The following is a 57,671-nucleotide window of genomic DNA, read 5'->3' as shown; positions in this document are numbered from 1 at the left end:
CTCAAATTAAACAAAATATCAAAAACCGCTAAATTCTGTCGCAAGTTTACACAAGCGCGCCTAGAGCGTAAGCACTAGCTAGCGATAGCGCTTCTTGCTAGCTCTTTTGCCCTCTGCAGTGCCTCATCGATTTTGCTTATATCTTTCCCGCCGGCTGCGGCGAAGTCATCTTTGCCCCCGCCTTTACCGCCTAAAATCTGCGCGATTTCAGCCACCCACGCGCCCGCTTTTATCGGCGCGTTTTTCACGCCCGCGGTGATTGAGATTTTCCCGCCAGATTCACAGATGAGAAGCACCGCGATGCTTTGCTCCTCGTTTTTTGCCCTATCGATTGCCTCTTTTATCTCCACCGCGCTTTTGTCGCTTATGCGCGCGATTATGAGCTTGCACTCGCCCACGCGCTCAAACTCTAGCGATTTCAAGTCGCTTGCTTGGGATTTTGCCGCGCTTAGCTTTTTCACCTGCACCTTTAGCTTTTCGATGGCTTGGAGCAGGTCTTGGGCTTTTAGGTTTTCTTTGGCTTGGTTTAGCGTCTCTAGCGCATTTGCGCCCCATTCATAGCCCGCGCGCCCGCACACCGCCTCAATCCTACGCACACCGCTACTCACCCCACCTTCTTTGGTGATATAAAAGCTTCCGATTTCTGCGGTGTTTTTGACATGGATCCCACCGCAAAGCTCGATAGATTCTCCAAAGCTCACCACGCGCACGACATCGCCATATTTTTCGCCAAAGAGTGCCATCGCACCGCGCGCCTTTGCCTCATCAAGGGGCAGATTCTCGCATACCTGCGCGCTTGCGTGCAAAATCTGCTCATTTACATGCCTTTCAATTGCGCGTAATTCCTCATGGCTTAGCGCCTTTGGATGGGAAAAGTCAAAGCGCAAGCGGTGCGCCTCTACCAAACTCCCAGCCTGCGCGATATGCGTGCCTAGAATCTCGCGCAATGCCAAATGCAGTAAATGCGTCGCGCTGTGGTGTTTGGCAATCTCTGCACGCGCGCTATCCACACACGCTAGCACCTCATCGCCCACGCGCAAAGGCTCAAGCACACTCACTTTTGAAAGATTCAGCCCGAAATATTTTTTGGTATCAAGCACAAGGGCGAGGGATTGCGCGCTAGATGCAGAATCTGCGCTTTGTGCGTCATTGCGAGCGGAGGGCGCAAGCTCGGAGCGTGGCAATCCATTTTGGCAAGAATCCGCGCCTGTAGATTCTGCGGATTTTGTGGATTCTTTGGATTGCTTCGCTTGCGCTCGCAATGACGAATCCGCACTAGAATCCCTGCCCACATTAGAATCCCCACTCAAAATTCTAGTATCTTGAGTGGAATTTGTGGGTTGTGTAGAGTTTGGCGAATGAGGCGCACTAGAGCGTGCGTCGCAGTGAGACGAACTCAAACTCCCGCAAATTCCACCAAGAGACGAATTTTGCATAGAATTTTTATGAAATAGTGTGCCTTTGTCGCCAACTGGTCCGCCAGATTCCGGATAAAACGGCGTGCTATCAAGCAGCACATACCCTTCCTGTCCTTTCTCTAGCTTTTCAACGCGCAAAAATGCAGAATCTAACAGCGCTAAAATCTTAGCCTCCGCGCGCTCATTTTCATAGCCCACAAAAGCATTTTCGCCAAACTCCGCAAGCAACGCCTTGAAATCGCCCTCTTTTACGCTATCCCCGCTTCCTTTCCAGCTTGCCTTACTGCGATTTTTTTGCTCCTCCATGCACTTTTCAAACGCGCCCAGATCCACTTCCAAGCCCTTATCGCGTAGCATATCCTGTGTCAAATCAAGCGGGAATCCGTAAGTATCGTAAAGTTTAAACGCCACTTCGCCGGAGAAAAGCTTTTGGGATTGTGCGCCTGTGGATTCTGCGGATTTTGCGGATTCTTTGGATTGCTTCGCGCTTTGCGCTCGCAATGACGGATTTGCTCCACCAAGAGACGAATTTTGCATAGAATTTAGCTCATTCTCAAACAACTTCATTCCCGACTCTATCGTCTCAAAAAACCTCTCCTCCTCCGCCTTACACTGCTCCATAATAGCCTTCTTACGCTCTTTCAAATACCCATAATGCGCGCCCATGCTTTCACACACCGCGCCCACCACGCGATACAAAAACGCCCTTTTCACGCCCAGCAAATAGCCATGTCGCACCGCTCGGCGCAAGATTCTACGCAAGACATATCCGCGCCCCTCTTTGTCAAAATGCACGCCTTGCGCTAGCAAAAACGCCACCGCACGCGCATGGTCAGCTATCACGCGGAAGCTTGCTTGCGTGCTTTTGAAAGTCTTTAAATCCACATTTGCACCCGCACCAGAACCCCCAGCCTCCACCTCCAGCAACTCTATATCCTCATAATACCTCCACGCATTGCCACTTTCCGCACAAAGAGTTTCTATCTCTTTCATCAGCGGCGCAAAAAGCGAAGTATCAAAATTATTGATTTTCCCTTCTTTGAGCGCAATCACGCGCTCTAGCCCCATGCCTGTATCAATACTTGGGCGCGGTAGCGGTGTCCGCACGCCATCTTTTTGCTCAAACTGCATAAAGACAAGATTCCAAATTTCTAAGAATCTATCGCCCTCCCCGCCAAAATAATCCTCGCTTGAGTGAAAATATTTTTCCCCCTGATCGACATAGATTTCACTGCAAGGTCCGCAAGGTCCGCTATCGCCCATCTGCCAAAAATTATCCTTATCGCCCATACGCTTAATGCGCGAAGGGTCGATATGCTCGCACCACAGCGCGTAGGCTTCATCATCGCTTTCGTGGATTGTCACATACAAAAGGCTTTTATCAAACCCCAAAATCTGCGTCACAAACTCCCACGCATACGCTATCGCCTCGCGTTTGAAGTAATCTCCAAAGCTAAAATTCCCTAGCATCTCAAAAAGCGTGTGGTGGCGCGCGGTATAGCCGACATTTTCCAAGTCATTGTGCTTCCCGCCTGCGCGAATGCAAAGCTGTGATGAAGTCGCACGCGGAATCTTGGGTGTCGGCACCTTACCGGTGAAAATATCCTTAAACTGCACCATTCCCGCATTTGTAAAAAGCAAGCTCGCATCATCAGGCACCAGCGGCATCGACTCATACACCTTGTGCCCCCGCTTTGCGAAATACTCCAAATACAGCGCGCGAATATCCATGTCATAACCTTTAGCTTGGGATGAAATTTGCAATTGTATCAGCAAAGCAAAAAAGAATCCATAATTTTGCGGATTTGTTTGTGTGGATTTTGCTTTTTAGATTCTGGCGTTTGGATTCTGGCGCGGGCTTTGTGCTGGCGCGGGGCGAGTGCTTGGCAAGTGTTTATCGAGCGTTTGGCGCAAAGCCCTTAAGCAAAAGGTTTGCGTATATCTGCTAAAATGCGCGGGCAAAAAGGCAGAATCTAGCGCATTTGACGCAGACCACGATTTATTTTCAAGATTTATTTTCAAAAATTTCTTCTTAAGGAGCGCAAGCCAACATGCAACAATCACAAACACCAGAATCCAAAAACAAAACCAAAGCCATAGATTCTGCAAAATCCACAAAAGCAAAAAGCAACGCAGAATCCGCAGAATCTACAAACCCCAAAACCCGCATAAAAAAGGTGGAATCCACCAGCCGCGCCAGCCAAGCGCGCGCCAAAAGCACCACGCGCGCGCCAAAAGCAGATTCTAGCGCCAAAGAACCAAAACGCATCACCACCTCCGCCAAAGTATTTTTTGGCGTGGCATTTGCCATCGCGCTTTTTCTTATCATTGATCTCTACTACGCGTTTTTAAACGACATGCTTATCGCAGCACTCCTATGCATCGCGACATATTGGATAAAAGACGCCTTGCAAAAGCGCACCAGAAGCAACCTCATCGCCTCGATTTTAAGCGTCATCATTTTGCTAGCGATTTTTATCATTCCTTTGTATTTCGTCATACATCGCGGCACGCTCTCGCTGCTTAGCATTGATTGGAAGCAGGCGGAGGCGTGGTTTTTGCAGATAAAGCAGCTGATTTTAGGCATCGCAAGTCATGTGCCATTTTTGCAAATGGAGGATATTTTCCAAAACATCTCCATCTCATCGCTCGCCACGCATGCCACGCGCATCAGCACAAACATCGGCAAAGGCAGTGTCAGCTTTGTGATAGATATTTGCTTTATCGTGCTTTTTTTGTCGGTGTGGTTTTATTATGGCGGCAGCTGGTATGCGCATATCAAATCGCTTCTGCCAGCGCGCAGCGAGCAGGTGGATCTCATCGCGCTTGATGTGAGTGGGGTGTTGCGTATCGTGTTTTTATCCACGATTTTAAATGTCTGCTTGCAAGGCTTTGCTTTTGGCGTGGCGGCTAGCTTTTTTGGGCTTGATGGCGTGCTGCTTGGGGTTTTGTATGGGCTTTGCTCGCTTATCCCGATTGTGGGCGGCGCGCTTATTTGGATTCCAGTCGGGCTATTGCTTTATGTGCAGGGCGATATTTTTGGCGCGGTGTTTTTGGTGGTGTATAGCGTGGTGTTTATCGGATTTGTGATAGATAATGTGGTGAAGCCCTTTTTGATACGCATCGTAAATCGCAAACTTCTTGATAAGCCGCTCAATATCAATGAGTTTGTGATATTTTTTGCGATTTTTGCGGGGCTTGGGGCGTTTGGATTCTGGGGGATTATCATAGGGCCGGCTATCACAGCGTTTTTCATCGTGATGATGAGAATCTATGAGCGCGACTTCGCCCCGCTAGCGCAAGAAAATGATGCAGACATAAATCAAGCAAAAGCAAATAAGGCAGACTAAGCAAACTTAAGGAGAATCCGCATGCCAATATCGCCCAAGCGCAACTACATAAAAAGCGTGCGTAACCACAAGCTACAGCAGCAAACCGCGCGAAAAATGCAAGCCACGCAAAACTCGCAAAACGCACAAAATATGCAAAATATGCAAGGCACACAAAACTCGCAAAACTTGCAAGCCACGCAAAACTCACAAGAAGCGCTAGCCAAAAAAGAGCAAAGAGCGCTAAAAGTCTCTATGATAAGCGCGCTTATTTTGGCGGTGTTTGGCATATCCTTTGGCGTGTGGGCGCAGAGTCTGGCGGTGATGTTTGATGGATTTGTCGCGCTTGTGAGCGTGGGGCTTGGGTTTTTGAGCGTGGTGACTTCGCGCTATATCTACAAAGAAGATGATGATGTGTTCCAGTATGGCTATGTGCGATTTGAGCCGATGGTGAATCTTTTTAAGTCGCTGATTTTGGTGTTTGTGTGCGTCTATGCGTTTATAAATGCCGCGAGTAGCCTCGTCTCTGGCGGGTATGAGGTGAAGCTTGATAGTGCGGTGATTTATAGCATTTGCGCGTTTGTGTTTTGCGCGGTGCTTTTTGCCTACACGCGCATCTATGCTACTAGCCTAGAATCCGATCTCATACGCGTGGATAATACCGAGTGGAAAATCGACTGCGTGCTGTATCTTGGCGCGCTGGCGGCGTTTGGCGTGATATATTTGCTTTTGCGCTATGATAGCGATTTTGCGCCATTTGCGCGGTATGTCGATCCGCTGCTGCTCGCTGTGCTTTCACTCATGCTAGCCATAAGCCCGATAAGAATCTGCATCGCTAATTTCAAAGACTTAATCATGGTCGCCCCGCCAGAAATCGATGAAAAAATCACGCAAATCATGGAGAATCTAAGCCTAGAATATGGATTTAGCGACTATGACACGCACACGGCGAAATCGGGGCGATTTTATATGATAGAGGTGAATATTTTGCTACCTAGCAATGCGTCGTATGGGGCGGGGGCTGGAGCTGGCGGCGCAGAATCTGGTGCAAAATCTAGCGGGGATTTGGGCGTGGATTCTGGCGGCGCAAAATCTGGAGCAGAATCTAGCAAAGCAGAATCTAGCGCGCCAAATGCATGCCAGCCAAGCGCGCCCAAAATCCACTCCATCCAAGATGTCGATAATATACGAGAACGCATAGAAAAAACCCTAGAAATCCCAAGCTACAAAATCTGGCTCTCTGTGAGCTTTACCGCCAACCCCAAGTGGCTGTAAGACGCTCGTTTTATGATGCTCATGCTTTTATTTGTTTTATTTGGTATTGCACATAAATTATGCAAATTTTGCGCTTCTCCCAAACTTACCTAATGGCTGAATTTTGCAATAATGCGACTTGAATAATCAAAATCTAAATATAAAATTGGTGCAAAATCTGGAGTTTTTATATATAAAATGCTCCAAAATATAAAAAATAGGACAACATGGAATAAGACCACAAAATCTAGAAAATATATAAGATGTTTAACATTTTTATTCTGCCTCAACTTTTATTCTGCCCTCACTTCCGCTAGGTATTGCTTCACATCTTGCAGAGTGCGCTCTTTTAGCCATTCTGGCGAAATCACCTTGATAAATGGCAGATATTTATACACCAGCGGCAGTATCTCCATCTCATCAGTGATGCTGACAAAAAGGCTTATATTGCCATATTCATCGTGTATCGCGTGCCCGTGTTTTGGGGCTTTGCGCCTGAAATATTTGGCGATTTCTTGCGGGATAAAAAGCTCCACCATAAAAGGCTCTTGCAGGTTAAACCACGGACTTTGCGCGCTCTCTATCCTATCTAACAATGCAGAATCTACGCTAAAATGCGCCTCTTTTAGCACGATATTTTTCACATCTTTGAAATAAAATTTTTTAAAAATCGGCTTTTCTGTAGCGCTTTTTGTATTTTTATTTTTTATGGGCTTTTTTGCGCTAGATTTTTTGCTCGCATTTTCACTATTTTCTTTGCTTTCTTTCTCGCGCAAACGACTCACATCAAAGCCAAACACATACCAAAATCCCTCCAAAAACGCCAGCCTAAGCGGCTGCAAGACAAACTCGCGCTTTTTGAAGCAAAACCCAATCTCGCGCTTTTCTCTTATCGCGCGCTCCAGCATCTCAAACTGCGCCAAATCCGCAGAATCCAGATTCTCGCCATCGATATTTATGAAAATTGGATGTGCCAGATTTTGCGTGAGGCGCTCTAGCAGCATACGCGCTTTTAGCGCAAACTCCGCACCCGCACCCTTTGCCAGCTCGCCCAAAATCCCAAGCACCAGCCGCTCATCGCTACTCAAATCATCTAGCGCTTTTGTCTTATCCAGCCGCCAAGTGCGCCCGCTGCGATACGCGCCCATTTGCGCGAGTTTGGCTAGGTCGCGAGAAATGGTTTTGGGGCAGACGCCAAAATGTTTGGATAGCTCAGAAATGCCTGCGCCGCCGCTAGATTCTAGGTATTTGGCGATGTCATTTAGGCGCTGTTTTTGTGCGGACATTTTTTGCCTTTTGCTTGGATTTTGGTTTGTTGCGCGGGATTTGTGGTGATATTTTGCACGCTAGATTCTAGCAATCTTGCGCTTAAAATTATAAAAAAGCCCGCGAGATTTTTGGATAAAAATTTTATATATTTTGGTTGGGTTTTTGAGCTGGAAATGCTGGGAAATCGGGAAATATGGCAAGATTTGACTTAGCACACATAATGCGATATGATGCGAAACCCAAAACAATAAAAGATTGAAGGAAGAAATATGACACAAAATCTAGAAGATTTTGCAAAAAAACTAATTGAGGCAAACAATAAATTTGATGAGTTCAAAGAATCTGGTGGAAATTATTTTAATATTTTTGAAGGTTTAGGGGTAATGTATAAAGAAAATTATCACTCGGCTTTTATTGCATATTTATTAAATCAAAAAAACAAGCATTATCAAAAAGTATTTTTGGAAAAACTACAAAATGAGGGCGATGTCCCAAAGAAAATATTTGGCAGTCTTAAGGCAGAATATTTTGCCGATGAAAATAGCGTGCGCACAGAAGCTAGTACAAGACAAAATCGTCGTATAGATATTTTATTGACATTTAACCATAATAACAAAAGAGGGGCGATTATAATAGAAAATAAAATCAATGCAAAAGACCAGCGCGGACAATTAAAAAGTTATATACAAGACGCTCAGAAAAATATAATATTGGGACCAGATAACAAAGAAAGAAAATTATCAGATGAAGAAGTGCAGCAAGCTGCGACTAAAATACTCACGATTTATCTACATAAAGATACCGATGCAGAACCTCAATATGGGCTAGGCAAAGGAAATGGTAGATGGTTTATCAAAAAGAATAAGATATATAACAAGCAACAAGATGGAAAAATGCAATCTTTTTATCTAAAGCTTGACTATTGCTGGATAAAAGAATGGTTATATGATTGCAAAAATGAGTTGAATGCGGATAAGGTTAAATTAGAAAATGGACTAAACAAAATAGGTTTTTGCATAGAACAATATATTGATATATTGAACTCATACATAATAAATACAGATAATACCAATACTAAAGAAAAAGATATTGCTAATTTTATTGTCCCGCATTACACAAAAGAAGCCCTTTCGTGTAGAAATCTAGATAAAACAACACCGAAAAATTATTCTAATGAAATACGGCAAGCATATGAGATTTTAAATGATAATAAAAATTGGATAAATATCAGAGAATCAGTGCTTGAAGCATTTGAAGGTGGTTTTAAAAATTCTAAAATTGAAAGTAGTGAAGAATGGATATATCAAGAGAGCGATGATTTATACTATAGCTTCTGGTATCTAAAAAGCCAAGAAAATTTAAGCCGATACATAACGCTTTCTATAGGGTTTGAAAGCAATTATAAAAAACTTTGCATTATACTAAGCACATGGGATGAGGATAGCGAATCATGCACCAAAGAAGCAGAATCTATTTTCAAAAATTCTGCGGGTAGTGGTGTTCGCAAATATCAAGACATTTCATATTGTGAATACATCCAATTACCAGAGGGGAATAAAGACTTCATCGAGTGGATAATGTCGCAAGGCATAGAACAAGCCACGCAAGAAGTCACTGCTAAAATACAAGATTTTCTCGCAAAAGAGCCGATAATAAACGCGATAAAAGAGCTAAAAAAGATTCTGAAATAATATCAAAGGCTGGATTCTAAACCCCCTAGAATCCCCCAGAACCTCAAAAACCGCATAGAATCTAGCCTTGCCAGACAAATCCAAGTTAGCCAAATCTCACTAGCTTCATACCCCAAGCATACCAGAATCCAAACTGCGCGCAAATATCCCTATATGCTTCTTAATACTCCTGCCATACTTCTTATGTTCCTGCTACATTATACTCCCACCCCACTTCTTAAAATACCCCAAAAACCACAAACTAGACATATTTATGTCCTTTTTATTTGGTATAACTTCATATTAAATTTATAAAGGAGAGCAAATGCGAAATGTCAAGCAGAATCTAGTGAGATTTATCAGCACCAATGAGCCGTTTATAGACACTAGGATAGAATCTATCGTTAATCAGATTTTCGAAAATTCTGTCGCTATCATCAGCTCGTTTGTGCAGGGCAGCAGGTATAATGATGAGCGCGCGATTTTGCTAGGGCATGCCTTGACAAAGCGCGATATACGCTATTTTGCGATTACTGATACGATGAAGCGCAAATTTTATATCTGCTATAGCCATTTTAACCTCCTAAAATCCGAGATTGTCCCCCTTGCCAAATATTTTTGCCAGCAGTATTTTACGCTTGAGAAAAATATAAAAGGCGCTATATGGAGGGAAGAGGAAATTCATATATATAAAATATATGGCGACATAGATTTAAAACAAAGCTGCGAGATGATGTATATAAATGATATGGGCGAGTGCGTCTCTAGCGGATTTATCAAAAAAGCATCGATTGCGTTTGTCAGACTAACGCCCACGAGATTTATAAACCGCGTCCAAAAGATTTGCGCGCATCTGCTGGGTGTGAGCGCGGATGAGTTTGTGCTAGAGTCTATCGATGAAAGCGAGGTGCTTGGGCGCTACTATCCGCAAAGCAGCTTAGAGGCGCTGTTTTGCTCTAGGGATTCTAGTCTTGACCTTGAAAAACTGCGCGATGACGAGACGCTTTATCGCTATATCACGCTGCAAGATGAGCAATATGGAATGGGAGAGAAGCGCATATTGCGCGATTTGTTTGGGTATTTGCAAAGCTAGGATGGGCGCATTTGCGCGCACTAGAATCTAGCGCCAGAATCTAAACTAGATTCCAAGCCAAAAGCCCAGAATCCAAACCACGAAAACCACACAAAATCCACAAAACAGCACAAAAGGAAGCCCATGAAGCCCACCAATTCCGCTAATTCCGCCAAAAACGCCAAATGCACCAAAGCACAAACCGCGCCAAACACCAACGCCATGACAAAAGCGCTTCTGTCCGAGCAGCGCCTAGAGATGACAAAGCATTTGAAAGATGAGTTTGAGCCCTTTGTGCGCTTGTATATTTTGCGCCTCATCGTGCGATACAGCGATATTGATGATTTTTTGGAGCACAAAAGCCGCGTGCTGTCGTTTTTTGAGATAGATTTGGATGCCAGCGCGCCAAACCAAATGCCAAACCGCTCGACAAAACACACAGCAAATTACACGCCAAATCACACGCCAAACTCCGCGCCAAACCAAGCACCAAATTCCACGCCAAACCACGACATTTGCGCTTCAGAATCGCTTATGGAGCATTTTGCCGCGCTTCTTATACGCCAAGAGCGCAAGCCCCTGCCACAAACGAGGCTAGATCACAACCTCGCCTTGCTCCAAGACTCGCTACGCCTTAGCCACGCACAGAAAGAGATCGTGCGCCTAAGCATCATCATCGATAGAAATATTTTGCTCGCAGATATTTTGGAGCGCCTAAGCACGCACAACAAAAAAGAAGAATCCATCTTGCAGATTTGCATCATGCTAAATCTTCCGCTCAAAGACGCCCAAGATTCCGTAAGCAAAAACTCCATATTAAGCAAATCAAACTTTGTCAATTTCCGCCGCAATTATAATCTAGTGGATGCGCTAGAGCCGCTGGATGAGCATTTTTCCGAGCGTATGCTAGTGCCGCAAAAAAGCATCGAGCCGCTTGTTAGCAATGCCATCATACAAGCACAAGATTCTAGCCTTAGCCTAAATGATTATACGCATCTGCAAAAGCAAGTGGCAATCATCAAAGCACATCTGCAAAGCGCGCTTTTAGAATCCGCGCAAGGCGTCAATATCTTGCTCTATGGACCTCCGGGCACTGGCAAAAGTGAGCTTTCAAGGCTTTTGCCACAAGTTTTGGGCGCGCGCTGCTTTGAGGTGAATTTCATCGATGAAGATGAGGATGGCGAGATGCTTAGCTCAAGCAGGCGCATCAGAGCTTACAACAGCGCGCAAAATCTCCTTAACACGCAAAAAACAATACTTGTCTTTGATGAGGTGGAGGATATTTTGACGACTAGCAAAGAAGGGCATCAAGAGGGTAAAGCGTGGTTTAACAACGCGCTAGAGACGAATAATATCCCAACGATTTGGATCACAAACAACATCCGCATCATCGATGATGCGCTCATCCGCCGCTTTGACTGCGTGCTAAAGATGGGCTATCCTAGCAAAAAGCGCCAAAAAGAGATTCTAAACAGCGCGCTTGCCAAGCTGGAGCTGGAGCTAGAGCTAGATTCTCGCGCGCGAGAAAAGTTCATCAAAAAATACGCCAAGCAAAAATACCTAAGCCCAGCCATCATCACGCGCGCGATAAAAGTCGCAATCTCATGCAAGCAAGCAGAATCCAGCGCAGAATCTAAAATGACGCGCAAAGCAACACTTAAAGCAGAATCCAAAGCCGCGCGAGATTCTATGCAAGATTCTGCCTCGAGCCTAGAAATCCTCTCACGCCTCATAAATAGCACGCTAAAAGCACAAGGCAACTACATAAAGCCCGCATCCAAAAAAGACAAAAAGAAGCGCGATGACTACACGCTGCCAAAGCACTATAGCCTTGCATTTGTCAATTGCGATGAGAATCTAGAAAGCCTAGCGCAAGGCATCGCGCGTGTCAAAAATGCCAGAATCTGCCTCTATGGCGCGCCCGGCACTGGCAAAAGCGCGTATGGGCGCTACATCGCCAAGCTTTTGGGCGCGCCTTGCGTCCTAAAGCGCGCGAGCGACCTCAAATCCATGTGGGTGGGGATGACAGAAAAAAACATCGCGAGTGCTTTCAAAGAGGCGCGCAAGAAAAAGGCGGTGCTGATTTTTGATGAGGTGGATAGCTTTTTGCATGATAGGGCGGGGGCCAGCAGAAGCTGGGAGATAAGCGCGGTAAATGAGATGCTGACGCAGATGGAGAGCTTTGATGGCGTATTTATCGCGACGACAAATCTCATGGAGAATCTTGATAGCGCGAGCCTTAGGCGCTTTGACTACAAATGCGAGTTTAGGTATCTAAGCGCAAAGCAAAGCGCGAAACTTTTCACCAAAGAATGCGTGCGGCTGGGGATAGAATCTAGTGGCAAGGCGGTGGATTCTAGGATTTTAGACAAGGTGTGCGCACTGCGAAATATCACGCCCGGCGACTTTGCCGCTATCGCGCGAGCGCATCGATTTAAAGCATTTAAAAACGCCGCCGAGCTTTTCACTGCGCTAAAAAATGAAGCGCTTTTGAAAAAAGACACTACAAATGCCAATCGCATAGGATTCTAAGCCTAGCAGAATCCAGGGGGTTAGGATTCTAGTATATTGCACAAATATACTAGAATCTAAAATTTGTAAAACAAATAAATCCATTTATTTGTTTTACACTTTTTAGATTCCGCCTCTTGACAGATAGCTACTATCATCCTTTATAATTGCGCTTCCAATTCAAATAAAGGAGCGACAATGAAAAAAGTCCTACTCATAAATGGCAGCAAAAAGTTTGGCAATTCAGAAGGCAGGCTAAGCGCGACACTGCAAGAATGCGCGGCGCAAACACTTGGCGAGCTTGGCATAAGCGTGGCGCAAACGCACATCGACAAGGGCTATGATATAAATGAGGAGGTGCAAAAGATTCTGGATGCTGATGCGCTCATCTATCAGATGCCCGGCTGGTGGATGGGCGAGCCATGGATTGTCAAAGAATACATCGACAAGGTGTATCTAGCGGGCGCTGGCAAGTTTTTCACCAGTGATGGCAGGCATCGCGACAATCCGACCAAAAACTACGGCAGCGGCGGGCTTTTGCACGGCAAGACATATATGTTTAGCCTCACTTGGAATGCGCCGATAGAGGCTTTCACGGATAAAGACGGCTTTTTCGGCGGTGTGGGCGTGGATGGCGTGTATCTGCATCTGCATAAAGCGCATGAGTTTATGGCGATGAAGGCGCTGCCGACTTTTATCTGCAATGATGTGGTGAAAAATCCACAAGTGGAGAAATATCTTAGCGATTATAAGGCGCATTTGAGAAAGATTTTTGGGTAGATTTGGCTAAATTTGGCTAGGGGGTTTTGGGTTTTAGCGGAGGTTTTTGAGCTTAAGGATTTTTTGGCGAGGGTTTTTAGGCTAAATATTTTTGACTGCATGGATGAGGGTTTTTAGCGAGGATTTTTGAGATTAAGGATTTTTGGCGAGACGCAGTCGCAGTCGTAGCTAGCGCCCCTAAAGCTCGCTTCGTGAGTGGTATTAGCTTTAACGGGCTTAGTTTAGCTAAACTGCACAGCGCAGTATTGCTAAGCAAAATCAAGCCAAAAACTTGATTATCCCAATAAATTCTATCTTGTTTTGGCCCTAGAATTTCAATCAATCTTTAGATTCTGGATTTTAGATTCTGGGGGCTAGAATCTAAAATTTTATATCAGCTGTCTTACAAGGTTTTGCAAGGTAAATTTACCTATTCCTCATTTGGCACTAATCCAGCGCCGCTAGTGCCAGATTCTGCGCTATCGCTTTCCTCTAGCCCTTCATCTTTTTCTTCTTTAGGGCATGTCACAGCAAATGCGACTTTTTCGCCCGCGACATTTACGATTTTGACACCGCTTGTGTTACGCCCAGCCTCGCGTATCGCATCAGTATCCACGCGTATCATTTTGCCTTTGCTTGTTAGCACCATGAGGTCCATATTTTCATCATTGACATTCACGACACTTACGAGATTGCCTGTTTTTGTCGTCAGTTTCATAGCGATGACGCCTGTGCCAGCGCGCGATTGCAGGCGGTATTCGCCAGCATTTGTTTGCTTGCCTACACCTAGCTCGCTAACAGTCAGCAGTTTGTCGCTTTCGCTGCCTATAGTCACCGCACCGATGACGAAATCGCCTTTATTGCGGAATCGGATTCCAGTCACGCCGCGCGCCGCGCGCCCGATTTCGCGGATATTGTCGATGCCAAATCGTATGCACATGCCCTTATTTGTGGCGATGAAAAGCTCTTTTACATCTTGCGTGATGATTTTTGCAGTCACTAGCTCATCGTCTTCATCGAGGTTTATCGCGCGCACGCCCACGCTTCTGATGTTGGAGTATTCGCTTAGGTTGGTGCGCTTCACGACGCCATTTTTGGTGAAAAATACCAGCGATTTATCCTCGTTGAAATCTTTTGTCGTGATGGTCGCCATGATTTTTTCATTGGCTTGGAGGTTGATGAGATTTACCACCGCTTTACCGATAGCTGTGCGCCCTGCCTCTGGGATTTTATACACTTTTAGCCAATAAAGCTGCCCGCGGTTAGTGATAAACAAAATCGTATCATGCGTGTTTGCCACAAAGAAAGATTCTATAAAATCATCATCATGCGTGTTGCCGCTTATCTTGCCCTTGCCGCCGCGATTTTGGCGCTCATAGACTTTGAGCTGCACGCGCTTGACATAGCCTCTGTGGCTCATAGTGACGACGACTGGCTCATTTGGTATGAGATCCTCAACATCTATCGCATCATAGTCTTCTTCTATCTGCGTAAGGCGCGGCGAGGAGAATCTCTCTTTGACTTCTTGCAGCTCATCTTTGATGATGCCTTTTAGCTTCTCTTCGCTTTTTAAAATACTATTTAGATAGTCGATTTCTTCGAGCAATTTGGCGTATTCTTGATCGATTTTGTCGCGCTCTAGCCCGGTTAGTCGCTGCAATCGCATATCTAGGATCGCCTTTGCTTGCAACTCGCTCAAGCCAAACTTATCCATAAGATCAAGCCTCGCGCTATCAGTATCTGCGCTCGCGCGGATTAGCTTTATCACCTCATCGATATTATCTAGCGCGATTTTTAGCCCTTCTAGGATATGCGCTCTAGCCTTTGCTTTTTCTAGATCAAAAATCGTGCGGCGGATGATTATCGTTTTTCTATGTGAGATAAAAATATTTAGCAATTCTAGCAGGGTAAAAATCTTTGGCTCTTTGTTGTTTATCGCAAGCAAAATGATACCAAAGGTGCTTTCCATCGTGGTGGATTTGTAGAGATGATTTAGCACGATTTCACTCATCGCCTCGCGCTTTAGCTCGATGACTATGCGCATGCCCTCGCGATCGGACTCATCGCGCACTTCAGAGATACCCTCGATGACTTTGTCTCTGGCTAGTTCGCTTATCTGCTCGACTAGCTTTGCTTTATTGACTTGATAGGGCAGCTCATCTATGATGATGATGTCTTTTGTCTTGGTGCGCTCGATATGTGTTTTGGCGCGCACGCGGATTCTGCCTCGCCCGGTGGCGTAAGCATCGATGATGCCTTGCTTGCCATAGATGATGCCACCTGTGGGAAAGTCTGGCCCCTTGACATGCTCCATAAGCTCGCTAAGCTCGGCATTTGGGTTGTCTATCACGCAAAAAAGCGCATCCACTATCTCATCCAGTCGATGCGGCGGGATACTCGTCGCCATACCCACAGCAATCCCGCTAGAGCCATTTACTAGCAGGTTTGGAATCCGCGTAGGCAATACATCTGGCTCTTTTAGGCTATCATCATAGTTTGGCACGAAATCCACAGTGTCTTTGTCAATATCGCGCAAAATCTCTTCACTAGCCGCCGCCATACGCGCTTCAGTATAACGCATCGCCGCCGCGCTATCGCCATCTATCGAGCCGAAGTTCCCCTGCCCATCGACAAGCGGCAAGCGCATGGAGAAATCCTGCGCCATACGCACCAGCGCATCATACACCGCTGTATCGCCATGCGGGTGGTATTTACCGATGACATCACCCACGATGCGCGCGGATTTTTTGTGCTGCGAGCGCGAGGTGACATTGAGATCATTCATCGCATAGAGGATTCTCCTATGCACGGGCTTTAGCCCATCTTTGGCATCAGGCAGGGCGCGCCCCACGATGACGCTCATCGAATAATCCAGATAGCTATCCTTGATAGAATCATCGATTTTTATATCTACAACGCTAGAATCGTCCAAAAGATGCTCCATTTTCTCTCCCAAATGTTGAAAATATCGTGTTGTCGGTGCGTATTTATCAGTATCGGATAATGCAAAAATAAGCGGCAATTGTAGCCAAAATTTGCTTAAAACAAAGCTGGCATAAATTTGCGATAGAACATTGAGATATAGACAAAAAAACCGCGTTTGCTATCACGCTAAGGATTCTATGAAGTTATAATATATGGGATTCAAAAATATTTTACATCCCCAAAACAAGAATAAACCGAAGTGAAACCGAATAGACTGCTCAAAAAGCATTTGCGTCCATTGTTGTGCTTAGCCAACAAATTAGCTAAACAATGATATTAATCATTAAATAATGCAAAAATCAGAATCTGCATCGCGCAATTTTGCAATGCAGATTTTATTTAATTCACTCAAAATTTAGGTTGTTTATTGGCTAAAATCTGCGCATCTACCCCTGTGGCGATTGCGAGTAAGGATGCAGTATAGCAGGGTCGGCTAGCAGGCACACAGATGAAGGGTCTTTGCCCTCATAGTCGATTTTGCTTAGCAAATCACGCGCGATGTTTAGCCTCGCTGCCTTTTTGTCATTGGAATTTACGATAATCCAAGGCGCATAAGGCGTGTGCGTGCGCGAAAACATTTTCTCAAACACCGCAGAATACTCATCCCACAAATCAAGCGATTTGGAATCTATTGGGCTTAGCTTCCACATGCGAAGCGGGTCTGTTTTGCGGCGCTTGATGCGGCGCTTTTGCTCTTCTCTGCCGACATCTAGAAAATATTTGAAAATCATCGTCCCGCTAGAAATCAACATCTGCTCGAGGTTTGAGACTTGATAGATAAACTGCTTATACTCCTCTTGCGTGCAGAATCCCATCACGCGCTCCACGCCCGCGCGGTTATACCAGCTGCGATCAAAAAAGACGATTTCCCCACCGCTTGGCAAAGTGCTGATATAGCGCGTGAAATACCACTGCGTGCGCTCTATCTCTGTAGGCTTTGGCAGTGCTACAATGCGGAATCCCCTTTGGTTTAGATGCTCGGTGAGTGCTTTTATCGTGCCACCTTTGCCCGCTGCATCGCGCCCTTCTAGGATGATGACGATTTTTTTGCTCTCTTTTTTTACCCAGTTTTGGAGCTTAAGAAGCTCGACTTGCAGCTTTTCAAGCTCTTTTAGGTAAAACTCATCTTTCAAGCGACCATTTTTTTTGTAAATGTCTTTTGCGTGCGCTTTGTCCGCTTCTGGGCGCGCGGTGATTGCCTTTTTGGACTCTTTTGCCTTCATTTCTTTTGCCTCTTTTGATTTAGCCTCTTTGGCAGACTCTTTTTCTTTCCCCATTATCGACTCCTTGGATAAAATAACTTTCTATTATAGAAACTTTAGTTAAAATATACTTTAAGCTTTGCAAAAATAGGCATAAATCTTAGTTTGCATCACGAAAAGGACACATTTATGAGGCAAAATGTCAGCAAACACATAAAAGTTTTTTTTCTCAATATGGATTTGGATTCTGCGCGCGTGCTGTGCGATGAGACGCTGCGAAAGCTTGCGCTTACTTGGGAGGTGGAAAATGCGAGTGCTATCATCAAAGGCGAGCGGGCGGATGAGTTTGCCAAATGGGCGCAAGGGATTTTTCAGCACCACATCGTCATAGGCGAGGATATAGAATCTATCGCTATAAGGCGGCTAAAAGAGGAGGGGCTATGCCTAGCGACGGCTGAAAGCTGCACGGGCGGGCTTTTGGCGTATCATTTCACGCGCAATGCTGGGGCTTCGGAGGTGTTTTTGGGCGGGGTGGTAAGCTATGCCAATGAGATAAAGGAGCGGATTTTGGGTGTGGATTCTGCTAGCTTGGAGGACTTTGGCGCGGTGAGCGAAGTGGTGGTAGCGCAAATGCTTAGCGGGACGATAGAGCGCTTTGGCGCGGGTGTGGCGCTGGCGACAAGCGGCGTGGCTGGTCCTGGTGGCGGAAGCGCGCAAAAGCCGGTAGGCACGGTGTTTATCGGTATGCAAATCGCCAATAAAGAGCCGATAATCGAGCGGTATAATTTTGTGCCAAAAGTGGGTGGCGCGGGTGGTGGCGTAAATAGTGCTGGCGCGGGTAGCGCAAATAGTGCTATAAATGCTGGCGCGGAATCTAAATCGAGCGATACGCAAGCCACCATGCGTTTAGATTCTGGAGCGTGTGTGCCGCGCCTCACACCTTGCCATGCGCTAAGCTTTAGCGCGCGCGAGGATATACAATATCAAGCATGCCAAAAGGCTATCGATTTGCTACTGAAAAACATCTAAACGCGCGGGGCACATTGGCGCATTTGGCAAAACAGCCGCCACAAAAGGCGCGCTGCGTGCTACTCAAACAACGCGCCAAGCGCGTAAAAACCGCGCGCAAAACATAAATAATGCAAAACATACGCTTTACCCTTGACAAAAAGCGATAAAAAAAATACAATTTCACTTTTTTACTTCAGATTTTCAAGCGTGAGTTTTGCCTTTGTCGTTTTATAACTTGTAGCGCGCTTGTTTGGCAACATTATTTTGACCCGCTAGCTCAGCTGGTAGAGCAATTCCCTTTTAAGGAATGGGCCGTTGGTTCGAATCCAACGCGGGTCACCACTTTTAGGTCTAGTGATGGCCCCTTCATCTAACGGTTAGGATACCACCCTTTCACGGTGGCTACAGGGGTTCGAATCCCCTAGGGGTCACCACTTTCCTTATCTTGCTAAAGTTGGTCGCTTAGCTCAGTTGGTAGAGCGCCACCCTTACAAGGTGGATGCCGTAGGTTCGAGTCCTACAGCGACCACCACTTTAGATTTTCCTTTACTTTCATTTTGGAGCGGTAGTTCAGCCGGTTAGAATACATGCCTGTCACGCATGGGGTCGCGGGTTCGAGCCCCGTCCGCTCCGCCACTTTTTAGATTCTGCTTTTATCTTTTTGTATTTTTTGAAATATTGCGAAATTCCAAAGCGCTAGAATCCATGCATTTAAAACGATTTTCTAAGCCTTGCATAAATTGGCAAAGCAATTAATAAAATTTTAAGCTATAGATGCTATAATGTCGGCCGGTTTATGAAGTGGTTAAAATAAGAGGAGTATAGGGTCCCTCGCAGGGTTACAATCCCTTGAGAGTCCCGGTTTCGGGCTCACCCTATGACTTTCGCTATTTCCTATCTGCTTTTAGATTCTCTACATCTATGATTTCAAGCCACACTGCAAGCCAAATCCCAAACAACCAGAATCCACAAATCCACACAAATTTTTACAAAAGTTTTCTTGCATTAGCCACCCAGAATCCAAATGCCGCGCAAACACAGCATACAACGCACAAAGCCGCAATATACAAGCCTACAACGCGCAAGGCCGCAACACATACAAGGCGTGATTAAGCATAAAGATACTAGAATCTAGCATTTTACATTTTTGGCTTTTTTGGCTTTTGACTCTAAAAGTGCAGGCAAACAATCGCGCATAAAAGCGACAAACAAAGCCAAAGCCCGCAAACAACGCAAGACGCATAAGATAAATTAAGAGGCAAAACATGACAGATATTTTAGATTCCACAAGCATTTTAGATTCTGTGGGCGCGCTCGCTGGCTTGATAACTTTTGCGGATTTTAGCTATTGGCAGATGATTGGCTTTGTTTGCATTGGGCTTGTCTCTGGCGTGGCGGCGGGGTTTTTTGGCATCGGTGGGGGCGTCATCATCGTGCCTTTTATGCTGCTGCTTGGGTTTCCCATACAGCATGCCATCGGGATTTCTATCGTGCAAATGGTGTTTGCCAGCGCATTTGGCTCGCTGCTAAACTACAAAAAAGGCTTGCTTGATCTGCGAGATGGCATATTTATCGGGATTGGCGGGCTTATCGGCGCTAGCTTTAGCGGGATTTTGCTTAGCGTGCTTAGCGATGTGCTGATAAGCCTTGCGTTTTTGCTGCTTACTATCATTTCATTTTATCGCTTTGCTTTTAAGGTCAAACCCCAAATAAGCGCCACCCCGCCCATACAAGATGAGCGCAAAAAGCGCGCGGTGCTAGTGATAGCAGGTGCGCTCACAGGCGTTTTTGCCATATCGCTTGGGATTGGCGGGGGGCTTTTGATAGCGCCGATTCTTGGGTATTATCTGGGCTATGATTCCAAAAAAGTGGTGCCGCTCTCGCTGTTTTTTGTCATCTTTTCCTCGGTGTCTGGCACGCTCTCGCTTTATCACACGCAAGTGATTAGCCCGCATCTCGTGGGCGCTGGGTTTATGATAGGGCTTGCTTCTATCATCGGCGTGGCGTTTGGAATCTATCTCATCATGAAAGCCAGCGCGAAGGTGCATAGAAACGCGCTTTTGTGGATTTATGCCTTTGCTATCGTTGTGACGAGTATAAAAATCATTCAAAGGCTTTGGTAGATTCTGGTGGTGGATTTTAGCTGGCGGATTCTAGGCTTTTTGGTTTGATTGAAGCGGTTTGCGAGATTTGTGGCGGTTATTTTAGATTCTAGTTTTGTAGGATTAGCTGGTATTTTGTTTTGGATTCTGGGTTGGGTGAAGAAAAAGTGGTGCGGAAGAGAGGACTTGAACCTCCATGCCTTGCGGCGCTAGATCCTAAGTCTAGTGCGTCTGCCAGTTTCGCCACTTCCGCAAAATACAAAAAAGCAAGATTTTGGATAACCAAAACAAAAATTATACTAGAAAAACATTAAACCAAGCTAAAAACCACCACAACATTGCAAAAGTAACTGACAAGGCAAAATTGCAATAGCGATTTGGACGATTCGCAAAGATATACAAAAAGTAGCAATATCAGAGTCCAAAAATATCACACAAAAGTAATATGCCAAAACTCTAGTAATTTTAGATTCTGGCCCTATGACAAACATAAAGCAAGCACACCAAAACCGCACGCTTTAGATTCTAGAATCTAGATTTTGGCATCTAGATTCTAGTATTTTCTAAACACGCGCGAAAGCGCATCCTCCGCGCAAACACACCACAAAAAACAATCAAAAGTTAATAATTTGCAAATAAAAGCAAAAATTTAAGGCTACCAAAGGAAAAAATGAGTTAGAATAGGCGCTAATATTCTACAAAAAGGAGAGAAAATGCAGAACAATGCCGTCTTAGAATACGACTATTCTATAGCAAAATTGTTTTTGTACTCAACATTGGCATTTGGCTTTATAGGCATGCTAATTGGTGTAGTGCTTGCGTTTCAGTTGGCGTTTCCAGATCTAAACTATATAGCAGGTGAGTATGGGATTTTTGGGAGATTGCGTCCTTTGCACACCAATGGGATTATATATGGTTTCACGCTAAGTGGAATCTGGGCAGCGTGGTATTATCTCGGGCAGCGTGTGCTTAAGATCACTTACCATCAGCACGCGTTTTTGAAGTTTATTGGTTTGGCGCATTTTTGGATTTATATTGTGCTTATGCTTTTGGCGGTTGTTACGCTGTTTGCAGGGCTTACACAATCCAAAGAATACGCCGAGCTAATCTGGCCGCTTGACTTGCTAGTCGTAGTCGTATGGGTGCTTTGGGGAGTAAGCCTATTTGGCTCTATGGGTGTGCGCCGCGAAAATGTGATATATATCTCTCTATGGTATTTTATCGCGACATTTACAGCGATTGCAGTGCTATTTATATTCAACAACCTTGCGATTCCTACTTATCTAGTGGCTGGCACAGGTAGTTTGTGGCATTCTATATCGCTTTATGCAGGTAGCAATGATGCGCTTATACAATGGTGGTGGGGGCATAATGCGGTGGCATTTGTTTTCACATCTGGCGTTATTGGTGTGATTTACTACTTCTTGCCTAAAGAATCCGGACAAAGCATCTTCTCTTATAAGCTTACGCTATTTTCTTTCTGGAGCTTGATGTTTATCTATATTTGGGCGGGCGGACACCATGTCATCTACTCTACTGTGCCTGACTGGGTGCAGACACTTGGCTCTGTATTTTCTGTGATTCTTATCCTTCCATCTTGGGGGACAGCGGTGAATATGCTTCTTACCATGCGCGGACAATGGCATCAGTTGAAAGAGTCGCCATTGATTAAATTCCTAATGCTAGGAGCGACATTCTATATGCTTTCTACTTTGGAAGGACCAATCCAATCTATCAAATCTGTAAATGCGCTAGCGCACTTCACTGACTGGATCGTAGGGCATGTGCATGATGGCGTTTTGGGCTGGGTAGGATTCACGCTAATCGCAGCTTGCTATCATATGCTACCTAGAATGCATAAAAGAGAGATCTACTCACGCAATATCATGGATATCCAATTCTGGATCATGACTATTGGCATCGTGCTTTATTTCTCTAGTATGTGGATCGCTGGTATCACACAAGGTATGATGTGGAGAGATACTGACCAATACGGCAACCTTGCATATCAATTTATCGATACAGTAAGCGTGCTATTCCCATACTATCTCATCAGAGCGATCGGTGGGACTATGTATCTAATAGGCTTCATCATGTTTATCTACAATGTTGTGATGACTATCACTGCATCAAAACAGCTAGAGAGTGAGCCAAAATCTGCCTCACCTATGGCTGCATAAGGAGTGAGAAATGTTTAGTTGGCTAGAAAAAAATCCATTCTTTTTCACGGTGGCGTTTTTGGTGGTATTCTCGATAGCTGGGCTAGTCGAGATTCTGCCAGACTTCTCTAAGTCCTCTCGACCAATCGAGGGGCTTAAGCCTTATTCTTTGCTAGAGACTGCAGGGCGACAAGTATATATACATGAGGGCTGCTACAACTGCCACTCACAGCTTATACGACCATTCCAAGCAGAAGTAGATCGCTATGGTATCTCTAGCTTCAGCGGTGAATATGCGTATGACAGACCATTTTTGTGGGGCTCTAAAAGAACAGGTCCAGACCTTCATAGAATCGGTGATAGCCGCTCTACAGACTGGCATGAAAACCACATGCTAGATCCAAAAAGCGTAGTGCCTGCTTCTATCATGCCTGCTTATAAGCATCTTTATAGCAAAAATGTAGATTTTGATACCGCGTATGCAGAAGCCTATACACAAATGAAAGTATTTGGCGTCCCATACAACACAGAAAATGGCGTATCTATCGGCAAAGACATCAATGAAGCAAAAGAAATCTACCTCAATGAGGCTAGAGCGGTGGTTGATGATATGAAGTCCAAAGATATCAAAGATGCGTTTGAAAAAGGCGAAGTGAAAGAGATAGTAGCGCTAATCGCGTATCTAAACAGCCTAGGACAAAGCAGAAGGACTAAGTAAGGTTTGACATGACAGCAGAACATATCGAATACCTAAGGATTGGCGTATATTTTGTAGTTACGCTGCTCTTGATAGTTTTCTTGTATTCCTATGCCTTTTCTATGTGGAAAAAGCAAAGAACCGGCGCTAAGGATTACGAGAAATATGGTAGTTTGGCGGTTAATGATGACCTCAATGATGAGCTTGTAGAGCCTAGAAACAAACAAAAGGAGTAAAATATGGGTTGGTTGAGTGATAGCGTCAATGTGATTACTTTATTGGGCGCGGCAGCAATTTTGGTGATAACCATCTATGTGGTGGGATTCTACTTCAAAAAAATGAAAGATGCCAAAGCCGATGGTGAGCTTACAGAGCATGACTGGGATGGCATCAAAGAATTTAAAAACGACATTCCAATCGGTTGGATTGGCATTTTTGTCGTGGTGATTATTTGGGGATTGTGGTATATCTTTTTTGGGTATCCATTGCAAAGCTTCTCGCAAATAGGACAATACAACGATGAGGTAAAAGCCTATAATGAGAAGTTTGAGCAACAATGGGGTTCGCTAAGCCAAGAAGATAAAATCGCGATGGGTGAAGGGATCTTCCTAGTGCAATGCTCACAATGCCATGGCATCAATGCAGAAGGCATCAATGGCAAAGCGCAGAATCTAAGAGCATGGGGCAAAGAAGAAGGTATCATCAATACCATAAATATGGGTAGCAAGGGGCTTAACTATATGGCAGGCGAAATGTCTCCGGGACTTGTAGGCACTGATGAAGAAAAACGCCAAGTCGCAGCCTATGTGATGAAGACATTTTCTCCAAGCAAGGCGACTAAATATTCTCAAGCAGATGTAGAGGCAGGCAAAGTGGTGTATGAAAATATCTGTGCTACATGCCATGGATCTGATGGCAAAGGTAATGCCAATGGTTTGGAGGGCTTTGCTTCTGACTTGACTACTTATGGGGATTATAAGTTTGTAGATCATGTGCTAAAAAATGGCAAAAAGGGCTTCATCGGGCATATGCCTTCGTTTAATTATGCAAACTTCAATGAAACCCAAGTGCAAGCATTGTCTGCTTATATCCATTCTCTAAAAATTCAAGACTAAGGAGAGAACATGAATGGTTTGTTTGGAATCAATGGGCTATTAGGATATTTGGTGGCGGTATTGCTTGTGGTTGGATTGGCGATAGGTTTTGGCATTTGCGCGGCTAGCGTGCAAAGTGCCAACGCGCAAAACTATTACAAAATCGACAACTACCAAGATATCCAATCAAAAAGTGCGGATAATAAACAATTCTACAAAGACGCAAAGTAAAGGAGCGAGCATGTTTAATAGCGCAGAAAAATTATTGGGCACTTTAATAGTCGTTTTGCTGGTTGTTTCTATTGCTATCGCCTTTATTCCTGATGGATTTTTGCATCTTGTATAGGGAGATGGCTTGAGGATTTTGAGACAGATTCTGCTAGCATTTCTCGCACTGGTGGCGAGCACTACTTGGTGCTGGGCTAGCGAGAGTGGCTATATCTTTGGCAACAAGCATCACACTATCGTGCCAAAATCGCAGCAGTTTGTCCAAACGCTATCTGAAGAAGTATTTCAAAAAACTGGGGTTAGAATCTATCTAGACATCATCGATGATATTTCTATCCCCTCTGCTTATCCTACCAAGCAAGCGCGCCAAGCCTATCAGCAAGAGCGAGCGCAGTCATTGCAAACCCCTTATGTAGTCATATTTTTATTTTTGCAAGAGCACAAAATGGATCTCATAAGCAGCCAAGATCTGCATAGCTTCCTAGATCAGAAAAAACTAGATTCTATATATTTTGATTTTATGGCAGCACTTTTGCCTGAAAAAGACCGCGACCTCACACCACCAAGAATATCCGCTGTAATACTCAATGGCTACTCTGAAATAGCCGATACCATAGCCGATCATTATGATGTCAAGCTAATAAACAACTTTTCCACCGATGAGCGAAATGTCAAAACATTTACCGATATCATCATAATAATAATGCTTGTCACGATAGTGGGGCTATTTTTGCTGGCAAATTTTGCTGGCAGAAAGCGATCAAAATAGCAAAAACAACCAAAAAGGGGGACAATATGTCAAATAAAAAAGACACAAAACAAGACAAAAAAAGCATAAACCTCTGGCCCTATGGGATTTTGAGCGTCATACTACTTGGCGTGGTGCTTATCACGATTTCTATCAGAATCTCGCTCAAGCACCCAGCCCCAGACAACAAGCCATTTTTCCTAAAGCATGATGAAAGCGATGAGAGCATAAACGACTTTTTGGCAAACACCAAAGAGCTGCAAGAGCATTTCAACTTCTATATGCAGGCAAACTCGACAAACACACCCGTCACGCAAGATGAAGTGTATAAGCCATACTCTCCATACCTGCGCCCGCCACATCGCGATAGCAAACCAAACGGCATCTTTGAGACGCTTGTCACCAAGGCGCGCAACACCATAGATATACTCATCATCCCAATCGATGGCGACCCAAGCAAGCTAAGCATCACCGCCTATATCCAAAAAATCGGCGGCGCGCCCGTGCAAGAGATATTTATATACAATCCAAGCGATAGTGCTTATACTTCAAGCAAACCGCTAGATAAAAGCGGGTGGATGCTTATCGGCGATCTTATGCAGACGCAAATCCCAAATCCTAGCCAAAAAACTAGTGGCAAAGCGGCAGATAAAAGGGGTGCAAATAACGCAAAAGGCGTAAATGATACAAGAGGAACAAATGATGCAAAAGGCGTAAATGATGTAAGTAGCGCAAATGTGGAGCAGGTAACCTTCAGCACGCCAGCATTTGAGATAGAAAATGAAGGGCGCTGGATAATATCACTCCAAATCACCTATGAAGGCAAAAAATCCATTCTAGAAAAAGAGTTTTATAGCATGGATGCGCATTTTCATCATATTTTGCGCTAGCAAGCTGAAATATAAAATATGCAAAGCATGCCAAAAACACCAAGCGCGCCAAAAATGCAAATCTCGCCAAGCCAGCCATGCGCGCCAAAAGCGACAAATGCGCCGGCCACACTAAACGCGTTTGCTATGCCACGCGCGCGTATTAGGCTAACCACACCTAGCAGACTAGCCGCGCCCATCGTGCCTGCCACACCAGCTACGCGCGGCGGCTTTATCATGCTAGAGATTGTTTTTGCGCTTCTTATCATCGGCGTGGTGTTTGGTGTGTTCGCGCATTTTTACAACACGCGCCAGCAGATTCCAGCACTATCCATATCCGAGCTAGACCTATCCCAAGAGCAGGCACTCAAAGAGCTAGAATCTAGCGTGTCGCCCACGCCGCATAAGATCATCGGGACCAATGGAGAGTTTTGCGAGAGGGAACTTTTTGAGACCACACAAGCGCAGAGCAAATACAAGCTATTCATCCCGCAAAACTGCGACAAATAGTGCCTTTGTCCTTATGGAGTTTGTCTTTGGCATCGTGATTTTATCACTGATTGCCATAGCGCTTGCCAAAACCACGCTAACTTTGCAAAAACAAGCCCTCGCCAAAAGCACCCAAACCCTCTTGCTTATGGATATTAGCAATGCCGCAGACATCATCAAAAACCACTTGCAAGCAGAATCTGGCTTTCATTTTTTAGATTCTGCTTTGAGTGCGGGCGCGCATAGCGTGCTTTTGCGCGATAGCACGCTTTTTTTGGATGGCGCGTTGCTAGCGCGAAATATCTCTAGCTTTGAAGTGCATAGCCTTAGTGGCAAGGCATTCAGCATAAATATCTGCGCGCACAATGCCACAGGCTCGCAAACCTCCTGCATAAATCGCGTGGGCTGGCTAAAATGACTAAACGCGCCAAATACGCAAAACGCTCAAAACGCGCAGGCAAAAGCGCGCGCGCTAAACTCACCAGCGCATACGCGCTTATCTATGCGGCGATGATTCTGCTTTTTGTCACTTTTATCCTTTCAAGCCTAAGAAATAGCAGCGGCATCGCGATAGACAGAGCGACCAACGCGCACATAAATTTCCAATCAAACCTCTACCTCCAAAGCCTCGAGCGGATAGCTAGAATCTGCGCGCAAAAGCAGGGATTCTTACAGGCAGAATTCGCGCTTGATGATGGCTTTGTGGGCGGATTTGAGATACAGGGCAGCGATGCGTTTTTATACATACAAGCGCTAAATCGCCGCACCGGACAAACCATGCGCGCCACCAAAACCATAACCCTAACACAAACGCCATAACCAAAAAGCCAATCGCGCCATAATCAAAATGCTAAAATATCAAGACACCAAAAAAACAAAAACGCGCAAGATTTTTGCAAGCCCAAAATCCAAACCAGAATCTAGCCAACACCAATCGCGCCACCAAATCCCAAGCCAAAACGCAGAATCTAGATTCTGCAAGTGCCAAAATCTTGCGCAATCCACGCATCACCACGCAAAAATCACCAAAAATAGAGAATTTAAAAGCGCAAAAATCTAAAATATAGAATCCAAAAACATAGAATCTAAAAGCACAAAATCAAAAAGTAGAAAGAACAAAAAGCAAGGAATCAAAAAAAACACAAAAACAAAGAATCTAAAAAGCAAGAAAAAAGAAAAACCTTAACCCCCTTAAGGAGAGAGAAAAAAAGGGGGTTATAAGGAAGATAATGCAAGTAGGATATACCTAAACAGATCACAACAACTAAAGGAGACCCACCACTCGACCAACCCAATTCGCCTTTAGTTGCCTAGATTCTAGCTATTTATGAGGATTTTTGCTATGCGGATTCCCGCCACCTCCTAGATAAGTAGCCTTGCCATTATGCAGCGCATACGCCTGACCAAATCCCTTCACAAAGCGCCCATCATGCGCGATAAGCTCGATGAGATGAAAATCTGTCATATTGCGTATAGTTTTGATGCCACCAGCACCGCCAGTTTGCGCGATGAAAGCATCAAAGACTTCGTTAAACTCGCTAGATTCTCGCTCCACAAAGCGCGCCTCCACGCGATAGCGCAAGCGCTTACGCAAAATCACAGACTTCGCCTTGCTCTCATCTTCCAAAAACATAAGCTCTATATTCTTCGGATTTGCCTTGATGCTTTCATAGTGCTCCGCTACTTCGCTCACATAGATATAAAACTTGCTCTTGTGATGAATCACCGCAGAATAAGTCGCTAGCACCTCGCCTTTGGGATTGAGGCTCGCAAGCACAGCCGAGCCAAAGCTTTTGGCAAACTCCACCACTTCTTGCTCGACAGAATCCAAATCATGCGTTTTCTCCACGCTCATGCAAAGCTCGATGATGATGTTTTTTATCGTCTCTGGCGTGGCTTTTTGCGGGAACTCCACGCGCACTTTGCCACCATCATAAGCGATGTCAAGCCCTTCAAAATCCACAGATTCAAGCTTCACACCCTGCGCGCCTTTCACGCCGCCAAATTTCGCCACCAAGCCTTCCAGCTCTTTTTGGTGGTGACCATTCATATGAGAAATAACACTCTCAAAACTCATTTTTGCTCCTTTAGTTGTTTGCTGGCGAAATTATAGAAAAATAAAGCTTAGGAATTTATTAAAAATAAGAATAGCTATCGAAAATAAACAATGCAATTTTAAAATATTACTCCAAGAATTTATCTCCAAGAAGCTGGTGCGATTCTAACCGCGATTGGCAGGCTTTGCGGAATCAAATTTAAGTTTATCGCGCGCGATGGGTTTTGGGGGGATGATTATAAAGCACACCACGCCGCGCAAAAAAATGGTAAGCTCAAAAATTGGCGTGAGCTAAACAAAAAATACGCGCTAAATCTCGATGAATACAGGCTCGAGCGCCAAGCGCAAGAATATGCCACAAAAGAAAGTGATAGTCATGGTGTTTGGGAGGATCTGCTCGAGCCTAGAAACATTTTGACAATTTTAGGCATAATCGTGATGACTGCACTTACTGTTATAAGCTCGATTTTTCTCTTTTGGCACAAGCACTGCGCCTATGGCTATGGCTGTAACCACGCTAGTGCTATCGCTCGTAGGCGCGGTGGCGAGCGCTACCGCTGGGATTTTATCAGTGGCGCAAAGCGTGTATGTCGAGCAGACTATGGGCTATCTAAACGCCCAAATGACGCAGACAAACATAGGCATCGAGGGCATAAGCAGCGCGAACTCTATCGCCAATGAAAGTGTGACAAATGCGCTGATTTTCGCACCATACAGCATAATGCCAGAGGGCGTGACATTTGAGAAAGGAAAGGCTATTGTAAATGACTATATACATTTACAATTATTTTGGAGCAAAAAACTAGTTAAAGTTAAAAGTCCTTCTTGGATTTCACAAATAGTACGCCAATATTTTGGTGTAAAAATTTCTGGCAAAATGCAGAAAATGAATCCTGATAGCTCCAAATCAATTCCAAAGTGCCATCAAACTCCATTTTTGTTACCAAAAGTTGCTGGTGTGTTTAAAAGTGCGGGATATTTTTGCCAAGTGCGCGCGCATTGACTTTTAATAAAGTAGTATCAAGTATCTTTTTTCTATAGAAGCGAGGCGCGCGAAAATAGAGCCGCACAAGCGCGAGAATCTGATATTACACAAATGCGAGATCCAGCGTCACACAAATGCCAATCTCGCACTAAACGCCAATCTCGCGCGCAAACAAACTCGCTTCACGCCAAGGGGTCATCATGCGCCACACTACGCCTTTTTGCTATCCTTTTTATAAACCCGCTGGGACTTTTTGTAACGCTTCCAGTGACAATCCTGCCAAAACCCGCAAGATTCCAACAATCACCAAAAGCATCAAAATCATCAAGGCGCCCATGTCGCTTGCCACCGCGATTTGCATGATTTTCTTGCTGCTAGGCTGTGGCGAGAAAATAGCGCAGAATCCACTAGGCGGCGCTTTTGGAGAGGCACATGATAAAGATCCGCTAAAAATCGGCTCCAAGCCCACGCCCCCAGCCAAGCAGGCATATCCCAAACTCATCGTAGGCAAGGTGCATTTCGCGCATGAGAAGGGCAAGGATTTTGGTATCAATAGCGCAAAGATTCCAGATGATGAGTCGTATCAAAGCGAGGCGATTCCAAATGCATCGCTTAAGGGCACATCACTTCAGGGCGCGCTAAAAGCCAGCCCACCCAATTTATCCAACCCCTCCAATGCACTCAATTCGCCCAACCCATCCAAATCCCCTCCGCTAGGCTCGCCGCCTAGTTCTCCTACAGGCGATTATTTCTCCCTTAGCTCGCCTGCGGGCGCGATACTCACCGTTTGGGCGCTAGCGCAGGGCAACTGGCTCTGGGGCTACACGCTTGCTGATAGCGTGGGCTTTGGCGATGCGCGGGTGTGGCGCTTTAGATTTTTCAAAGACGACCAAGTCATGCTAGAAAACGCCAAAACTTTCACCTGCGCCAACGCCTATGGCACGGGCGTCATCCACTCTGCATGCGATGAGACAAACATGAACCAGCGCTTCGAGCTCATCCCCATGACAAACGAAGCCTTCCTCTTGCGAAATGTCGGCAATGGGCGATGCCTGCACGCGCCGATTAGCGATGTGTTTGGCGATTTTCACAGGGTGAGTGGCATCTATCTAGTGACTTGCACCGGCGGGGATAATCTCGATCAGCAGTGGTATATCATCCCGCCGCCATTCCTTGTGAAGCCGCTTTATAGACGATAAGGAGGAAGCATGAGATATTTATTTTTTGCATGCGTTGCGTTGGCGGGCTTTGGCAGCGCGCTTTTTGCATTGCCCCAAGACTACAAAACCGCCTCTTGGAATCTACAAGGCTCATCTGCTAGCACGGAGAGCAAATGGAGCATCAGCGTGCGCCAGCTCATCAGTGGCGAAAATGCTGCGGATGTGCTAGCGATACAAGAAGCAGGCTCGCTGCCACACACCGCCACGCCCACAGGCAGGCAGATTCCAACCGTTGGCACCATACCCATACAAGAGTTTGAATGGTCGCTTGGCTCGCGCTCGCGCCCAGAAAGCGCGTTTGTGTATTATTCGCCTGTGGATGCTGGGGCAAATCGCGTAAATCTCGCTATCGTCTCGCGTCGCCGCGCCGATGATGTCATCGTGCTTCCTCCGCCCACCTCTGTGTCGCGCCCGATTATCGGAATCCGACTAGGCAATGATGTGTTTTTCTCGGTGCATGCGCTCGCAAATGGCGGGACAGACACCGTGGCTATCATCAACGCCGTGTTTGATAGGTTTCGCAATGAGCCTGATGTGCGCTGGATGATTATGGGTGATTTCAACCGCTCGCCCGAGAATCTGCGCTTTGAGCTTAGGCTTGAGACGCGCTTGCATGTGGAGATCATCGCGCCAAATGCAGCCACGCATCGCAGTGGCGGGACGCTTGACTATGCCGTGGTGGGCAGCTCAAGCCAGCTTCGACCACAAACCGGGCTGCTAGCACTGCTGATGCTTGCAAACTTTCGCACGCAGCTGACTTCGGATCATTTTCCAGTGAATTTTAGGAGGTTTGATCCGTGATTTTATCGTGGATTCTGGGGTGCGGTGGATTTTGGGGTGCAATGATTTGGCGCAGTAGATTCTAGGGCGCAAGGCAGAATCTAGGGCAAATTCAAGGCAGAATCTAGGGCAAATTTGCGCGACAAACAAAGCAAAAGGCAAGAGCATGAAAAAACTTTTATTATTGGCATTTATTTGCGTTGGCTTTCTTTTTGGCGATATGGCAAAGGATTTGATAAAAGAGGCGGATGCTTCGCCAAGCCCCATCGCAGGGCAGGCAAATGCGAAAAATCCGCCGCGATTTGATGATTTTGAAAACATCACAAATCCCATGCAAATCCGCAATCTACGCACCGGAATCCCCATAAACATAAGGCGCAATAGGGATTTTAACTCGCAAAATTGGCAGCTGCGACAATTTCAACTGCGAGGCGATCTGCTGAAAAAAGACAAGCTGCGCGATAAATGGGATTTTGGCTATGTGCAGTTTGTGGAGCCGGGCAAGCGCGATAATTGTTTGGCGATTGATGAGAGTGGGTTTTTGGCGATAAAATCGTGTTTGGCGGATCTGAAAAGTGGCAAGCTAGAGACCGTTTTTAGCATCATCCCTACGAGTTCTGGCGCGGTGCAGATACGCTCGCTGGTGCTTGACTCTAATGAATGTCTAAGTATGTTTGATAACCCGCAAGTGCCCGAATATAGGCGCATAGGGATTCTGCCTTGCTCACTTGATTTTGATTTTTATATCGATACGGCAGAGCTTTTCTTTTTTACCCCGCCATTAACCCGCGCCTCCGCACTAAAACCGAAGAAGTAGAGGCATTATTTTTCGTATTGCGGCAATACTTTTTAGCCTTTTGATTGTGTTTGAATCGTTTTAGATTCTGGTGCATTTGGCTTGTGTTTTTGTGCCGTTGAAATACCGGAATTAAAATACCAGAATCTAGTAAAACTAGATAAATAAATGTCTTTTTTGCTTGATATAATTTGCGCCTTGAGATTCAAGGAGCAAAAAATGATTAGCACTACAAATAATAAAAGAAGTCAGATAAAAGCGGGCCGCGCTAATAAATGTTAGAGCGGTAAAAAATGCGCTGCTGGCGTATTTTGAAGCATGCCAAAATCATAAGGCGGGGAATAAGACAACAAACGAGACACAAAATAAGATAGAAAATAAGATAGAAAATGTGGATTTTGGGCTGTGTGATGTGATCGCGCGGTTTGGGGCTATGGAGCAGATGCTGAAAAACCAGCATTTTTGGGATTTTTGCGGGCTTGATGAGAAAAGATTCTCTTCGCGTTTGGATGCGCTTGTCTGCCTTGCGCTAAAGGTCGCACCTAAGCTAAGCGCGCAAATCACGCCAAGCACCACCACAGAGCCACCGGCCGCCCCTGCCGCGCTTGCGATTTTTGCCAAAATGTGCGAAGTGTTTGATGCGCTTTGTGTATGGTATGAGTCGCCAAACTTCTCCGAGTTTCCGACAAATAGCGAGCTTTACCACAAAATCGGCTATCTTTTGCACCTTAGCCACGCGCATTTTGCGCCGATTTTCAAGCAATACCAAAAGAAAAAAGATGATAAAAGAGGCTTTTTATACTGGCTAGATTCTAGGCTGTTTGCAAGCATTTGCGCGCCCGCCAAATCGCATAAAATGGCGCAAAATAGCCCCAGCTATGATGAGATAAACGCCTATATAATGGGGCTTTGCTATGGCAAAGATGATGCTAGAATCTATAGAGTGCTGCTACTTGGCAATATCCTAAATATTGTGGATTCTGGTGGTGCGCAGCGGTTTGATTTTGGCGCGTTTAGGAGGGGCGCGTTTGCGCCGACTAGGATAAATCCGCCCATATCGCTGCTGCAGACTCGCGCCGCGTCATTAGCAAGTGCTCAAAAAATGGATACGAAAAAATCCGATGCGAAAAAATCTGACGCTCACAAAAAGGACTTTTTGATGTCTGATTCTATGAAGCGGTTTTTGCATATTCTTTATAAATATGGCGATGGGTTTTTGGAAGCTAAAGATATCGCGTATATGCGCGATAGGCGCATATATTACGCCGATGAAAAACGCAGGCTGCCAAATGCTAAGTCGCGCGAGGTGTTAGCGCAGATCGGCAAAATGCTGCAAAAAAGGCTAGCAGAAGTGTATATGCCAAAGCCACGAAGCTCGCAAACAGTGCCAAAAACCACGCTAAAAAGCGCAGCTTGGCATGATAGCTTGCCAAATCTTTGCCTGCTTAGCAGCGCACAAAAGCGGCGCCTAGAAGACCAGCCCCTAAGCGTCAAGGCGCGCGCGATGTTTGAAGAGCTAGCAGACGGGATGCCTATCCTCCCAAGCGCGCTAGACATCATCAAAAGCGGCTTTGAAAGCGCGCTATGGAGCGAGGGTGCAGGCGAGCGATACGCGCACAAAATATGCTTTGCCATCACCGAGCTTGGCGGCTCGCGCTGGATGTTTCGCCGCGTGCATCACCGCCCAAAAAGCACAGCGGAGTATCAAAGATACCAAAAAATGACGCAGTATAGGCCATTTTGAGGAGCGCAAATGCCAAAAAGACGCGATAGAGAAGTGCTTAGGGCGGAGACTTACGAGGCGGATTCTGATGCCAAATCTTGGGAAGCAGAATCTAGCGAAATGGAATCTAGCGAAATGAATTCTGGTGGCGCGGATTTTAGCAGCGCGGATTCTAGCAAAATAGATTCTGGCAGCGCAGATTCTAGCGCGCGCAAAAGCGACCAAAACAAATCAAAAGGAGTAAAAATGAAAAACACGCACAAAAACACAACCAAAACCACAGCAAAAGGAACAAACAAAAACACGACAAAACCCCGCAAATACACGCCAAAGACAAAAGAGGAGCTGCAAAATCTTGCAAGGGATGAAGGCATCTATCTAGGCGATATCGACACGAGCCACATTACAGATATGAGGATGCTTTTTTGGGGCAGCGAGCGCAAGGATTTTAGCGGGATAGAGCGCTGGGATGTAAGCAATGTGCGTGATATGAGCGGGATGTTTTTCAGGGCAGAGTCCTTTAGTCATCCCCTAGAATCTTGGGATGTAAGCAGAGTTGAAAATATGTCGCGGATGTTTGCTGTTGCAGAATCTTTCAACCAGCCGCTAAGCTCATGGGATGTGAGTAGCGTGCGCGATATGAGCGAGATGTTTTATGCTGCAAGATCTTTTAGCCAAAATCTAGATTCTTGGCAAGTCAAAGAGGGCGCAGATATAAGAGGGGCGTTTAAACATAGTGGCATGAGTGCGCTACCCAAATGGCTAGAATCCTTGACGCCCAAAAAAGGTGCAAATGGCAAATACACGCCACTTTCGCGAGTTGAGCTTGAATTTTTGATATATGATGAGAGCATTTCTCTTGGCGATATTGATACCAAATACATCACGGATATGAGCGGCCTCTTTCATAAAATCAACCGCAGGGACTTTCGCGGGATAGAGAGCTTGGATGTGAGTAATGTCGAGCGCATGGGCTCTATGTTTAACGATGCGAGCTCTTTCAACCAGCCGCTTGGCGCTTGGGATGTGGGTAAGGTGGAAACAATGATTGTGATGTTTAATGGGGCGGCGGCGTTTGACCAAAATCTGGATTCTTGGCAAGTCAAAGAGGGCGTGAATGTGGAGAAAATGTTTGAAAATAGCGGGATGAAGCAGCTGCCTAAATGGCTAAAATCTAGCAAAAAGTAACAAGGGGCGCAAAGAGCGGCTTATCTAGATTCTAGCGCAAGAAGCTAAGAGTCAGGCGCAAAAAGCGCGAAAAAGCGCGAAAATAGGCAAAAGGAAGCGCAGCAATGTAAAATGAAATGCTTTGACATTGACATGGCTTTGTGTTTGCATGTGATGATAACCTTTTGTCATTGCGAGCAACGAAGTTGCGAAGCAATCCATTTAAGCCACATTGACTAAATAGCGACAATTTTGTAAATCTTGCATTTTATGGATTGCTTTGGGCTTGAAAAGCCCTCGCAATGACGGCAGGGATATTTTTATTGCAAGGTTTTACCTTTTCCGTCATTGCGAGCCGATTTATCGGCGAAGCAATCCATGCAAAAAAACAAAGTGCGGATTATGTGATTTGTGGCAGCATCCAAAATTTTTGCAAAAATAGATTGCTTCGTCAGCCTGCGGCTTCCTCGCAATGACAAAAACAATACAAAGCGAATCCAAATTTCATACAACGCCAAAACTTATTTTTGTCATTGCGAGGATTCTGCGAATCCGAAGTAATCCATAAAAGACACCAAAATGCACCATTGCGAATCCTTTTTTATTCTGTCATTGCGAGCGGGCTTGTCCGTGCAGCAAAACGCCTTAAAAAGTCCCAGAAGTAATTTCCAGAAAAAACATCAATAAGCGCGCAAGCGCCAAACCTAGATTCTAGCAGATTTGCAAAATTTGCTAGAATCTAAAATCCACAATAATAAAAAATCTTAATCCGTCATTGCGAGGAGCGACCGCAGGGAGCGCGGCAACCCAAACCACAAAATCGTCATTGCGAGGAGCGAAGCGACGAAGCAATCCAAAAAACACAAAATGTGAAGATAATGGATCGCTTCGCTTATTTTTTAGGTTGCTTCGGATTCTGCAAATCCTCGCAATGACAAAAGGCAGAATCTGGATTGCTTTACTCACACTCGCGATGACAAAACCGCTCCACATCGACAAAACCCGCCTGCCAAAAACCAAACCTCAAAGACCCAAACCCAAAAATATAAGCCCTCCACACAAAATCAATATTAATCACCATATTAATCAAACTATAAGCAAATAATAGGAATTATTCCATCATTTTATATCGATAAGGAGTCTTACAATGAAAAACAAAACCTCTCGCAAAAACCGCCAACGATTCGCACCCGCCATCAGCGCGCGCCCGCTAGGTGCTGGACTCATCGGCCTAGCGCTCCTCCAAGCCACGCTCGCCAGCCAGCTTAGCGCCAGCGCACCAGCTAGCACCACCAGCGCGCCAAGCACTAGCGGCTTCACACGCCTAGCCGACACCACAGATACACAAAACGCCGGCACAAATAGCACCACCACCAGCACCCAAAGCACCGGCACCCAAAGCACCGGCGCAAACAACGCCACCACCGCCATCGCCTCCACCGAGCCCCTCCAAGAAGTCACCCTAGACAAAATCACCGCCAAAGCGCGCGGTTTTGACAGCAAGCTAGACGAGCTCAACCGCAATGTCTATATCATCGACAAATCCACCATCGAAAACAAAGGCTTCAAGACCACCGAAGAAGTCTTCGACTACATCCCCTTCGTCGGCAAAAGCAATGTCGGCCTAGGCAGCAACCTCGACCTCCGCGGGCAAGGCGCCTCTAGCAATGTCAATGTCCAAGTCCTGCTAAATGGCACCAACCTCAACATGCTAGATTCCGCACATGGCGTCACCCCGATAAACACCATCGCCCCCACCGACATCGAGCGCATCGAGATTCTGCCCGGTGGCGGCGCGGTAATGTATGGTAATGGCACGCGTGGCGGTGTGATAAACATCATCACCAAAAAGCGCTACGACTCCTTCAGCCCAAGCATAGGCGTCAGCTACAAAGGCACGCCAAGCTCCAAAATCTTTGGCTCCGAAGTCAGCGCAGATGCGCGCGTGGGCGGCAAGCTAGGCAGCAAGCTCTACTACACCCTAAGCGGACGCTACCTCTACAAATACGGCTACCGCGTGGGCGATGAGAGCAACGCAGGAAATGTCGGCGGCAACCTCACCTACGATATCAACGACGCGCAAAGCCTTTCACTCGATGTCAGCTACTTTACCGGGATTACCAATACTTCGCCTAGTCTGCTTTGGTCTATAGGCACTCCTTTTGGCTCTAATAACAATGCTCCTTCACTAGACCGCCGATATAACCAAGGCGAAGGCACGATAAAAATGAAGCAAGACCGCGCCGATGTCGTGCTAACCTATGATGTGAAACTAGCAGAAAACCATAAACTCCAAGCAAAAGCCTTCTATCACTACTTTAAAAGCAAATATCTAACCTATGATGCAGATATGTATTATGCTCAAGGCAATAATTTTATGTGGGTGGATAATTTCAACCAAAATGGCTCATATTTTGCCGACCAAAAGGCGGGCTTACAGCTACGCTATGACTGGAAGCAAGAGAATGGTATCTTTATCGCCGGCTTTGATTCTATATGGAATAAAGGCGATAGGCAAATGAACTTAGGTTATAGATTTCCCACTGGACCAACACAAACAGGGCATGATATTAAAATTAGCCTAAATGCCAATAAATGGAGTAACTCACTCTATGCGATAGAAAAATACCACTTCACAGAAAATTTCTCCCTCACCGGTGGCGCACGCTATGAAAATGCAGCATATTTTGGCGATAGAAACTATACAATAATCCGGGGTAGGCTTCTTTGCTTCATCGCCCAATGGCAATTATTCCCGCCCCACCAAAAGTCTAAATGACAATATCTCAAACTTCGCGCTAGAAATCACCCCTCGCTACCAGTTTGCCAACAACAACGCCGATGTATATTTCAAATACGAGCGCGGATTCCGCTCGCCAAACCCAGATAACCTAACCGTGATAAGCGGAAGTGGTGCAGGTTCTAGATATATAGATAGCAATGTAAAATCTGAATACTACCACACCGCCGAGCTAGGCTCAAAAGCACAGCTAGGCAAACATGTCTTCATCTCTGGGGCGCTTTTCTACACACTCACCGAAAACGAGCTCTATAGCAATGGCTCTGCGCACTCTGGAATGGCTGGGGCAAACTTCGTATATGGCAACTACGACTACACGCAACGCTTTGGCGTGGAGCTTTTCTCCGAGCAGGCATTTTTCGACCGCTCACTGCGTTTTAGCGAAAGCTTCACTTATATAGATTCTAAGATTTTGAAAGGCAATAGAGCGGGCGTAAATGTCGATGGGCGCGCTATCCCCTATGTGGCAAACTACAAAGGCACTATCGGGATAAACTGGGACTTCAGCCGCATGTTTGGCATCTGGACGCAAAACTCATTTGTAGGCAACCAATACGACATGGCTAACAAAAAAATGGATGCCTACATATTGACCGACCTAGGCATAGATGCGCATTTCGGCGACCTAAGCGCGACGCTGGGCGTGAGAAATCTATTTGACACCGCGTATTTTATGTATTACAACTCTAGCGATGCAGACCCAGTGACAGAATACAGCTACCTCTACGCCCCCGGCAGAAGCTTCTTCCTCGACCTCCGCTACGCATTCTAAGACCTCTTGGCACGCAAGATGCTATAGCCCTAGAAACATTCTAAGGCTATAGCGGATTTTTTATAAAATTCTATAAGTAGGCGCGCAGCGCCTCCTTTCGTCATTGCGAGCGGGCTTGCCCGCGAAGCAATCCACCCGCAAGAAATTGCAAAATTTCTTGCAAAAAATAAATAGGCGCGCAAGCGCCTTTCTTCGTCATTGCGAGCCGCGCAACGCGGCGAAGCAATCCATAAAAATCCACAAGGATTTTTACATAAATCAAGATAAAAAGCGCACAAGCGCCTCCTTTCGTCATTGCGAGCGGGCTTGCCCGCGAAGCAAAGCGCAAGCTTCTTTAGTAATCCATAAAAACCGACAAACTACGCGAAATCGTCATTGCGAGGATTCTACGAATCCGAAGCAATCCACCCGCAAGAAATTGCAAAATTTCTTGCAAAAAAATAAGCAGGCGCGCAAGCGCCAGACCTAGATTCTGCTTTTGTAAAAAGCAGAATCCACGCCTTATTAACGCAAAATCTTATTTTTCGTCATTGCGAGCGGGCTTGCCCGCGCGGCAATCCAAACAACACGCTAAAAAGCACCAAAAACAGATTTAAATCTGCGTGCATTTATAGATTGCTTCGTCGCTCCGCTCCTCGCAATGACAGAAAGACAATCAAAGCAGAATCCACGCCTTATATTCCACAAACAAATCTAACCTCAATAATAGACTCATTCAAAAAAACCCAGAATCTAAACTTCATACAACGCAAAAGCTTATTTCTCGTCATTGCGAGCCGCACACGCGGCGAAGCAATCCATAAAACACCCAAAAAGCACAAAAAACAGATTTAATCTGCGTGTATTAATAGATTGCTTCGTCAGCCTTCGGCCTCCTCGCAATGACAAAAAGACATTTTTTATACTGACAATGTGGCCTTCGTCATTGCGAGGATTCTACGAATCCGAAGCAATCCACCAGCAAGAAATTGCAAAATTTCTTGCGAAAATAAATCTAAGGTAAGCGCGTAGCGCCAAACCTAGATTCTGGCTGATTTGCAAAATCTGCCAGAATCCAAAATTTGCAAAAGCAAATTTTCAATAAATCAAATCTTCTCACAAAGCACAAACCCAAATTCTAAATAGATTCTACATTGTAGAATCTATTTAGAATCCACGCCTTATACTCCAACAAACCAAAACCTAGCGCCTCTAGGATTCTAAAATCTTGATTTTGGAATCTAGACTTCGCCTTTCTTCGTCATTGCGAGCAACTTAATTGCGAAGCAATCCATTTATGAGAAATTTATAAATTTCTCATAAAAACAAATAAAGGCGGCGCGCAAGCGCAAACCTAGATTCTGCTAAAAATGCAAGTAGCAAAACACCTTATTTTTATAGATTGCTTCGTCGCTTCACTCCTCGCAATGACAAAAAGACACTTCTCGCGCATCAAATAAACTACCTCACAACTGCACTGCTCGCAGTGACAGAAGGCGGTTTCAGATTGTCAAAACAACTTTTAGGTAAAATAAGCGATTTGGCAACCCATAAAAATGCTAAAATAACCCAAACGCCTGTTTGCTACACCCGCAATGACGATTGGCAGATTCTAGACTATTTGCAGAATCTAAAATATTTTTCACCATTACAAATAAGCCTCGCTAGCCAAAACAAGCCTCGAGTAATCCACAAAAAAGGTGCAAATGTGAAGCAAGCCTACATCTATATGCTTTTTAGCAAGCCAAATGGCACGCTTTATGTGGGCGTCACGAGCGATTTGGCAAAGAGAATATACGAGCACAAAAACAAAGCTGCGGATGGATTTACTAAAAAATATGGCGTGGATAAATTGGGGTATTATGAGGCGTTTGATGATATGGCAAGCGCGATTTTGCGAGAAAAGCAGCTCAAAGGCGGAAACAGGGCGAAGAAAATAGAACTCATCACAAAATCAAACCCCCAATGGAAGGATTTATACGAGGATTTGATATGTGGCGGATTCTAAGGCAAAGTTTTTGGCTAGATGTAGCTTTGGTGGATTTTGTCACTGCTTGATTTTTGTTTTGTAAAATATTTTCATATCTTTATAGATTGCTTCGTCGCTTCGCTCCTCGCAATGACGATTGAAAATCAAAAATTACTTGCAAAATCCAAATCCCATTAACACAAAAAAATCTCAATCTCGCTACAAACAAATTTTTTGGCAAACAAAACATAACTAGCTAGTTTTATTATTTTATAAAGGGTTAAAAACTTTTCGCTATAATGAATTTATGAGTAAAAAAGACAAGCTAGTGCAGAAATTGCAGAATAATCCTAAAAATGTGCGCCTAAAAACATTGCAGAAATTGCTTGAGGGTGCGGGCTATAAAAGATATGATAGTGGCTCATCTCATGTTGTCTTTAGGAAGGATGGGTGCGATATTATCACTATCCCTTTCAAGCGCCCCATAAAGCCCATTTATGTAAATCTTGTTTTAGAGGCACTAAAGGAGCAAAAATGAAAAAAAAGCTTTCGTATTATCTAAATCTGCCTTATGAGCTTAGAGTTCGCGCGCTAAATCAAAGCGAGGGCGGCGGCTATCTTGCGTGGTATAAAGACTTCCCTTATATCGTGGGCGATGGCAAAAGCGAGCATAAAGCCATAAAAGACGCGCAAAAAGCATTTCGCGCGAGTCTAAAAGTTATGCTTAAAGAAAAAGACTTCATAAAAGAGCCAAGCGCTTCGAGGGCGCCTAGCACGCGCGATGCTGATGATGCCAGTGCGCCTTTAGCAGCTAAAACAATGGCTTAAGATTTTTGCCCTGTTTTTTTGGATGAAGAATTAACTTTTTTGAAAGCGATAAATAAAATTGCTTACAAGCGGATTTTGCCCACAAAACAAAAGTGCTAGTTTTTAGTATCCATCCAAAAAACACAGAATCTGGCAAAAATTAGATTCCACTATAAAAATATAAATAGAAAAACGCATTTTTTATAGATTGCTTCGTCGGCTACGCCTCCTCGCAATGACGGTCGCAAAATTATGAATTACCCGCAGAATCCATGCCTTACACGCCAAAAAGCAAAAACCCAAACATCAAAAACTGCGAGTGTGGGTAAAAACCTGCGCTATAATTTATTAAGCAAATTGGTGGTGGCAAAAGCACTTATCAATATCTTTATCTTTTGCCTTACTAAGCAAAACAAAAGATAAAATACTACCCAACAAAAATAAAGAAAACAAAATAATCTCAAAAATATCTATGCGTTTTCTTTTGCGCAATCATTTATGGTTAATTTTGAGGCTTATCCCGCTTGCTAAATAATATAATACTATTCAGAGCTTGGATTGGGATTTAGTCTGATATCTAGTGCGGTGTCTTTTAGGATGCCTTGTTTTTGGAGGACTTGTTTTATGGCGTTTAGCTCGCGGCTCATTTGCGCGGTGGCGGTGATTTGGGTTAGCATGATGTAGATATTTATCATAAGCAGCACGACAGAGACCATGCCGATAAATATCACTATTTTCATCGCGCGTCTAGCCACGCCAAGCGATAAATCTGTGCCTTCTTCGTTTTTCATTTTTGCCCTTTCGTTTTTTGTATTTGCTTTCTATATTTGCCGCCGCGCACCGGAGCGCCAAAAGTGCTTGCCAAATGCGCCAAAAGCTAGAATCTAAAATAAAATAGATTCCAAAAGCTTAAAAACCAAATCGCAGAATCTAGAATCTCAAAAAAGCTAAAGAAGCTAAATTAGATTCTGCAAGCTAGCCACATAAAAACCAAAAATCTAACCAAACCCTCGCGCCGCAAGATATTTGGATTTTGAGATTCTGGGACTCTAAGCTTTTGGATTCCAAGATTTTTAGATTCTAAGAACTTTTAAATTCCAAGACTCCAAGATTCTAGGACGCCAAGATCCCAAGATTCTAGGACGCCAAAATTCCAAACACCCCAAATCCAAACCCTCTACCCCTCCAGCTCTTCAGGCGAAAGATCGCGCAAAAAGCGCTCTTTGTCAAACTTAGCATTAAGATACGCGCTGATTTCTTGCGCATCGACAAAGGCATTTTGCAGACAGCTTGTCGCACCGGGTGAAGGCGTCATATTAAAGGTGATGCCTTTATTTGTCACGATTTTTTTCTCGCCAAGCTCTAGCTTTTTTTGCGTCCTATCCACGACTTGTGGGCGCACCTCGCCATAGCCCTGCGCGTATTCTATGTCGCTGATTTTTAGCGATGGGATGAGCTTTTGCGCATCTTTCAAGAAAAGCCGCCTGCCAAAATACGGCAGCTCAAAAATCACATTTTTAAACACATACGAGCGGATTTCATGATCTTTCAGCAAGTCAAACAGCACGCCAAAAATCTCCCTATGAAAATCCACCTTCACAAGATCCGTGCTTATCCCGCTATACCAGTGCTTGCCGCGCTCTAGCTTTGGCATCGCGATCGCTGTGGGTCCTATGCGCGTCCTGCCAGATGAGCTGATGTCTGGGTCGCCATGCACCGCGGCAAATGGCAGCTTTGGATTCTGCACCATATACACCTTGCCTTTTAGCAAATCCGGCACGAAGTAAAAACTCCCAGCGATAGGCAAGCAGCCAAGATTTAGCCCATAGCCCATGGATTGCGCTAGCACGAGCGAGTATGAGCCAGCATTTACCAGCACAAACTTCGCGCTTATCGCCTCGCCACTTCGAGAAATGAGATAGTAGCCATCATCATTGCGCTTGATTTCTTTTACCCAGAAGTTTAGGAAAACTTTGTTTTGTGGATTGTTTTGCTGTGCACGCTCGGCGAAATCCTTACTCAAAAGCTCAAAATTCATCGCACACCACGCTTCTCTATACCCAGAGCCCACGACATTTTCTGGGCGATCGCTTTTGCCATCGCTTCCTAGTATCACGCTAGGCTCGATTTGCTTTATCGTCTCTTTGTCAAAAAGCTCCATATCCGGGAAAACTTCCAAAAACTCCTCGTGTCGCGCGCGCATAAACTCGCATTCTTTATCGCCCACGCCGATAGCCATTTTTTGCGTTTTAAATATGACTTTGTTTTGCAGCTCATGCTTTAGCGCGTAGTTTTTCACCTTTTGCGCGGAAAGTTTTACTTTTTTTGCCTTTTGTGAAGTGTAGTTTGTCTCGATAGAGCCATCATGTATGGTTTGAGAATTCGCCCGCACATTTGAGCTAATCATCGCCAAATCAGCGCATTTATCGACAATCGCGATACTTTTGATATCGGTATATTCGCTAAGCGTCCAAAACAGCGCGCACCCAGAAACGCCCCCGCCCACTATCACCACATCAAAACTCTTATCCATTGCTTACTCTCCTTGCTTGGATTGCAGAATCTAATATGCCTAAACCTATCCAAAGCATTATCTTTATAATGTCTGCGTATTTGAGTGGCTTCTGTCCTTCAAATGGCGCACGATTGGCATATCCCAAACCATTGGTAATGAAAAACAGCACAAATTATAATATGAAAGTTGTTAATTTTTTTTTAACTTTTTAAATAAAGGTGCAAATATGCAGAACGACACAATAAGCTTTTGCGCCACCTGCAACCGCCAACGCTTCCAAACGCTAGAATCTAATCGCAGAATCTATACTTTATAAATGCTCTCTATGGCACAATCGGCTCAAAAAGATTAGAGATACCCTCTATCTTATCTATCAAAAGCGTGCGCGAAAATGCGCCACTATGCTCCTTGCCCGCATACAGACTTGTTATCACCACGCCGCCAAGCATATTTTTGTATTTTTTCCCCATGCTAGAAGTTTTCACACTCCACGCACTATGCGCCACCATCGCGCGCCCGCCATACTCGCCGATATAAAGCATGATATGCCCCTTTTGCCACAGCACACTGCCAAAAGGCGTGCCATTTTCGATGATATAGCGCTCTTTTTTCTTGCGCGAAAGCTTGCTGATATCTACCATATTTTTGGCATAAATCGCTTGTGATTTGGAGTTGCGCGGCAAATAAAGTCCAAAATTGGCAAACACATCGCGCACAAACGCCGAGCAGTCGCGATTCTCTAGATACCCGCCCCAGCCGTATTTATCGCCCATCATCGTATTTATGATAGTAGCCACGCTTGCATGGCTAAACGCACGCGGAAAAAGCGCGAAATCCTCGTGCTTAGCGCGCGCTTTTGTGATATGCGCTCTGCCATTTTCATCGCGCTTTGCTACAAAGACTAGATAGCCCTTTTTATCCTCTGCCACTATGCCAAAAATCTGCCCCATGCGCGCGAGTGTTACAAATCTACTATTTTGATCTTTGCCATTTTCATCTTTGCCACTTTCATCATAAAGCGCGATTTTGTCACGCAAAGGCAGTATGTAGCGTTTGGGCGACATGAGCTTTTTGATATCTGCTTGGCTGACGCTTGCTAGATGTTGCGTTTTTACCCATCCATAGACAAATCCTGATTGGATATGCGCCCATTGCTTGCTCGTGTCAAAATGCGTGATAAGCACTGGCGTATTGGCAAAAATAAGCGAGTTTTGCCACTGATCGAAGGGATAATCATCCGCCTTGTCAAATCGCGGCAGATCGCTTGGCACCGCACGCACTGCGCTAGATTCTGTGATGATGGCCTTTTGGTTGGCGTTTGGATAGGCGCTGGTATTCATCTTTTCCCAAATCGCGCGCGTAGAATCCAGCGAGTTTGGCAGCAGATTCTCGCCAAAGCCGGGCACTTTTAGCAGCGAGCCTCTCACCCAAAAAACGCTTTGGGTGTCTTTGTTGATTGGCATATTTACCCATGGCGAGAAATGATGACGCAAATAAGCCTTAGCTAGGGGCTCTTGTGTGAAGGCTTTGGCGGGGGCTAGTTTGGGGGCGGTGTTTGGCGCGGTTGCGTTGCTTGTCTTGCTTGAAGTGGATTCTGGCACGAAGGCTAGCGCATCTTGGGTGTAGATGCTTAGATCTTTTGCCACTTTGGTGTGAAATTTTGCATTTTTTTTACTACAGCCTTGCGTGAAAATCGCTAGCAAAATAGCCGCGAGTATCATCACCACAAGCGGCGCAAACGCACTCAAAGCGCGCGATTTGGATTCCATATTTTTAGATTCTTGAATTTTAGATTCTGCGCTTTTAGATTTTACGATTTTAGATTCTTGATTTTTGGCTTGATATTTGAGCGCGTGTTTTTTGGCGCGCTCGCGATTTTTGGATTCTGGCAAATTTTTAGATTCTGATATTTGATACATTTTATACTCTATATTTTATTTCGCCAAACGCCTTAAGCCAGCACTTACTTGCCAAAAGCCTCGCTATAGCACGCCTCATCAAACCCCACCAAATAGCGCACATGAGAATCCGCAGCATCCACTATCTCAATCACTGGGCGCTTGATAAGCATGGGATGTGCTAGCATAGATTCTAGCTTGGCGCTGTCATCAAGACTTTGCTGGCTAAGCCCTAGCGTGCGATAAGTCGTGCCTTTGGTGTTAAAAAGGCTTTTGATACCAAGCGCATCCGCCCAGCGTTTCAGCCTAGCAGAATCTGGCGGCGTGGTTTTAAAATCCACAAACTCATATTTAAGCCCTCTGGATTCTAGGTAGCTAAACGCCTTTTTGACGCTGCCGCAGGCTTTGATCCCATAGACGATGATTTTCATAGATGCTCCTTTTTGTAATTTTTGTGTTTTGCAAATTTTTGCTTTGCAAATGTTTGTTTGGTGTTTTAGCGCGGATTTTGCGCGCCTTGCGAAATAGTGCTTTGTGTGATGATGCCCTGCGCGATAGATTCTAGCATGATGGTGATGCCATTTTCTAGCATATTATACACCTTATCAAACCCGCTAGCACCGCCATAATAAGGATCTGGCACCACCGCGCCACCCAGCCCAAAATCACCCAAAAGCACCGCGCGCTCGCCAAAGCCAAGCTGGCGCAGCGCGGCTAGGTTTTGCATATCCATCGCCACAAACAAATCAATATCCGCGTGCGCATACACGCTCACTTGCTTGCTCGTATAGCGCGAAATATCGATGCCATGCTTTTTTGCGGTGGCGATAGAGCGCGCATCGATGATGTCGCCATTGTGAAAGCCAGAAGTCCCAGCGGATGAGAAATGCAAGTTTGCGCGCATAAAGTTAGCGAGCTGCTTGGTGATTTGCGCGGCGGTTTGCGTCGTGGCTTGTGTGGTGGCTTGCATATTTTGCGCGCTGTTTTGGATGACATTTTGCACGATAGATTCTAGTTTGCTTTGGCAAAGATGCTTAGCGATGCCCTCTGCCAAGGGCGAGCGACAGATATTACCTAGACAAACAAATGAGATAAAAGCGCCAGAATCTGCATTGTGAGAATCTAGCGTTTTCAAATCCGCGCGAGAATCCAAAATGCGAGAATCCAAAACGCCAGAATCTGCTCCGCTAGATTCTGCTATTTTACGACAAAGCGGCGTCAAACGCGCCCGCGTGGATTCTGAAATTTTGGCAGATGCTGTGATATTAGCAGATTTTGCGATGTTGCTAGATTCTGCGATTTTGGCAGAATCTATAGCGGGTTTTTTGTTGTTAGATTCTAGTTTTTCCATAGATTCTAGCCCTTTCAAGTCCTGCTATATCCCACTAGCGCGCTTTTTGGGCGCCTTGGCAAATAGCTCTTTTATCCCGCTTGGCTTGATATCGCCCTCCAGCGAAGCCACCATCCACTCACCACACCACGCCATGATTCCGATGATGATAAATATCGTGCGCGTATTGACATAATCGGCTTGCGAGATGATTTTAGAACAAAATGAAAAAATCAAAATCCCAATCACCAGCCACAATAAATTAGCGTATTCATAGAATCCAAACTGCTCTTTGCGCCGATACAGCGTAACCACCACCAGCGCAAATCCCACATAAAACAGCCACAAATCCACATAAAGCAGCGGGCTAGACTTGTCATAATAAGGCTGTATCGCATAGGCAAAAAGCAAGAAAAGCGCGGTGTTAATGCTTGGTTTATACGCATTTAGCCACTCGCCCCATTTGTTGAAGACATTGAGCTGGATTTTGAGCGCTGGCAGCACCAAAGGCAGCAAAATAAAAAACACATACACCACCAAATATACGCAAATATCGACGATTTTCCACAAAAGCACCCCGCCGATACTATCGCTAAACGCATACACGATATCATCGACCTTGTCTTGCATCTGCCCATGGATGATGCGAAGCACAAGCGCCACAATCGCACAAAGCGCTATTAAAATAGCCGCGACTTGCTCGGTGGTATTGCCTCTTTTTAGCTTTTTGGAGCGGATGATAAAAAGCACGCACATGAGTGCAAACACGCCAAGCAAAAGATTGCTAGCAAAATCATAAGCCCTATGCGGATAAGAAAATACCAAAAAAAGCTGCGAAAAAGTATCGCTAAGGCTAGAAACAATCAATGACAAAAACACAAACACCACAAAAAAGAAAAAAATGGATGAGAAAATAATCTTGCTAGATATACGCATAAACTTTCCTAATATCTAAAAATTTTTAACCACAAAGCCATCGATTCCATCAGCGATGCCTATCGCGAGGGATTTTTGATAGGCAGCGTCATTGAGGCGTGGTGCTTCTATCGGGCTAGAATTATACCCTATTTCTATCAAAACAGAAGGCATTAACGCACCAGCTAGCACCCAAAATGGCCCCTCCCTCACGCCGCCATCGGTTATGCCTTGATAATCGCGGCGCAGCTGCTTTAGGATGCTGTATTGTATATCAATAGCGAGTTTATTGGAAGCTAGCAGGCGGTGGGAGTTTAGCGAGTTTAGGAATGTTTGCTTGGAGAAAAAGTTCATAATCTCTATATCATCTTTGTTTTCTTGCTCGGCGACATCGCGCGCGCGGTCACTTCTAGCGGTGGAGAGGAAGTAGGTTTCGACACCTTTTGGCGATTTTTTGGCGGTTTGTGGGACAGAGTTTGCGTGTATGGAGACAAAAAGATCGGCATTTTTGGCATTGGCAAAGTCGGTGCGCTCTTTTAGGTTTAGATACACATCGCTATCGCGCGTCATATAGGTGACATAGCCGCGTTTTTTTAGTTCTTTGTTGAGGTTTTGCGCGACTTTTAGGACGATGTTTTTTTCGCAAACTTTATTTACGCCCAAAGTCCCGCAGTCTTTGCCACCATGCCCCGGGTCTATCACGACTTTGTAGCCTTTTTTACTTTTGGTGGGTTTTACTTGGGGCATGTCTGAAGGGATGTTGTGCCTTATGGTTGGCGCTGGGGCAGGCGCTGGCTTTTGTGGTGTGGGCTTTTGCGCGGGCGTTTGTGTGGGTGTAGGTTTGGCTGGTGCAGGTTTTGCTGGAGTTTGTTTGGCAGGCTGTTTAGAATCCGCTGGCTTAGATGCAGGCTTAGAATCTGTAGGTTTTGTGGTAGCTGGTTTAGAATCTGCTGGCTTTGCAGGCGCAGTTGTGGGTTTGCTAGATTCTGGTTTAGCGGGCGTTTGGGTGGTTTGTGTGGCTTGCGTCTTTTGCGTAGTTTGTGTGTTTTGCGCGGATTTAGATTCTGGAATCTTATCTAGAAAAGAGATATAGAGATTTTTCCCCACTGCGCGGATTTGATAGGCAGAAAAGTTACCATTGCTTAGCACCATGCGCACGACTTGTGGCGTGTTTTGCGCGATAGTGATTTGCGCGTTGTTTGGGAAATAATATATCTTTTTGCCATTATCTAGTATCGCTTTGGTATCGATATACACGGAGTTATTAGAGATTTTGACAGGATTTAGCGTGAGGTTTTCGATATCTTGGGAAAAGGTGATTTTTAGGCTACTCACGCCAAAAGCAATGCTTTGCGTGATATGCAGGGATTCTGCCTTGAGGGTTAGCGCGCAAAGCAAACATAGCAGAATCCGCCACACCCACTATCCTTGCGCTAGTTCTTGTATGAGTTCTTTCACACTTACGATTTTTTTGACTCGATAGCCATTTGCGCCGCTGAAAAATAGCCCCTCGCGCTCATCGCCCAAATGCCCTTTGCCAAGGCTATCAGCTATGCAATATCCCACCTTTTTGGCTTCCACGCCTCTATGGCAAGGCGCTACGCAGTTGCTGACACACTGCACTTTTGGCGCATTGCCCTCTTCTAGTCGCGCGATGACGCCCACTTTTAGCGCGCGCGCTGGGTAGCCCACAGGCGATTTGATAAGCTCGATGTCTTCTTTATTGATATGTGGCAAAATCTTTTGATACGCCTTCGCATCGCATTCATAAGTGCCTAAAAAGCGCGTCCCCATCTGCACACCACTAGCCCCAAGTGATATAAAGCGGTCTATATCTGTCCTATCCCAGACTCCACCCGCGGCGATTATAGGGATACCGCCCCATTCTTTGGCTTCTTTGGCGACTTCTGGGACGATGCTTTCTAGCTGAAATTCTGGCTTGAAGCAGTCTTCGTATTTAAACCCTTGATGCCCGCCACTTAGCGGTCCTTCTACCACGATAGCATCTGGCACGCGCTTATAGCGCTCCTCCCAGCGCTTGCAAATGATACGCAATGCTTTGGCAGATGAGACGATGGGGATGAGTGCGACATCGGGGAAGTTTTTGGTAAATTCTGGCATATTTGTAGGCAGTCCGGCACCCGTGATTATGAGATTTGCGCCCGCTTCGCACGCATCGCGCACCACGCGCCCATAGTCATTTATCGCATGCAGGATATTTACGCCAAGCGGGCTATTTCCGCAGATTTTGCGCGCGTTTTTGAATATCTCATTGAGCGCGGTTTTGGAATAAAAATTTATCGTTTCAAATGGCTTATGTTTGACTAGCTTTTCTACAAATTGCATATGCTTATAATACCCTGTGCCAACCGCTGAAATAATGCCTAGCGCGCCTTCTTTAGAGACATTGCCAGCTAGCTCATCCCAGCTTATCCCCACTCCCATTCCACCTTGAAAAATGGGGATTTTTATCGTGTGTTTGCCTATCTTTAAGGGCTGTAATGTTGTCATAAAGTCCATGTCCTACCTACTTGCCTATGATGATTGCTTGCGATGATTATTCGCAATGATTATTTACATGTTTAAATGATGATGGCTTTCAAAAATCGGCGCTTGCCTATTTGTATGATATGCTCGCCAGAATCTAGTTTTAGATTCTCATCGGTCATTTTTTCTCCATTGATACGAAGTGCGCCAGATGCGATGTCTCGGCGCGCTTGCGAAGTTGAAGGACAAAGCCCGCCTTCACACAATGCCTTGCAAATCCAGATTCCGCGCTCAAACTCAAAGCTTTTGATATCGCTTGGAATCTCATTTTTGCCAAACACATTGTCAAACTCCGCTTTTGCCGCATCCGCTTGCTCTTTGCTATGATAGCGCGTGGTGATTTCTAGCGCTAGCTGTTCTTTGGCAGCTTTTGGATGAAGCGCGCCAGAATCCACGCTCTGCCTTAGGCTCTCTATCTCGCTTAGAGGCTTTGCGCTTAGCAATTCATAATATCTCCACATCAAAGAATCCGAGATGCTTAGTATTTTAGCATACATTGTGTTAGGATTTTCTGTAACGCCGATATAATTTCCTAGCGATTTACTCATTTTATGGACGCCATCTAGCCCTTCTAGCAGTGGCACAGTAAGCACGCTTTGCTCCTTATCTGGCCCATAAGCGCGCTGCAAACTGCGTCCCACAAGCAGATTAAACTTCTGATCATTCCCGCCTAGCTCGATGTCACATTTTAGCGCGACAGAATCATATCCTTGCAAAAGCGGGTATAAAAACTCGATGATGCTAATAGGTAGATTCTCTTTGTAGCGTTTGGCAAAATCATCGCGCTCTAGCATCCTAGCCACAGAAAAGCGCGAAGAAAGATCCACTAGCCCGCCCATACCAAGCGCGCTAATCCACTCGGAGTTGAAACAAACTTGCGTGTATTTGGGATCTAGAATCTTAAACACCTGCGCTTCATAAGTTTTGGCATTTTCTAGCACTTCTTCTTTGCTAAGCTGTTTTCTCGTCTGTGATTTTCCGCTAGGATCGCCGATAGTCGCGGTAAAATCGCCAATGACAAACTTCACATCCCCACCATATCGCTGAAAAGTCGCTAGCTTTTGGATAAGCACAGTATGCCCTAGGTGCAAATCTGGCGCGGTAGGATCAAACCCAGCTTTTACGATGAAGCGCTCACCTGTAGCAAAATATCGCGCCACAAGCGAAGTGATGTATTCCTCGCCGATAAACTCGCTTATCCCGCGGTTTAGCTCGCGCATGGCTTCTAGCACTTGTGGTGTGTGGGGGTGCTGTGCTGTTTGTGCGCTGGTGGTTTGCGCGCTGGTATTTTGCGCGCCTGTCGCGGATTTGGATTCTGGCGCGACATTATTTTGTGCGTTTGTAGATTCTAGTGTGTTTTTAGATTCTGACATTTTTTTATCCTTTATTATCTGCCTTGTTTAGATTCTCGTAGCTTAGCCATTTTGATACGCATCCTTGAAATTTGAAAATTCAACGATGGCAAATTTATTCATAAGCGTATCTTTTATGCTTTTTTGCTTTTTGTCCGTGTCAAAAATCACCTCACAATACGAAGCCGCCGTGCTTGTGCCTTGCCCTGAATAGCTGATGCCTATGACATTGCAATTCTCTTTTGCTAGCACATTGAGGAAGGCTGCTAGCGTGCCCTTTTTGTCCTCTAGTGAGACGATGACTTTATAGGTGCTTTTTTGCATTTGCGCCCATTTGACAAACACCATCGGCGCGCCATTTTTTATTGACTCGCTTAGTTTGTCGCAGAGTTTGTGGTGGATTATCGCTTTTTGGTTGGTAAGTATTGCCATCATAGAATCCCCATATTTGGGGCGACAGCAATAATCAAACGCCACGCCATTTATCGTGCGGTTGGATAAAAATACGAAGTTTTCTATGCGTATTTGCTTGGGCGCTAAGACATTGAAGCGGAATCTCGTCAGCCAATTGCCAGTTTTAAAGCTTTGCGTGATTTGCGCGTATCGCTCTTGTAGATGCCGCTCATCGCTTACGCATTTGGCAAGCTCGCTATCAAGCCCGCGCATAGATAAATAGCGCGCAAATATCGCAGAATCCTTGCCAAAAATCGTCGCTAGGATATTGATAGCCGCCTTTTTTTCTATCTCTTTTATGCGGTTTTGGGATTGGATTTTGAGGTGGTTTTTGGCACGCGAAGTTTTCACCATATCTATCCAAGTGTATTTTGGATTCTCGTTTTTATCGGTCTCTATACGCACGATATCGCCGCTTTTTAGCGTTTGCAAGAGCGATGATTTTTTGTTGTTTATATACGCACTTTTGGCATGATCGCCTAGCTCGCTATGTATGAGATAGGCAAAATCCAGCGCCACCGCGCCCGCTGGCAAGCTAAAAGTATCGCCATTAGGTGAAAACACCACAATATCCTCGCGATATAAGTCATTTTTGGCGAGTTCATAAAACTCTTCGATATTGTTATTTTGGTATTGCAGATTTTTAAGCCAATCAAGGCTAGGAGCGATCGCGCCATCGCTTTTATATTTCCAGTGCGCCGCCACGCCAAACTCCGCGTTTTTATGCATATCAAAGGTGCGGATCTGCACCTCAAACACGCGCGAGTGATCAAAAATCGTCGTGTGTATCGTCTGATAGGCGTTTTCTTTTGGCAGGGCTACATAGTCTTTAAATCGCGAGATGATAGGCTTATATGCTAGATGCACGAGCCCTAGCACCTTGTAGCAATCAAGCGTATTTTCCACCAGCACCCTAACCGCTAGCAAATCCAAAATCTCATCTATCCCCACGCCTTTGCGCTGCATTTTTAGGTATATAGAGTATGGGCGCTTGATTCTGCTCTCAACCTTGAAGCTAGATTCTACGAAGCCATTTTTTAGCAAAAGCTCTTGGATTTTGCGCGAAAAGTCGTTTAGCTGGAGTGAAAGCGGCTGGTTGTTGTTTTTTAGAAAATCTTGGATTCTGTGGTATTCTTGCGGAAAAATATAATAAAAGCTTTTGTCCTCTAGCTCGTTTTTGATGCTAGAGATGCCAAGCCTATGGGCTATGGGCGCATACACGACTAGCGTTTCTTTGGCGATGCGCTGTCGTTTGTCATCGCGCAAACCTTCAAGGGTTAGCATATTATGCAGTCTATCGCTGATTTTTATCACAAGCACGCGCGGGTCATTTACTGCTGTGATTAGCATTTTGCGAAAAGTTAGCGCAGCTACTGCCATGCGCTGGTTGGTGGTTTTCTCGCCTAGCTCTTCTTCTCGTATCTCATCGATTTTGGTAAGCCCATCTACAAGCTGGGATACCGACTCGCCAAAATCCACGCTTACATTCTCAAGGCTAATATCCGTATCTTCCACGACATCATGCAACAATGCCGCGCAAATCATCGCCTCATCGCCACCATAAAACGCCACCAAGCACGCCACACACATCGGATGCACGATATATGGCTCGCCGGTTTTGCGAAACTGCCCTTCATGGCTTTTCTGCGCGCAGACTATCGCGCGCTCGATGCTTGGCGTGATCTCACACAATGACGCCAAAAACGCTTTGGCATGTGAGAATGTTTTTAGATTCTGGATTTGTGTAAAGACTTCCAAATCAACTCCCCTGCGCGCATGCTAAATTAGCCCTTGTAATTTTCTAGCGCTTAGCGATTATTTACGCATTTTCTGCATCGATCCTATCTAGCAAAAGCTTGCCTTCTGCAATCTCGCGCATAGCGATGTCTGCTAGCTTTTCTACTTTGGGATTGGCATCGATGAGCACTTTTGCGCCATTATTTAGCTGTTTGACGCGCTTAAAGATGATGTTTGAAAGCACATATCTATCGTTATTTACTTGCTCTAGGGCTTTTGCGGCGATTTGTTCGACTCTACTAGATTTCATATCTGCTCCTTTTGGTAATAAAAAAGTGTTTATTGTATAATAAAACTCCTTATAGCTTCATAAGTATAAACGATATTGGATTTTGAAGGGATAATATGAAACAGGATAAGCCTTTGGTGGTGGAATCTGGGCGAGAATCTAGATTGGATTCTGCGCCGATAAAGTCGCGCGAGTTGGATTCTGGATTGGATTCTGCTCGAGATTCTGGCGATTTGAAAGCCGCGATAAATTTGCCTCCTTTTATACGATTTGCCATAGAAATCCTAGAATCTAGCGGGTTTGAAGCCTTTGTCGTGGGCGGGTGCGTGCGCGATAGTCTGCTAGGCATCACGCCAAAAGACTGGGATATCACCACCGACGCCACGCCTGAAAAAATCGCGCTAGCCTTTAGCAAATATGAGTGCAAAGCCCTAAATATCGGCGAAAAATTTGGGACCATAGGCGTGCTGATAAAAGAGGAAAATACGCATTTTGTGGAGTGGCAAGAGAAAAGGCAAAAGAAGTGGTGCGCGAAAGAGTGTGAAATATTGGCGGGGCGCGAGAATCTAGAGGGCGAGAAAATATTAGCCGAGCGTGAGAATCTAAAAAACGAAAATGTGGAAATTGAAAATGCGGAGAGCGAAAATCTAGATTCTGCATATCACCCGCACTCGCACGACAAACAGCCACAAAATCGCCAGCAAAAACATCACCAAAAAACACATTGTCAAAAAACACATTGTCAAAAAATATATTGTATAGAAATCACCACCTATCGCCACGACACCGCCTACAAAGACCACCGCCACCCAGAAAGCGTGCGCTTTTGCCAAAGCTTGGTGGAGGATTTGTCGCGCAGGGATTTTACCTGCAATGCGCTGGCGTATAGCCCGCATTTGGATTCTGCGGATTCTGGCGCAAATGTGGATTCTGACGCGCTTTTGGATTCTAGCGCGCAGAATCTAGCCTATAAAAAATCATTTGGCAAAAACATCGCCGCCAAATACGGCAATATCGTGCGTGGCGGGATCTGCGATGCCTTTGGTGGCGTGGATGATATGCGCGCCCAAATCCTACGCTGCGTGGGCGATGCGCGCCAGCGATTTGATGAGGATGCGCTGCGGATTCTGCGCGCGCTGCGATTTAGCGCGACGCTTGGCTTTACTATCGAGCCGCGCACGAGGGATGCGCTGCTGCAACGCGCGCCAAAGCTAGCGCACATCAGCCTTGAGCGCAAAAGCAATGAATGGCTAAAAACCCTGCGCGCGCCGCATGCGCGAGGCGTGATAAGCGAATATTTGCGCGTGTGGGCGGTGGTGTTTGCGCCTTTTGAAAGCGAGATTTTGCTTTTGGCGCGCGGCGGGGAATCTATGCACGAAGCGGATTCTAAATGCGAAACAGAATCTAAATGTGAAGCGGAATCTAAAAGTGGCGCAGATTCTGCGGATAAAATGGATTCTAGTCTAGAATCTACTCTAGATTCTGCGCGCGCGATATATGCGCGATTTTGTAGGCATTTGGCGCTTTTGGATGATGTGGATTCTGCGCTTTATATGCTTCAAACGCGCGAGGTGCGCGAGATAGGCAACGCGCCAGAATCCGCCAAATCGCCCCAATCCAAAGCCAAGCCCCAAGCGCCGAAAAACCCAGAATCTAGCGGTTTAGATTCTGATGCGCTAGATTCTATTTTGCGCCTTTGTGTGTGGTTTTTCGCACTAAGCAAGGCGACTCGCGCGATAAACGCACCAAAACTAGATTCTAACCCAGAATCTGCCCTGCGCGCAAAATCCACACCAGAATCTAGCACCAAACCCACCTCGCGCGCAAACGCTTTGCCAGCAGAATCCGCTACACAATCAGAATCTGATTTTTTACAAAAATCCACGCTAAAATCTTTTTTGCCAACAAAATCCACTGGGCCCGCGCCCCAATCTTCACAAGCAGAATCCGCCACCAACAAAGCGCGCGCGATTTTGGATTCTGGCGCAAAATCTGTCTTGTCACTAGAATCCGCCACGCGCGCAGAATCCACAAACACCACCGCGAAACCCGCCACAAATCCCACCCAGAACCCCTCTCAAAAGCCCGCCCCGCAGCGCGCAGATATGGCGCAAATCACGCAATCTTTGGGGCTTTTGCGACTTAGCAAGGCAATGACACAAACTTGCCTATTTTTGCTCGAGCGCGCGCATATACCGCTCGCCAGCCACGCGCCGGAGCTAAAAATATGGGCTAGGGATTTTGGCATCGCGCGCGCTAGGATTTTGCTAGCATTTTTGTGGCTAACTCGTCCGAGCGAGCGGGGCGACATCGCGCGCGCAAAAGAGCTGCTAGAGCCCATATCTGCGCAGTGCTACAGCCTAGGCGCACTCGCGATAAATGGCAACGACATCAAACGCCTAGCGCTCGAAATAGGCGCAAACATCAGCGGCAAAGAAGTGGGCGGCATCCTAGAGAAACTCCTAGAATCCGTGATAAACGACGAACTGCCAAACACCAAAACAGCGCTACAAACCCACGCAAAAATCCACATAAAACAACAAAAATTATGCTAAAATCACGCGTTTTGCAGAATTCAAAATTGTCATTGCGAGGAGCAAAGCGACGAAGCAAACCATAAAAATCCGCAAGGATTTTTTAATCAAATCAAATCTTCGCGCGAAGCGCGGCACCTTGAAGGTGTCGTCGGGGGTTTGGGGGTGCAGGGGGATAAGG

Annotated in this window: 48 protein-coding genes and 5 tRNA genes; 35 read left to right on the top strand and 18 right to left on the bottom strand. The window is 45.4% G+C overall.

The window, feature by feature from the left end; all coding sequences use genetic code 11:
• Window positions 1-74 precede the first annotated feature (74 nt).
• Window positions 75-3,149, bottom strand: coding sequence for an alanine--tRNA ligase (gene alaS, locus BKN38_RS02525; RefSeq protein ID WP_066455229.1), 3,075 nt, complete (start codon window positions 3,147-3,149; stop codon window positions 75-77).
• A 96-nt stretch (window positions 3,150-3,245) separates the two neighbouring features.
• Complete coding sequence (locus BKN38_RS10945; protein ID WP_176754191.1) at window positions 3,246-3,440, bottom strand: hypothetical protein; 195 nt, start codon at window positions 3,438-3,440, stop codon at window positions 3,246-3,248.
• 29 nt (window positions 3,441-3,469) lie between these two features.
• Here BKN38_RS10945 and BKN38_RS02515 point away from each other — a divergent pair, with 29 nt between their 5' ends.
• Both BKN38_RS02515 and BKN38_RS10210 read left to right on the top strand, forming a co-directional pair.
• Entirely contained in the window at window positions 3,470-4,768 is a 1,299-nt protein-coding gene (locus BKN38_RS02515; protein ID WP_082942515.1) for an AI-2E family transporter, read from the top strand.
• Window positions 4,769-4,909: 141 nt separating this feature from the next.
• Window positions 4,910-6,022 (top strand): cation diffusion facilitator family transporter, encoded by a 1,113-nt coding sequence (locus BKN38_RS10210; protein ID WP_233712877.1) that lies wholly within the window; start codon window positions 4,910-4,912, stop codon window positions 6,020-6,022.
• A gap of 272 nt (window positions 6,023-6,294) precedes the next feature.
• Here the strand turns inward: BKN38_RS10210 and BKN38_RS02505 are convergent, their stop codons facing one another.
• The gene (locus tag BKN38_RS02505; protein ID WP_066455236.1) at window positions 6,295-7,287 is read right to left on the bottom strand and encodes a YafY family protein; all 993 of its coding nucleotides are present in this window, start codon (window positions 7,285-7,287) and stop codon (window positions 6,295-6,297) included.
• 252 nt (window positions 7,288-7,539) lie between these two features.
• Between BKN38_RS02505 and BKN38_RS02495 the strand changes: the two genes are divergently transcribed.
• The 4 genes from BKN38_RS02495 (at window position 7,540) to BKN38_RS02480 (ending at window position 13,303) form a co-directional block, all read left to right on the top strand.
• Window positions 7,540-8,961: a PD-(D/E)XK nuclease family protein gene (locus BKN38_RS02495; RefSeq protein WP_066455243.1), complete on the top strand. Its 1,422-nt coding sequence runs from the start codon at window positions 7,540-7,542 to the stop codon at window positions 8,959-8,961.
• A gap of 304 nt (window positions 8,962-9,265) precedes the next feature.
• Window positions 9,266-10,033 carry a hypothetical protein gene (locus BKN38_RS02490; protein WP_066455245.1) on the top strand — a complete coding sequence of 256 codons (768 nt, stop codon included), beginning with the start codon at window positions 9,266-9,268 and terminating at the stop codon, window positions 10,031-10,033.
• A gap of 123 nt (window positions 10,034-10,156) precedes the next feature.
• Entirely contained in the window at window positions 10,157-12,544 is a 2,388-nt protein-coding gene (locus BKN38_RS02485; protein WP_066455248.1) for an ATP-binding protein, read from the top strand.
• Window positions 12,545-12,721: 177 nt separating this feature from the next.
• Window positions 12,722-13,303: an NAD(P)H-dependent oxidoreductase gene (locus tag BKN38_RS02480; protein ID WP_066455250.1), complete on the top strand. Its 582-nt coding sequence runs from the start codon at window positions 12,722-12,724 to the stop codon at window positions 13,301-13,303.
• A gap of 409 nt (window positions 13,304-13,712) precedes the next feature.
• On the opposite strand, the gene gyrA is transcribed toward BKN38_RS02480, so the two are convergent.
• Window positions 13,713-16,226: a DNA gyrase subunit A gene (gene gyrA / locus BKN38_RS02475; protein WP_070957673.1), complete on the bottom strand. Its 2,514-nt coding sequence runs from the start codon at window positions 16,224-16,226 to the stop codon at window positions 13,713-13,715.
• A gap of 427 nt (window positions 16,227-16,653) precedes the next feature.
• Window positions 16,654-17,490 carry a polyphosphate kinase 2 gene (ppk2, locus tag BKN38_RS02470; protein WP_066455359.1) on the bottom strand — a complete coding sequence of 279 codons (837 nt, stop codon included), beginning with the start codon at window positions 17,488-17,490 and terminating at the stop codon, window positions 16,654-16,656.
• A gap of 168 nt (window positions 17,491-17,658) precedes the next feature.
• Between ppk2 and BKN38_RS02465 the strand changes: the two genes are divergently transcribed.
• The 6 genes from BKN38_RS02465 to BKN38_RS02435 all read left to right on the top strand — a co-directional run bounded on the left by BKN38_RS02465 (window position 17,659) and on the right by BKN38_RS02435 (window position 20,603).
• On the top strand, window positions 17,659-18,498 hold the full coding sequence (locus BKN38_RS02465) for a CinA family protein (protein WP_066455261.1): 840 nt from the start codon (window positions 17,659-17,661) through the stop codon (window positions 18,496-18,498).
• A 248-nt stretch (window positions 18,499-18,746) separates the two neighbouring features.
• Window positions 18,747-18,822 (top strand) — tRNA-Lys (locus tag BKN38_RS02460).
• Window positions 18,823-18,839: 17 nt separating this feature from the next.
• Window positions 18,840-18,914 (top strand) — tRNA-Glu (locus BKN38_RS02455).
• A gap of 22 nt (window positions 18,915-18,936) precedes the next feature.
• Window positions 18,937-19,012: transfer RNA gene (locus tag BKN38_RS02450), tRNA-Val, on the top strand.
• 27 nt (window positions 19,013-19,039) lie between these two features.
• Window positions 19,040-19,116: transfer RNA gene (locus tag BKN38_RS02445), tRNA-Asp, on the top strand.
• Window positions 19,117-19,835: 719 nt separating this feature from the next.
• The gene (locus tag BKN38_RS02435; RefSeq protein ID WP_066455361.1) at window positions 19,836-20,603 is read left to right on the top strand and encodes a sulfite exporter TauE/SafE family protein; all 768 of its coding nucleotides are present in this window, start codon (window positions 19,836-19,838) and stop codon (window positions 20,601-20,603) included.
• 147 nt (window positions 20,604-20,750) lie between these two features.
• Here BKN38_RS02435 and BKN38_RS02430 read toward each other — a convergent pair.
• Window positions 20,751-20,835, bottom strand: a tRNA-Leu gene (locus tag BKN38_RS02430).
• Window positions 20,836-21,295: 460 nt separating this feature from the next.
• On the opposite strand from BKN38_RS02430, the gene ccoN reads away from it, so the two are divergent.
• The 11 genes from ccoN (at window position 21,296) to BKN38_RS10940 (ending at window position 27,933) form a co-directional block, all read left to right on the top strand.
• Window positions 21,296-22,762 (top strand): cytochrome-c oxidase, cbb3-type subunit I, encoded by a 1,467-nt coding sequence (ccoN, locus tag BKN38_RS02425; protein WP_066455263.1) that lies wholly within the window; start codon window positions 21,296-21,298, stop codon window positions 22,760-22,762.
• A 10-nt stretch (window positions 22,763-22,772) separates the two neighbouring features.
• Window positions 22,773-23,459 carry a cytochrome-c oxidase, cbb3-type subunit II gene (gene ccoO / locus BKN38_RS02420; RefSeq protein WP_066455265.1) on the top strand — a complete coding sequence of 229 codons (687 nt, stop codon included), beginning with the start codon at window positions 22,773-22,775 and terminating at the stop codon, window positions 23,457-23,459.
• An 8-nt stretch (window positions 23,460-23,467) separates the two neighbouring features.
• On the top strand, window positions 23,468-23,674 hold the full coding sequence (locus BKN38_RS02415) for a cytochrome c oxidase, cbb3-type, CcoQ subunit (protein WP_066455267.1): 207 nt from the start codon (window positions 23,468-23,470) through the stop codon (window positions 23,672-23,674).
• Window positions 23,675-23,677: 3 nt separating this feature from the next.
• Window positions 23,678-24,553: a cytochrome-c oxidase, cbb3-type subunit III gene (ccoP, locus tag BKN38_RS02410; protein WP_066455269.1), complete on the top strand. Its 876-nt coding sequence runs from the start codon at window positions 23,678-23,680 to the stop codon at window positions 24,551-24,553.
• 9 nt (window positions 24,554-24,562) lie between these two features.
• Window positions 24,563-24,763 (top strand): DUF4006 family protein, encoded by a 201-nt coding sequence (locus BKN38_RS02405; protein WP_066455271.1) that lies wholly within the window; start codon window positions 24,563-24,565, stop codon window positions 24,761-24,763.
• A gap of 124 nt (window positions 24,764-24,887) precedes the next feature.
• Window positions 24,888-25,529, top strand: a complete 642-nt coding sequence (locus BKN38_RS02400) for a hypothetical protein (RefSeq protein WP_066455273.1) — start codon at window positions 24,888-24,890, stop codon at window positions 25,527-25,529.
• A gap of 26 nt (window positions 25,530-25,555) precedes the next feature.
• Complete coding sequence (locus BKN38_RS02395) at window positions 25,556-26,398, top strand: hypothetical protein (RefSeq protein WP_066455276.1); 843 nt, start codon at window positions 25,556-25,558, stop codon at window positions 26,396-26,398.
• A gap of 54 nt (window positions 26,399-26,452) precedes the next feature.
• Window positions 26,453-26,887 (top strand): hypothetical protein, encoded by a 435-nt coding sequence (locus tag BKN38_RS02390; RefSeq protein WP_158655934.1) that lies wholly within the window; start codon window positions 26,453-26,455, stop codon window positions 26,885-26,887.
• Window positions 26,826-27,284: a hypothetical protein gene (locus BKN38_RS02385; protein WP_143000182.1), complete on the top strand. Its 459-nt coding sequence runs from the start codon at window positions 26,826-26,828 to the stop codon at window positions 27,282-27,284. The genes BKN38_RS02390 and BKN38_RS02385 overlap by 62 nt, the downstream gene beginning before the upstream one ends.
• Window positions 27,281-27,685: a hypothetical protein gene (locus BKN38_RS02380; RefSeq protein ID WP_066455285.1), complete on the top strand. Its 405-nt coding sequence runs from the start codon at window positions 27,281-27,283 to the stop codon at window positions 27,683-27,685. The genes BKN38_RS02385 and BKN38_RS02380 overlap by 4 nt, the downstream gene beginning before the upstream one ends.
• Before the next feature lie 74 nt (window positions 27,686-27,759).
• Complete coding sequence (locus BKN38_RS10940; RefSeq protein ID WP_156528183.1) at window positions 27,760-27,933, top strand: hypothetical protein; 174 nt, start codon at window positions 27,760-27,762, stop codon at window positions 27,931-27,933.
• Between the two features lie 254 nt (window positions 27,934-28,187).
• Here the strand turns inward: BKN38_RS10940 and BKN38_RS02370 are convergent, their stop codons facing one another.
• Window positions 28,188-28,943 (bottom strand): HugZ family heme oxygenase, encoded by a 756-nt coding sequence (locus BKN38_RS02370; RefSeq protein WP_066455289.1) that lies wholly within the window; start codon window positions 28,941-28,943, stop codon window positions 28,188-28,190.
• 475 nt (window positions 28,944-29,418) lie between these two features.
• Here BKN38_RS02370 and BKN38_RS02365 point away from each other — a divergent pair, with 475 nt between their 5' ends.
• From BKN38_RS02365 to BKN38_RS02310, 11 genes are all read left to right on the top strand, one after another.
• The gene (locus BKN38_RS02365; protein WP_066455291.1) at window positions 29,419-29,925 is read left to right on the top strand and encodes a hypothetical protein; all 507 of its coding nucleotides are present in this window, start codon (window positions 29,419-29,421) and stop codon (window positions 29,923-29,925) included.
• 182 nt (window positions 29,926-30,107) lie between these two features.
• Window positions 30,108-31,106, top strand: a complete 999-nt coding sequence (locus BKN38_RS02360) for a toxin (RefSeq protein ID WP_233712876.1) — start codon at window positions 30,108-30,110, stop codon at window positions 31,104-31,106.
• 9 nt (window positions 31,107-31,115) lie between these two features.
• Window positions 31,116-31,928 carry a cytolethal distending toxin subunit B family protein gene (locus tag BKN38_RS02355; protein WP_066455293.1) on the top strand — a complete coding sequence of 271 codons (813 nt, stop codon included), beginning with the start codon at window positions 31,116-31,118 and terminating at the stop codon, window positions 31,926-31,928.
• A 145-nt stretch (window positions 31,929-32,073) separates the two neighbouring features.
• Entirely contained in the window at window positions 32,074-32,724 is a 651-nt protein-coding gene (locus tag BKN38_RS02350; RefSeq protein ID WP_233712875.1) for a toxin, read from the top strand.
• A gap of 370 nt (window positions 32,725-33,094) precedes the next feature.
• Window positions 33,095-34,447: a hypothetical protein gene (locus BKN38_RS02345; protein ID WP_066455296.1), complete on the top strand. Its 1,353-nt coding sequence runs from the start codon at window positions 33,095-33,097 to the stop codon at window positions 34,445-34,447.
• A 9-nt stretch (window positions 34,448-34,456) separates the two neighbouring features.
• Window positions 34,457-35,614, top strand: coding sequence for a BspA family leucine-rich repeat surface protein (locus tag BKN38_RS02340; RefSeq protein WP_082942517.1), 1,158 nt, complete (start codon window positions 34,457-34,459; stop codon window positions 35,612-35,614).
• A gap of 1,126 nt (window positions 35,615-36,740) precedes the next feature.
• Complete coding sequence (locus tag BKN38_RS02335) at window positions 36,741-38,372, top strand: TonB-dependent receptor (protein ID WP_070957671.1); 1,632 nt, start codon at window positions 36,741-36,743, stop codon at window positions 38,370-38,372.
• 118 nt (window positions 38,373-38,490) lie between these two features.
• Window positions 38,491-39,165 carry a TonB-dependent receptor gene (locus BKN38_RS02330; RefSeq protein WP_066455300.1) on the top strand — a complete coding sequence of 225 codons (675 nt, stop codon included), beginning with the start codon at window positions 38,491-38,493 and terminating at the stop codon, window positions 39,163-39,165.
• A gap of 1,486 nt (window positions 39,166-40,651) precedes the next feature.
• Window positions 40,652-41,152, top strand: a complete 501-nt coding sequence (locus BKN38_RS11430) for a GIY-YIG nuclease family protein (RefSeq protein WP_199769850.1) — start codon at window positions 40,652-40,654, stop codon at window positions 41,150-41,152.
• 268 nt (window positions 41,153-41,420) lie between these two features.
• Window positions 41,421-41,651: a type II toxin-antitoxin system HicA family toxin gene (locus BKN38_RS02315; protein ID WP_066455305.1), complete on the top strand. Its 231-nt coding sequence runs from the start codon at window positions 41,421-41,423 to the stop codon at window positions 41,649-41,651.
• Complete coding sequence (locus BKN38_RS02310) at window positions 41,648-41,941, top strand: type II toxin-antitoxin system HicB family antitoxin (protein ID WP_066455306.1); 294 nt, start codon at window positions 41,648-41,650, stop codon at window positions 41,939-41,941. The genes BKN38_RS02315 and BKN38_RS02310 overlap by 4 nt, the downstream gene beginning before the upstream one ends.
• A gap of 521 nt (window positions 41,942-42,462) precedes the next feature.
• Here the strand turns inward: BKN38_RS02310 and BKN38_RS02305 are convergent.
• From BKN38_RS02305 to BKN38_RS02255, 11 genes are all read right to left on the bottom strand, one after another.
• A complete protein-coding gene (locus BKN38_RS02305; protein WP_066455308.1) occupies window positions 42,463-42,711 on the bottom strand; it encodes a DUF5408 family protein in 249 nt (82 codons plus the stop codon).
• A gap of 386 nt (window positions 42,712-43,097) precedes the next feature.
• Window positions 43,098-44,453 carry an FAD-dependent oxidoreductase gene (locus BKN38_RS02300; protein WP_066455310.1) on the bottom strand — a complete coding sequence of 452 codons (1,356 nt, stop codon included), beginning with the start codon at window positions 44,451-44,453 and terminating at the stop codon, window positions 43,098-43,100.
• A 305-nt stretch (window positions 44,454-44,758) separates the two neighbouring features.
• Window positions 44,759-46,354 (bottom strand): SH3 domain-containing C40 family peptidase, encoded by a 1,596-nt coding sequence (locus BKN38_RS02295; RefSeq protein WP_104720794.1) that lies wholly within the window; start codon window positions 46,352-46,354, stop codon window positions 44,759-44,761.
• Between the two features lie 44 nt (window positions 46,355-46,398).
• Window positions 46,399-46,764: an arsenate reductase family protein gene (locus BKN38_RS02290; protein WP_066455312.1), complete on the bottom strand. Its 366-nt coding sequence runs from the start codon at window positions 46,762-46,764 to the stop codon at window positions 46,399-46,401.
• Window positions 46,765-46,829: 65 nt separating this feature from the next.
• The gene (locus tag BKN38_RS02285) at window positions 46,830-47,684 is read right to left on the bottom strand and encodes a low molecular weight protein-tyrosine-phosphatase (protein WP_143000181.1); all 855 of its coding nucleotides are present in this window, start codon (window positions 47,682-47,684) and stop codon (window positions 46,830-46,832) included.
• Window positions 47,685-47,708: 24 nt separating this feature from the next.
• Window positions 47,709-48,599, bottom strand: coding sequence for a hypothetical protein (locus BKN38_RS02280; RefSeq protein WP_066455315.1), 891 nt, complete (start codon window positions 48,597-48,599; stop codon window positions 47,709-47,711).
• Between the two features lie 15 nt (window positions 48,600-48,614).
• The gene (locus BKN38_RS02275; protein WP_066455317.1) at window positions 48,615-49,997 is read right to left on the bottom strand and encodes an N-acetylmuramoyl-L-alanine amidase; all 1,383 of its coding nucleotides are present in this window, start codon (window positions 49,995-49,997) and stop codon (window positions 48,615-48,617) included.
• A gap of 3 nt (window positions 49,998-50,000) precedes the next feature.
• A complete protein-coding gene (locus tag BKN38_RS02270) occupies window positions 50,001-51,089 on the bottom strand; it encodes a nitronate monooxygenase (RefSeq protein WP_066455319.1) in 1,089 nt (362 codons plus the stop codon).
• 71 nt (window positions 51,090-51,160) lie between these two features.
• Complete coding sequence (tyrS, locus tag BKN38_RS02265) at window positions 51,161-52,345, bottom strand: tyrosine--tRNA ligase (protein WP_066455376.1); 1,185 nt, start codon at window positions 52,343-52,345, stop codon at window positions 51,161-51,163.
• Window positions 52,346-52,540: 195 nt separating this feature from the next.
• Window positions 52,541-54,688: a bifunctional (p)ppGpp synthetase/guanosine-3',5'-bis(diphosphate) 3'-pyrophosphohydrolase gene (locus tag BKN38_RS02260; protein ID WP_070957669.1), complete on the bottom strand. Its 2,148-nt coding sequence runs from the start codon at window positions 54,686-54,688 to the stop codon at window positions 52,541-52,543.
• Between the two features lie 61 nt (window positions 54,689-54,749).
• Window positions 54,750-54,977, bottom strand: coding sequence for a DNA-directed RNA polymerase subunit omega (locus BKN38_RS02255; protein ID WP_066455324.1), 228 nt, complete (start codon window positions 54,975-54,977; stop codon window positions 54,750-54,752).
• 95 nt (window positions 54,978-55,072) lie between these two features.
• Here BKN38_RS02255 and BKN38_RS12235 point away from each other — a divergent pair, with 95 nt between their 5' ends.
• On the top strand, window positions 55,073-57,511 hold the full coding sequence (locus tag BKN38_RS12235) for a CCA tRNA nucleotidyltransferase (RefSeq protein WP_066455327.1): 2,439 nt from the start codon (window positions 55,073-55,075) through the stop codon (window positions 57,509-57,511).
• Window positions 57,512-57,671: the final 160 nt, after the last annotated feature.

The sequence above is a fragment of the Helicobacter sp. CLO-3 genome (assembly GCF_001854545.1).
Lineage (GTDB): Bacteria > Campylobacterota > Campylobacteria > Campylobacterales > Helicobacteraceae > Helicobacter_B.
Note: the sequence above shows the minus strand (reverse complement) of the source record. Positions and strands in the feature narration are given on the sequence as shown.

What these genes read in the sequence shown, in the direction of transcription:
- alaS (WP_066455229.1), bottom strand. Translation starts at nt 3,149, where the DNA reads ATGGATATTCGCGCGCTGTATTTGGAGTATTTCGCAAAGCGGGGGCAC.
- BKN38_RS02515 (WP_082942515.1), top strand. Translation starts at nt 3,470, where the DNA reads ATGCAACAATCACAAACACCAGAATCCAAAAACAAAACCAAAGCCATA.
- BKN38_RS10210 (WP_233712877.1), top strand. Translation starts at nt 4,910, where the DNA reads ATGCAAGGCACACAAAACTCGCAAAACTTGCAAGCCACGCAAAACTCA.
- BKN38_RS02505 (WP_066455236.1), bottom strand. Translation starts at nt 7,287, where the DNA reads ATGTCCGCACAAAAACAGCGCCTAAATGACATCGCCAAATACCTAGAA.
- BKN38_RS02495 (WP_066455243.1), top strand. Translation starts at nt 7,540, where the DNA reads ATGACACAAAATCTAGAAGATTTTGCAAAAAAACTAATTGAGGCAAAC.
- BKN38_RS02490 (WP_066455245.1), top strand. Translation starts at nt 9,266, where the DNA reads ATGCGAAATGTCAAGCAGAATCTAGTGAGATTTATCAGCACCAATGAG.
- BKN38_RS02485 (WP_066455248.1), top strand. Translation starts at nt 10,157, where the DNA reads ATGAAGCCCACCAATTCCGCTAATTCCGCCAAAAACGCCAAATGCACC.
- BKN38_RS02480 (WP_066455250.1), top strand. Translation starts at nt 12,722, where the DNA reads ATGAAAAAAGTCCTACTCATAAATGGCAGCAAAAAGTTTGGCAATTCA.
- gyrA (WP_070957673.1), bottom strand. Translation starts at nt 16,226, where the DNA reads ATGGAGCATCTTTTGGACGATTCTAGCGTTGTAGATATAAAAATCGAT.
- ppk2 (WP_066455359.1), bottom strand. Translation starts at nt 17,490, where the DNA reads ATGAAGGCAAAAGAGTCCAAAAAGGCAATCACCGCGCGCCCAGAAGCG.
- BKN38_RS02465 (WP_066455261.1), top strand. Translation starts at nt 17,659, where the DNA reads ATGAGGCAAAATGTCAGCAAACACATAAAAGTTTTTTTTCTCAATATG.
- BKN38_RS02435 (WP_066455361.1), top strand. Translation starts at nt 19,836, where the DNA reads ATGATTGGCTTTGTTTGCATTGGGCTTGTCTCTGGCGTGGCGGCGGGG.
- ccoN (WP_066455263.1), top strand. Translation starts at nt 21,296, where the DNA reads ATGCAGAACAATGCCGTCTTAGAATACGACTATTCTATAGCAAAATTG.
- ccoO (WP_066455265.1), top strand. Translation starts at nt 22,773, where the DNA reads ATGTTTAGTTGGCTAGAAAAAAATCCATTCTTTTTCACGGTGGCGTTT.
- BKN38_RS02415 (WP_066455267.1), top strand. Translation starts at nt 23,468, where the DNA reads ATGACAGCAGAACATATCGAATACCTAAGGATTGGCGTATATTTTGTA.
- ccoP (WP_066455269.1), top strand. Translation starts at nt 23,678, where the DNA reads ATGGGTTGGTTGAGTGATAGCGTCAATGTGATTACTTTATTGGGCGCG.
- BKN38_RS02405 (WP_066455271.1), top strand. Translation starts at nt 24,563, where the DNA reads ATGAATGGTTTGTTTGGAATCAATGGGCTATTAGGATATTTGGTGGCG.
- BKN38_RS02395 (WP_066455276.1), top strand. Translation starts at nt 25,556, where the DNA reads ATGTCAAATAAAAAAGACACAAAACAAGACAAAAAAAGCATAAACCTC.
- BKN38_RS02390 (WP_158655934.1), top strand. Translation starts at nt 26,453, where the DNA reads ATGCAAATCTCGCCAAGCCAGCCATGCGCGCCAAAAGCGACAAATGCG.
- BKN38_RS02380 (WP_066455285.1), top strand. Translation starts at nt 27,281, where the DNA reads ATGACTAAACGCGCCAAATACGCAAAACGCTCAAAACGCGCAGGCAAA.
- BKN38_RS02370 (WP_066455289.1), bottom strand. Translation starts at nt 28,943, where the DNA reads ATGAGTTTTGAGAGTGTTATTTCTCATATGAATGGTCACCACCAAAAA.
- BKN38_RS02365 (WP_066455291.1), top strand. Translation starts at nt 29,419, where the DNA reads ATGGCTATGGCTGTAACCACGCTAGTGCTATCGCTCGTAGGCGCGGTG.
- BKN38_RS02360 (WP_233712876.1), top strand. Translation starts at nt 30,108, where the DNA reads ATGCGCCACACTACGCCTTTTTGCTATCCTTTTTATAAACCCGCTGGG.
- BKN38_RS02355 (WP_066455293.1), top strand. Translation starts at nt 31,116, where the DNA reads ATGAGATATTTATTTTTTGCATGCGTTGCGTTGGCGGGCTTTGGCAGC.
- BKN38_RS02350 (WP_233712875.1), top strand. Translation starts at nt 32,074, where the DNA reads ATGAAAAAACTTTTATTATTGGCATTTATTTGCGTTGGCTTTCTTTTT.
- BKN38_RS02340 (WP_082942517.1), top strand. Translation starts at nt 34,457, where the DNA reads ATGCCAAAAAGACGCGATAGAGAAGTGCTTAGGGCGGAGACTTACGAG.
- BKN38_RS02335 (WP_070957671.1), top strand. Translation starts at nt 36,741, where the DNA reads ATGAAAAACAAAACCTCTCGCAAAAACCGCCAACGATTCGCACCCGCC.
- BKN38_RS02315 (WP_066455305.1), top strand. Translation starts at nt 41,421, where the DNA reads ATGAGTAAAAAAGACAAGCTAGTGCAGAAATTGCAGAATAATCCTAAA.
- BKN38_RS02310 (WP_066455306.1), top strand. Translation starts at nt 41,648, where the DNA reads ATGAAAAAAAAGCTTTCGTATTATCTAAATCTGCCTTATGAGCTTAGA.
- BKN38_RS02305 (WP_066455308.1), bottom strand. Translation starts at nt 42,711, where the DNA reads ATGAAAAACGAAGAAGGCACAGATTTATCGCTTGGCGTGGCTAGACGC.
- BKN38_RS02300 (WP_066455310.1), bottom strand. Translation starts at nt 44,453, where the DNA reads ATGGATAAGAGTTTTGATGTGGTGATAGTGGGCGGGGGCGTTTCTGGG.
- BKN38_RS02295 (WP_104720794.1), bottom strand. Translation starts at nt 46,354, where the DNA reads ATGTATCAAATATCAGAATCTAAAAATTTGCCAGAATCCAAAAATCGC.
- BKN38_RS02290 (WP_066455312.1), bottom strand. Translation starts at nt 46,764, where the DNA reads ATGAAAATCATCGTCTATGGGATCAAAGCCTGCGGCAGCGTCAAAAAG.
- BKN38_RS02285 (WP_143000181.1), bottom strand. Translation starts at nt 47,684, where the DNA reads ATGGAAAAACTAGAATCTAACAACAAAAAACCCGCTATAGATTCTGCC.
- BKN38_RS02280 (WP_066455315.1), bottom strand. Translation starts at nt 48,599, where the DNA reads ATGCGTATATCTAGCAAGATTATTTTCTCATCCATTTTTTTCTTTTTT.
- BKN38_RS02270 (WP_066455319.1), bottom strand. Translation starts at nt 51,089, where the DNA reads ATGACAACATTACAGCCCTTAAAGATAGGCAAACACACGATAAAAATC.
- tyrS (WP_066455376.1), bottom strand. Translation starts at nt 52,345, where the DNA reads ATGCGCGAGCTAAACCGCGGGATAAGCGAGTTTATCGGCGAGGAATAC.
- BKN38_RS02255 (WP_066455324.1), bottom strand. Translation starts at nt 54,977, where the DNA reads ATGAAATCTAGTAGAGTCGAACAAATCGCCGCAAAAGCCCTAGAGCAA.
- BKN38_RS12235 (WP_066455327.1), top strand. Translation starts at nt 55,073, where the DNA reads ATGAAACAGGATAAGCCTTTGGTGGTGGAATCTGGGCGAGAATCTAGA.